Origin of the sequence: Collinsella sp. AM23-17 (genome assembly GCF_003470945.1) — a bacterium.
Classification (GTDB): Bacteria; Actinomycetota; Coriobacteriia; order Coriobacteriales; family Coriobacteriaceae; genus Collinsella; species Collinsella aerofaciens_O.
In genome coordinates this window covers 1-41,348 of the sequence record NZ_QRHU01000020.1, presented here as the reverse complement: position 1 = coordinate 41,348, position 41,348 = coordinate 1, and the positions used below count along the sequence as shown (strand labels likewise).

The following is a 41,348-nucleotide window of genomic DNA, read 5'->3' as shown; positions in this document are numbered from 1 at the left end:
GGCAGAGGCGGGGCATGCCCCGCCTCTTACACCACATCTCTGTGCGCTACCAGACTTCGGGTTCAAAGAGGCAATTTTGACCCAAATACGCTGTTACTAAACTGGTAACAGTACTCATATTTGGCCTTTTTTGACCACGGGTCCTCTTGTTGGTGCCACACAGCTGCTTCGTGCGGGTATCCTAGTCCCAACGTGCGCCTATCAGAGGAGAGACCATGCTGTTTTCCGGTATCATCGCTGCCCTTACGAGCCTTTTGATTCCCATCATCATCCTGCTGCTGTTGCTTCCCAACGCCTGCTACGTCGTTGAGCAGCAGCACGCTGTGATCATCGAGCGCTTGGGTAAGTTCAATCGTATCGTCAACGCGGGCTTCCACGTGAAGGTGCCCGTGATCGACCGCAAGGCCGCCACGGTGAGCCTGCGCACCATGAAAAACGGTTTTGGCATCGACGTTAAGACCCAGGACAACGTGACCATCGGCCTTGAGGTCTCCGCTCAGTACCACGTGAGCTACGACATGGGCGCCGGCCCGGCAGATTCGGGCATCTACAAGAGCTACTACATGCTGCAGGAGCCCGTCGACCAGATGCGTGACTTCATCACCGACGCCCTGCGCTCTTCGATTCCTGTCTACACACTCGATGAGGTCTTTGCCAAGAAGGATGACATCGCCAAGGATGTCAACGCTACCGTTTCCGAGCAGATGGCCGCCTACGGCTTCACCCTCGTGTCGACGCTCATCACCAAAATCGCACTGCCGACCGAGGTTGAGAACTCCATGAACGACATCAACGCTGCCCAGCGCAAGCGCGCTGCGGCACAGGAGCTCGCCGAGGCAGACCGCATCAAGCGCGTTACCGAGGCGACCGCCGAGGCCGAGGCAATGGAAAAGGCGGGCGAGGGCATCGCCAACCAGCGCAAGGCCATCGCACTGGGTATCAAAGATTCGCTCGAGATCATCCAGGAGACGGGTGTCGGCAATGACGAGGCCAACCAACTGTTCATGTTTACGCAGTGGTCCGAGATGATGACGGAGTTCGCTCGCACGGGTAAAACCTCGACGGTCGTGCTGCCGAGCGACTTTTCGCAGTCGGCCTCGATGTTCGAGCAGATGCTGGCCGCCGGCAAAGTTCAAAACGATTCGAAGGAGTAGACGCGCGTGAAATACACCGTCGTTTGCGTCGGTAAGCTCAAGGAGCGCTTTTGGAAGGACGCGTGCGCTGAGTACACCAAGCGCCTAGGTGCCTATGCCAAGGTGGATATCCGCGAGGTGGCCGATATCGACCCGGCTAAGGCGGGCGGCGTGGATGCCGCGCGCGACAAGGAGGGGGCGGCGATTCTTGCCGCCTTGCCATCTCGAGCGCATGTGATCCTGCTGGCTATCGAGGGCAAGGAGCGCTCGAGCGAGGAGTTTTCGGCGAGGCTCGACGATCTTATGCTGCGAGGCAGCAGCGACATTGCCTTTGTAATCGGCGGTTCGGACGGCGTGAGCGATGACGTGCGCGCACGAGCCGACGAGATGCTCAGCTTTGGACGTATTACCTTGCCGCATAACTTGGCGCGCGTGGTGCTGCTGGAGCAGATCTACCGCGCCTGCAAGATTAGCCGCGGCGAGCCGTATCACAAATAGGTCGGCAATACGAAACAATGGCGTGGGACAATAGCTTTCGTTTTGAGGAATGTGTCTGAAAGGACTATGTGATATGAAGATTGGATTTGTCGGTTTTGGCAATATGGCGAGCGCTATGGCCGATGGCTGGATCGCTGCCGGTGTAGCTGCGAGCGACATGTGCGCCTGTGCGGGTCGCTACGACGCACTGGTTGAGCGCTGCGAGGCGCGCGGGATGGCCGCCTGCCACGATGCCGCCGAGGTTGTCGCCGCATCCGATATCGTGGTCGCTGCGGTCAAGCCGTACATGATCGAGAAGGTATTCGCCCCGCTCAAGGATGCTCTTGCCAAAAAGGTCGTTCTGTCGGTTGCCTGGACCTGGGACAGTGCCAAGTGGGAGCAGGTCCTGCCGGGCGTCGCGCATATCTCGACGGTGCCCAACACGCCGGTTTCGGTGGGCGAGGGCGTCATCGCCTGCGAGAAGGCTTCCACGCTTAGTGATGAGCAGAGCGCGGTGGTGCTTGATCTGCTTGGCAAGCTCGGTGCGGTGGTCGAGCTCGATACGAGCCTGCTGTTCGTGGGCGGCACGGTGGGTGGTTGCGCTCCGGCATTTGTCGCTATGGCAATCGAGGCCCTGGGCGATGCGGCGGTCAAGCACGGTATCCCGCGTGCCGATGCCTATCGCATTGTGAGCCAGATGGTGCTAGGTACGGCAAAGCTGCAGCTTTCAACTGGCCAGCATCCTGCGGCGATGAAGGATGCCGTATGCTCGCCCGGTGGCGCCACCATCAAGGGCGTCGTTGCGCTCGAGGACGCCGGCATGCGCAGTGCACTGGTCAAGGCAATCGACGCAACCCTCCAGTAAAACCTGCCATTTAGGGACAGGTTTATTTTGGCAGGTTTTTCCTGCTGTTTTGTCCTTTTAGCGAAAAGCGCCCCGCAACCGGATCGTTACCGGTTGCGGGGCGCTTGCGTTTGCCCAGATAAAACCGACCAAAATAAACCTGTCCCTTTTTGGCAGATTAGTCCCAGAAGCTGTCTTCCTCATCCTCGGACTTGGGTCCGCGGTCGACATACATCTTATGGGTGCGCTTCTCCATTACAAAGGCAATAATCGCAAACAGCAGGATGCCGCCGGCGAAAAGGATGGCAAAACCGGTGCGGGTGCCAAACAAAAAGGAAAAAACTGCGTCCATTGGGTGCCTTCTTGCGTAGTTGAGTTGGGTCGTAAACGCTCATAAGTATATACTTGCCCATACATGTACAAGGTTGCAACCTAAATGGAATGTATATCGCCGGAGGATCTAATGCTTGATATCAAGTTTGTTCGCGAGAACCCCGATGCCATCGATGTCGCCATGGCTAACCGCCAGACGTCTTGGGATCGCGAGAAGTTCTTTGAGCTCGACGACGAGCGTCGTGCCGTCATCACCGAGGTCGAGGAACTTCAAGCCACGCGCAATGCCGAGTCCAAGAAGATCGGCGCCCTGATGAAGGAGGGCAAGAAGGACGAGGCTGAGGCCGCCAAAGAGGCCGTGCGCGCCGTCAACGAGAAAATTGACGGTCTGGCCGAGCGCCGCACCGCCCTCGAGCAGGAGCAGTACGACTTCATGGCTCACCTGCCCAACATTCCTTGCGAGGCCACGCCGTACGGCAAGGACGAGGACGAGAACATCGAACGCCGTCGTTGGGGCACCCCGCGCGAGTTCGACTTCGACTTTAAGCCGCACTGGGATCTGGGCACCGACCTCGACATCCTTGACTTCGAGCGCGGCAACAAGCTCTCCGGCAGCCGCTTCACCGTTCTCGGTGGCGCCGGCGCCCGTCTTGAGCGCGCCCTCATCAACTTCTTCCTCGATACGCACACCAGCCGTGGTTTTAAGGAGTGGTGGCCGCCCATCGTCGTCAAGCGTCAGACCATGTTCGGCACGGGCCAGCTGCCCAAGTTCGAGGACGACGCCTATCACGTCTCGGGCGACAACTTCCTGATCCCCACCGCCGAGGTCGTGCTCACCAACCTGCACGCCGGTGAGGTCCTCGACGCCGATACCCTGCCGCGCCGCTACACCGCCTTCACCCCCTGCTTCCGCGAGGAGGCCGGCTCCGCTGGTCGCGATACCCGCGGCATCATTCGCCAGCACGAGTTCGACAAGGTCGAGATGGTCAAGTTTGCCAAGCCGGAGGAGTCCGACAAGGAGCTCGAGAGCATGACCGCCGAGGCCGAGTTCCTGCTGCAGCAGCTGGGTCTTCCGTATCGCGTGATTAGCCTGTGCACCGGCGACCTGGGCTTCTCTGCCCGTCAGACCTACGACGTCGAGGTCTGGCTGCCGAGCTACAACGCCTACAAGGAGATCAGCTCCTGCTCCAACTGCGGTGACTTCCAGGCCCGTCGCGCCAACATCAAGTATCGCGACCCCGAGAACTTCAAGGGTTCGCGCTATCTGCACACCCTCAACGGTTCCGGTCTGCCGGCTGGCCGTACCATGGCAGCCATTCTGGAGAACTACCAGAACGCTGACGGCACCATCACGATCCCCGAGGTTCTGCGTCCCTACATGGGCGGCCTCGAGAAGATCGAGCCGGTCGCGTAACTTGGCTGCATAGGGGATTTGCGAGGGCGCTCCTTTTAGGGGCGCCCTTTTTGTGTACGGCTATACCATGCCGTGTGGACAGCTCGATAGAAAACACACGAACAAGTGTTCTGTGTACGTGCATCTACCTGCTATGCTTTTGCTAACTAAGAGCAAGAGAAAGGGGATGTGATGGAGCTGTTCGACGAGCGGGTTGTTTTGTTCCAGCGCGATGAGGGCGAGGAGTACCTGCTGGTAACGTGCGAGCCGTCGGGTATGGGTGGCTTGGTGGTTCGGCAGACGAGTGAGGGACCATTGACGCAATGGTGCTATGAAGAGTCGCCGCATGTGGTCGAGACCTTTGTGACGCACGAGGGGCTTGTGGCGCTTGAGCGGTTTTATGAGGTGGGAACTTCTAACCAGGTGGCGCGCATGCTGAGTATCTCGTTTGCCGACTACGACTGCGCCCAACGGGTGCGTTCGCTTTTGGGGGAGCTTGGCGCCGGGTTCGATGTGATTGAGAAGCCAATCGATCGCACAAGAAGCGCTGATGCTTGTGGTGCAGCGTGACAAATTGCGGCCCGCGCAAAAAAAGTTTGAGATTTTGCTTGACTCTAACGAACTAAAGTGGTTTTATATGTCTTGCGCTGCGGCGTTACCTCAGCTGGATAGAGGGTCTGACTACGAATCAGAACGTCATAGGTTCGAATCCTATACGCCGCACCAATTGAAATTGAAAGCCTCCGGCAACGGGGGCTTTTCTTTTATGGCAACACCGCATGGATTCGAACCTCGGTCGAGGCACGAACAACTTAATTATCACTCCGTAAAATTTTTTCTAATTGTCGCTTGACCCATCGGGGGCTCGCGTGCATAATAATCCGTGCATTGCGGCGTTACCTCAGCTGGATAGAGGGTCTGACTACGAATCAGAACGTCATAGGTTCGAATCCTATACGCCGCACCAACTGAACTTTAAAGCCTCCGGTAATGGAGGCTTTTCTTATATGTCGACATACTTGAGGAGTTGCTTTCGCCGTGTTTGAAAGTATCGAGTCGATCGACTGCATCAAATGATTAAAAATCAAATTCGATAACTTTTTTTGAAAAAATGCTTGACCATTATTCAGTCCCTGTGCATAATAATCAACAAGTTGCGGCGTTACCTCAGCTGGATAGAGGGTCTGACTACGAATCAGAACGTCATAGGTTCGAATCCTATACGCCGCACCATTTGAGATTAAAGCTCCCGGCAACGGGGGCTTTTCTTTTACGTAAACACCGCATGGATTCGAACCTCGGTCGAGGCGCGGGCGTAAAGCGGACGATTTCCTGTCGACTCGTGTAAGATTCCGAGTAGATGTCGCGACTAATTCGCGACCACTCCTTCTTCAAGCGACCGATCAGGGTGATACTTCGTGGCAGAGCGTCCGACATACAAGCTCAGGTTTCTCGATCCCAAGAAGCGCTTTCCGGCGATGCCCGAGCAGCCAGCGGGACGCTCGTATGGCGTGGTCTGGAAACTCTTTGGCGAGGATCAGCATGAATCTTGTTATGTCGTCGAATTCGTTGGCAAAAGTCGTGTGTCGCTTTTGGGCTACGTAAGCGTTTCGGGTGAGGTGTACAAGGTGGACCGTCCCGTTAGCGAGGCTCCGCTGCCCAACGATCCCGACATGGAACTGGTCCTTGACGAGTCGGATTCCAGTATTGGTGAGATTATGGTAAGGGAAGCCAACGGTGCAATGCACGCGTGCGCACAAACTTCCGGCTCTCCCGAAGGCCCCATGCGCGAGCAGTCCGACCGCGCGACATGGAATTCGACCCGCGCCCTTCCTTACGGCGAGTTCATGGCCTCGATGTTCTTGCGCTACGTGATATTTGCCAACTCCGAAAGCGCTATTGCGAACACGGCGGGCGTCGACGGTCTCGATGCGGACATGCAAAACGTTGTCGACAAGATCAAGCTCGTAAAGTTACCCGAGCCGGTCGAGGTGTTTTTGGGCTTTAACACGGCACCGCTCCCCGATGCTATCGAGACGCTGCTTTACCGCGTTGACCATGCCGAGAATCCGAGCGGTATCGAGCGTTATGCCGCCGCCCTTATGAGCGAGGTCGACTTGCCCCATCTACGCACCATTGCCGCCAAGTCCGAAATGAGCCTAGCGCGCATCGACCGGTCAAAGCTGTTCTATCTCAATTTTGATCGCAGCTTGCTGGACCAGGACGAGATTGACATGCTGCTTGCCATCGAGTGCCGTCTCAACCGCCTCTCCGGCATCCTTGAGCGCATCGGGGCCGGATTGGTCCCCGCGGCATCCTCGCCGAGCCTTGAAGGCTGTGCGCTCTTTGATTCGTGGCATATCGCCAAGACGACCAACGATGTTCCCCGACTGCTCGATACAACCTCGAGCGACAACCCGTGGTCCAAACCGGGAACGGTGGCTTGTCAGCCGGGCGGTGAGTGGGATGTGCGTACCCGCTTCGCACGTATTGTCGAGGCACTTAACGTGGTCACGCGGCTCGACTATACCTATCGGGCAAACGTTGCCGAGGGGATCATGCTCGTTCGGTTTGGGCAGTCTGTCGTTGATGCCATGCCGCAACGTGAATACGACGCTCAAGATGACGCCTGGCGCGAGTTGGACGAGGACGCGCGTGCGATCTGGGCCGCGGAGCACGATGCGCGCGTGGCGCTCACGCTTGCAGCAGCGTGTTTTGCCGCGGGCACCTGCATCACGCGCTGCTATGTGCAGATTGCTGCTCCCGACAGTGAGCAGGGCGAGCGCGTTGTTGCAACGTATTTCTTTGGGCGCGCGGCCTATCTGGCCGATTGCGTGCCTGTCGCCAAGGATCTTGAGAGCATGGACATGGACGATATGCCGTGCAAGCGTGTGCTTGAGGCATATGAGGCAACCGCTCCGGAGACGATTGAGCCGGCGGAGGTTCATGCTCGTCCGCGTGATGACCATCGCATGCTGCCGCCGGCGCTGCGCGATCTGCTGCTTGCCGATACGGCTGACGAGCTGGAGGTCATGGAAGAGGACGACGACCCATACGTGGCCCGTGTTGTTGAATTGCGCGAGCAGGCAAAAGTCGACCGTACAGGTGCTTTTGAAGGCTTTTCCCGTCTTGTCGAGGAGTTGGAGGCCAAGTGCGCCGTCGCCGAGCTTTTGGCGACAGGTCCGGTTCAAACGCAGTTTTGCGATAACCAGCTGGTGCGCATGGTGCTACCGGTGTTGGAAGAAGACCGCTCTGTGCGAATCCTTCGTGCGCCCGATGCGCTGTACTTTGCCCAGCACGAGATCTGCAGCTTTTACGCCGAGCAAGAGGACTTTGAACGAGCACTGCCCGAGGTGCGCCATCTTTACGATCTGGCGCGCTCGTCCATGCAGTCGCACTTTGCGCTCATCAACGTGCTTGCGCGTCTGGAGCGCTTTGACGAGATTATCGAGGTGGCGCGCCACGGCCTACGTATTGCCAGCGATCGTTCTGCAATCGGCTACCTGTTCTATCGCTTGGCGTTTGCCTATTGGAATTGCGATCAGCTCGACCTGGCGCTGGCTTGTTACCGTCTGGTGCCGCGCGGCGAGGAGTCGGGCAGCAGCGCGCTGGAAGAAATGCAGGGCCTTATGAACGAGATGGGCGTCAGCGAGCCTCCGACGTTCGAGGAAGCGGTCGAGACCATCCACAGGGCTGGACTAGAGCTGCCGCCAGTGTCCGCCGTGACGAATCAGCTGGCAGATGCCGCTGTGCAACTGGTCGACAACGGTTTCTTTTTCCTGGCGCGCGGTTGTATCTTCCAAATGTGGCGCACCATGGGCAACGACGAGCTCGGCTCCCTCAACCGCTCGCTGGGGTAGGCGAAGCTTTCAAGAAGGAAAGGCTGCTAGGCAATTAGAAAATTTCCTCTTGCTCATCCTTGGCTGTTTGGTTACTATAGAACGGCTGTTACGGAGAGCTGACCGAGAGGCCGAAGGTGCTCGCCTGCTAAGCGAGTATGCCCCAAAAGGGCATCTGGGGTTCGAATCCCCAGCTCTCCGCCAGTATGACTTGAAAGAAGGGTCCCATTTGGGGCCCTTTTTTGTGCGGAGAAAGGAGGCTGGGGATTCGAACCCTCAAAAAAAGAGGCATCCTTTCGGACGCCTCCTTTCAGTGGACTTATTATTCTTGCGCCCTACACCTCGGGCGCCTTGGCGACGGTCTCGCTTTCTGCCGTGAGTGGGCGGTTGTCGATGCGACGGCCCAAGCGATCGAGCTTCACGAGTAGCCATTCAATGGGATTCGGCCCTGCGCCTTCCTCGTCGGCAACTAGGTCCATGACGGCGATCTTGGTGCCGTCCTGCTTGAGCGTGACGCTGCCCACCTTGTCGCCCACATGCACCGTGCCCGAAAGATCGTCGTAGCTAACCTTTTCGGTCACCTCGCCGGCAAGGGAAAACACGGTCGCTTGCGCCGTAGGATCGGCGAGTGTGGTGTCGATCGTCTTATCCGTCCAGTCGGTTTGGCCAATGCGCGCCATAAGCGGGTTGCCGTTGGCGGTCTTTTCCTGTGTGTTGGCGATTGCGACCGTCACCTTGTGACCGTAGTACCAATTGGCAAGGGTTGCGGTATCGGTAAAGCGCTGGTCGGTGGTGGTGGAGTTCAAAACGACGGTGTAGATCTCGTCGCCGTCGCGGTTGTAGGCGCTCGTAAAGCAATAGCCCGCGTCGTCGGTGGTGCCGGTCTTGCCACCGATGTTGCCATCTTGGCCCAGCAAATAGTTATGCGTGTCCATGGAATGCGAATGGTCGGTGCCGTCGGCGCCCGTGACCTCGATCCAGGAATCCTCGCTCGCTACGACCTCGCGGATCGTGTCGTTTTTCATGGCCTCCTGCATCATCAGCGCTACGTCGTGTGCGGTTGAGTGCATATCGCCAGCCCACTCATCAAAGTCCAGACCATGCGGGTTTTCAAAAAGCGTACCGGTGCAGCCGAGCTTCTTAGCGCGCTCGTTCATGGCCTTCACAAAGGTTGCCTCGGCGTCTTTGGTCTTAGGGTCGATCTTCTTGCCCACATATTCGGCGAGCACGATGGCGGCGTCGTTGCCCGAGGGAATCATCAGGCCGCGCAGTGCCTGCTCCACGGTAAGCTCGTCACCTTCGAGCAAGCCGGCGGTCGAATTACCCACGGTGGCTGCGGCGTTGCTCACCGTGACCTTCTCGTCCATCTTGCAATTCTCGACGGTTAGGATTGCGGTCATGACCTTGGTGATCGAGGCGATTTTGACCTGCTCATCGGCGCCGCGCCCGTAGTAGACGGTGCCGTCTTTGCCCATGACGAGCGCATTGGTCGCATCGATATCGGGCAGATTATCGGCCGTGATGCCGCGCGCATCGGCGGTTTTGCCGCAGACATTGTCGGTCGTGAGCACTTGGGCGCCGGCGACGGTGGGCACGCCAGCGGCAAGGGCGATAGCGCAGACAAAGCCGGCGGCAAGCTGGGCTGAGCGCTTTGCAAAAGAGGTGAGGGACTTCACAGATTTCGCTTTCGACGGGATGGTCTCTTCTGGAACTAGAGTATATCGTTTGCCGGTGTCGGCAATCATCGCGTGCGTGCGTGGCCCACATCCGCGCCCGAACGGGCACAAGGGTGCTTAAGGCCGACTTAATCACCCACGCTTGTTGTGTGTGGCATGCGCCCCCTCGGGCATAATGGAGCGCGAGAGGAGCACGCATGAACGAGCACATTTTGGTAGTTGATGACGAGAAGGCCATCGCCGACCTAGTTGGCATCTACCTTACAAAAGAAGGCTTTGACGTACAGGTCGCCTATAGCGGGGCCGATGCTGCCAAGGCAATCTTGGAGCAAGAGTTCGATCTGGCGCTGCTGGATGTCATGCTGCCCGATATCGATGGCTTTGAGCTGTTGCGTACGATCCGTTCCAGCCATACCTATCCCGTGATCATGCTGACGGCGCGCGATGCCCAGCAAGACAAGATCGAGGGCCTTTCGCTTGGCGCAGACGATTATGTGGTCAAGCCGTTCCGTCCGCTGGAGCTCATTGCACGCGTTCATGCTCAGCTTCGTCGTTATACCAGCTACGGCAGCCGCGCACAGGCGGCCGAGTCGCCGATCATCCAGCTCGACGGCCTCGAGATCAACCGCGACGCCCGCTCTGTGACGGTGGACGGTGCGCCGGTGCGCCTTACGCCCATCGAGTATTCCATCTTGCTGTATCTGGTCGAGCATCGTGGTAGCGTGGTGCCCGTGGAGGACCTGTTCCGCGCGGTGTGGAACGAGGACTTTATGCCCGGCTCCAACAATACGGTTATGGTGCACATTCGCCATCTGCGCGAAAAGATCGGCGACGATGCCCAGAAGCCGCGCTTTATCAAAAACGTCTGGGGCGTCGGCTACATAATCGAATAACGCCTTTGATGGTGGGGGAGTAGATATGACAAAAGACGATAGGCGGGCATTCGAGGTACCCGATCGACTCTTTGAATACGTAAGGGCGGTCGTTGACAACCGTGCGTTAGCGACGGTGCTGCTCTTTTTGCTGAGTCTGCTGCTCATCGGCATTGACAATATCGTTGGCATCCTGGCAGTTCTACTCATTGGCTTTTTGCTGATTGATCGATTCGAAATCGTTCGCCGCTGTGTGGTGATCGGCGGCGCCGCGTGGACAATTACGTTGGCGATCGGGTCCATGGCGCTTGGCGGTATTGGCGAGCCCGTATTCTTTGACGCCGGCTTTGTGTTCAACATGCTTGGATTTGTGCTGGCGCTTGCCGTGTGCGTCCTGTTCTTCTGCGGACGCGCCCTGTACTACCAGGGTTACGAGCAGGGCGAGCTGCACGCCGACCGCGTGATTGCCGCCCGCATTCAGGACCGTCTGATCGATAACCCCGACACATGGGACAACATTGACGGCGACTTCCTCGAGGTCGAGGGCGCGCTCAACCGGGCGCGCGATTGCGAGCGTAGGGTTCAACAAGCCCTGCGTGACGAATCCCACCGCAAAGATGACCTGGTGACGTACCTGGCGCACGACCTGCGCACGCCGCTCGCCAGCGTGGTGGGCTACCTTTCGCTCTTGCAGGAGGCCCCCGATTTGCCGCTTGAGCAGCGCACGCGTTTTACGGGCGTGGCGCTCGACAAGGCGCACCGGCTCGATGCGCTCATCGAAGAGTTCTTCGATATCACGCGCTTTGACTTCCACGATATCGTGCTCACGCGCGGCTATGTTGATCTGGGGTTGCTGCTGGCTCAGGTGGCTGACGAGTTCTATCCCATCCTCAACGAGCAGCATAAGGAAGCCCAAGTTGATATTCGCGAGGACCTGACGGTGCTCGTGGATGGCGACAAGATGGCCCGCGTGTTCAACAACATCATGAAAAACGCCGTCGCCTATAGCTATGAGGGTTCGACTATCACGATTGAGGCCAGGCGCCAAGACGATGGCGGCGTGCGCGTGCGCTTTATCAATCAGGGCGATCCTATCCCTGCGGCTAAGCTCAAGGTGATCTTTGAGAAGTTCTATCGCCTGGATGCGGCGCGTGCGACCAATCGCGGTGGTGCCGGTTTGGGCCTTGCTATTGCCAAGGAGATCATCGCGGCACACGGCGGTACCGTTGCATGTGAATCGACGCCCGAACACACGATATTCACCATCGGGCTGCCCGCCGCATAGCTAGCGTGCCCTTACAAACACTTGACAATGTGCTCACGTGCGTATGAGCCGCGATTCCTACTATCGATACTGCTGAATTGATATCGATATGGAGGTGTGCGGTATGAAGGCTGCTGCGGCTGTGGAGCCCACGGAGCTTGAAGAACTCATGGAAGCGCAGGCCGAGGCCGCGCATGAGCGCGAGGTTGGGGATGCGACTCGCCCCACGGCAGAGGATCTTGCCGCCTCGCCGACGCGCATCGATGTCGAGGGCCTCGACCTGTTCTATGGCGACCACCATGCGCTCAAGGACGTGAATATCAAGATCCGCGACAAGCAGATCACCTCGTTCATCGGGCCTTCGGGCTGCGGAAAGTCCACGTTGCTGCGCTGCTTTAACCGCATGAACGACGGCATCAAGGATTGCCGCATCGAGGGCAAGATCGCGCTCGATGGTCAAGATATCCTGGGCGATTACGACATCTGCCGTTTGCGCCAGCGCGTGGGCATGGTGTTCCAGCGCCCCAACCCGTTTCCCATGAGCATCTACGACAACGTCGCCTACGGTCCGCGCGGTATGGGTGTGCGCGACCGCGTCATGCTCGATGAGCTGGTCGAGGACTCCCTTCGTCGCGCTGCGCTATGGGATGAGGTCAAGGACAAGCTCATGGAGTCGGGCCTGGGTCTTTCGGGTGGACAGCAGCAGCGCCTGTGCATCGCCCGCGCACTTGCCGTGCAGCCCGACATTCTGCTGATGGACGAGCCGACCTCGGCACTCGACCCTGTGTCGACGTTGGTGGTGGAGCAGCTGGCCTGCGAGCTCAAGGAGACCTGCACGCTGGTGGTCGTGACGCACAACATGCAGCAGGCCGCGCGTATTTCCGATTCGGTTGCGTTCTTTTTGCTGGGTGAGCTGGTGGAGCACGCGCCCACCGCGCAACTCTTCAAGAATCCGTCCGATCCGCGCACCGCGGATTATTTGACGGGGCGTTTTGGCTGACGCTGTCTTTTGCAGGTGCCTTTAGGGTTAAGATGCGGTCATATCGGCCGCAAAGGGGTTCAACATGATCTATTACGTCGAGGACGATGACAACATCAGGGATTTGACAGTCTACGCGCTGCGCAAGCAGGGAATCGAGGCCGAGGGCTTTTCGTGCGATGGCGAGTTTAAAGCTGCCGTGGCGCGACGGGTGCCCGATGCTGTGCTGCTCGATATCATGCTGCCCGACACCGATGGCTTGGCGATTATGCGTCGCCTGCGTGCCGATCGCCTGACGGCGACGGTGCCCATCATGATGCTTACCGCCAAGGACACCGAACTCGACAAGGTGATGGCGCTCGATGGCGGTGCCGACGATTACCTGACTAAGCCGTTTTCGCTCATGGAGCTTGCGAGCCGTTGCCGCGCACTGCTGCGTCGCGGCGGCATGGTCAAGCAGGCGAGCGATGTGCTCAGCGTGGGCGATATCGTACTTTCGCCCAGCCACCGCGAAGTGACTGTTGCCGGTGAACCGCTCAAGCTCACGCTGCGCGAATTCGACCTGCTCGAGTACCTCATGCGCAAACCTGGCGTGGTCTTTACCCGCGAGTCGCTGCTGCAGAGCGTATGGGGCTGGGACTTCGACGGCGGTTCGCGCACCGTCGACGTACATGTGCAGACGCTCCGCCAAAAGCTCGGCGAGCATGCGAGCGCCATAGAGACCGTGCGCGGCGTGGGCTATCGTCTGGCCGAGCCTTCGGCCGGTGATGGTGCCGAAGGTGACGACACCGCGTCCACTGCATCGGAGGAGTAACCCGTGGTCTTCGCCCCCCAGGGAAAACAAACGTTGTCGCACCGCGTTTTTGTGACGATCTTTGTTTGCGCCATGGCGGTTATCGTGGCGTTTACGGTGCTGGGTGCGTTCTTTGTGCAAAACACCTTGGCGGATGCCACGAGTGCCAATCTGGCGCAGGAAACCGAGCTCATTGCTGCCGCCCTCGACGAGCAGCAGGAGCCCATCCCGTTCTTGCGTAGCCTCGATCGCGAGGACTTACGCATCACGCTGATTAACAAGGATGGATCGGTTGCCTACGACAACGAGGCGTCGCCTTCCGCACTGCCCAACCATGGTGATCGCCCCGAGGTCATCGAGGCCTTTGAGAGTGGTTTGGGTTCCGCGGAGCGCGCAAGCTCTACGCTCGACGAGATTATGCTGTATCGCGCCGTCACCCTTGATAACGGCCAGGTCGTTCGCTTGGCGCAGGCCCAGCCTGGCGTTGCGGCGATTTTGCTGTCGATGCTGGCGCCGATGCTGCTTATCGCAGCAGCGGGTGCAGTACTCTCGTTTTTTATGGCGCGCCGTGAGTCCCGTGCCATCATCGCGCCGTTACAAGAGGTGGATTTGGATCACCCACGCCGTAGCTATGAGCACGCCTATGCCGAGATGGTTCCCATGCTTGAGCGCATCGAGTCGCAGCGCCAGGAACTCAAGCGCCAAATGGCGGTGCTAGCGGACAACGACCGTATGCGCCGCGAGTTCACGGCGAATATCACCCATGAGCTCAAGACGCCGCTTACGGCGATTTCGGGCTATGCCGAGCTCATCGCAAATGGCATGGTCGAGGGCGAGGACGACCTGCGCAACTTTGGCGGTCGCATCTATCGTGAGGCGGGCCGCTTGGCAGCGCTTGTCAACGACATCCTTACGCTGTCTAACTTGGACGAGGCCGAACGTGCGACTGAAGGCGAGACAGTGCCCATTGGTTCCACGGAGCCTATTGAGCTCTCGCGTGCGATCTACGCGGTTGAGCAGCGTCTTGAACAGGTCGCCCGTCAAGCGAATGTGACGATAAGTCATGAGACCAAGCCTGTGGTCATCGAAGGCGTGTCGCGCTTGATCGACGAGCTCATCTATAATCTGGCAAGCAACGCCATCCGCTACAATCGACCCGGCGGTACGGTTACGTTGCAGTGCGGCACCAACGACGAAGACCATCCGTTCCTCGCTGTCGCCGACACGGGAATCGGTATCGCGCCTGAAGAACAGGGCAAGGTATTTGAGCGGTTCTATCGCGTGGACAAGAGTAGGTCCAAGGCACGCGGCGGAACCGGCCTGGGGCTTGCCATTGTCAAGCATGCGGCCCTGTATCATCACGCCACGCTCGATCTGTCGAGTGAGTTGGGCGTGGGAACCACCATTACGGTGACGTTTCCCATACAGCAGGACGAGCCATTCGCATAGCGATACAACATAGATATTGATGTAGACGCCGCATTTGACTTTCGGGTGCGGCGTTGTTGCGCAATTTTACGATTGCTTCCGACATTTTTACAGGAGAGCCTGTTTCTTATGTATAGAGTTTGGTCTCGGTAAAAAGATGCGATAACATACGGACAGTTTTGTCAATCCGAACTGGGGAAATGAAAGGCAAGCTGCATGACCCTTCTCGAACTGTTCCAGCTGCTGAAGAAGCACCTCAAGCTGGTCATCACCCTTCCGGTGGTCTGCGCGATCGCCATGGGCATCGTGTCCTTCGTTGCGATGGACAACACCTATACCGCGACGACGAGCATGTACATTCTCGCCAAGACCGACGATAGCGGTCAGATGAGCTACAACGATCTCTCGGCGAGCCAGATGCTTTCCAACGATATCGCCACGCTGCTGGATAGCGATAGCGTTAAGAGCGGCGCCGCCAAAGAACTGGGCCTTACCGATCTGGATGACTACAAGGTGTCTGTTTCCTCCGAGACCACCACGCGTGTCATTACGCTTTCGGTTACCGGCACCGATGCCAAGGAGACGGCTGAGGTCGCAAAGGCCATTGCCAGCTCGGTGAGTACGGTCGCTCAGAACGTCGGCGCTGCCCAGAGCATCAACGTTATCGACGAGGCTAAGACCCCCGAAGCCCCCAGCGGCCCCAAGCGCACGCTGTATATTGCCGTCGCGTTCCTCGCCGGTATCTTTATCGCAGTTGCCTATGTCGTTTTGGCAGACATGCTCAATACCCGCATCCGCGGTGCCGAAGAGGCAGAAGAGCTCCTGGGTATTCCCGTTGTTGGCCGAATTCCGGCTATGAAAGGTGGTAAATAGGCATGGCTAAGGCAAAGAACACCGATAAGCTCGTTGTGCAGAATGCCGCCAAGACCCTTCTGGCCAACATCCGCTTTGCGAGCGTGGATGACCCCATTCGCACCATCACCGTTACCTCCTCGATTCCCAACGAGGGCAAGTCTACGGTTTCCATTAACCTTGCTCAGGCAATCGCCACGAGCGGCAAGAGTGTCCTGCTGGTCGAGGCTGATATGCGCCGCAGGTCCCTTGCCGATATGCTTGGCGTCCGCTCCCGCGGTGGACTCTATGCGGTCCTTTCCGAGCAGATCTCCATTGACCAGGCAATTGTCGAGACGGGTCAGAAGAACTTCTACTTCCTCGATGCCGAGCCGCATATTCCCAATCCTGCCGACATCATCGTCTCTCACCGCTTTTCCAAGTTGGTCAAGGCACTGTCTGCTAAGTTCCAGTACGTCATCTTCGATGCTCCCCCGGTTGGCACCTTCATCGATGCTGCCGAGATTGCCAGCCTGACCGACGGCGCGCTGTTCGTGGTGCGCGAGAACTTTACCAAGCGCGAAGAGGCGCTCAACGCCATCGGTCAGCTTAAGAAGTCCGAGAAGGTCAAGCTCATCGGTACCGTCATGAATTACTGTGAGACCGAGACCAGCGAGTACTACTATTCTTACTACACCAAGGACGGTAAGAAGGTTAAGAAGGGCTCCGACGGTCAGGGCACTTCCAAAAAGGGCATCTTCACCAACCGAGCAAACGTTTAGTTGATTAGGGCCGACCTATGCGTGACATTCATTGCCATATCTTGCCGGGTGTAGACGACGGCGCCGCCGATCTCGATGAGAGCTTGGCGATGCTCGAGGCTGCCAAGCGGGCCGGTGTAACCAGAATCGTTTGCACTCCTCACTGCCGTGATCCCTATTTTGATTACGACAAGATGTGGGATGCCTTTGAGCTGCTGCGCGATAACGCTGACGGTTTTCCGCTCCAGATGGGCTTCGAGGTCAACCATCGAAAGCTCGTTGAACTTGGTATCGATGCCGCGGAGCACTTGCATTTCGATGGGACCAACGAGTTTCTGCTCGAGCTTTCGACGCATGCCGATGCGTATGCGTTTAGAGAATACGAGAACACGATTTACGATTTGCAGTGCCGTGGCTACCAGGTGATCATCGCTCATCCTGAGCGCTATCGTGCGGTTCAAAAGGATGTAAGCGTGGCGGAACGCCTGGTCGATATGGGCTGCAAGCTGCAGGCTTCGGCGGACTTTATTGCCGGTGGTCGCTTTGGTCGCGAGAAAAAGCCGGCCCAGCGCCTGTTCGATCAGAACCTGTACAGCTTCATCGCGAGCGATGCCCATAATGTGGGTCATTACGACTGCCTGGCGAAGGCTCGCGCGAAGTTTAGCGTGCGCGGAGCTCATTTTCGCTAAAATCTGTCCCTAACGTTCGCGTTGAATGAAAGGGCAGCCATGGATATCCAACTTAAGACGGGATGCTTTGATGATGCGGCGTTGGTGCGCCGCGTCGTTTTTATGGACGAGCAGGGCTACGAGAATGAGTTCGACGCTATCGACGAGGACCCGAACTGCATTCATGTGACGCTCTATGTAGACGGCGAGCTTGCCGGTTGCTCGCGCGTGTTTCCCGAAGAGCTTGAGCGCGCGGCTGACGCAGAGGCTCCGGTGTCGCCGGCGTGCGACTTGGACGAAGGCGTCGCAGCGGGGGAGACCTACATTATGGGGCGCGTCGCCGTGCTGCCGGCTATGCGTCGTCGTGGTCTGGCGAGCAAGATTGTCGAGGCCAGTGATACGTGCGCGCGTGATGCCGGCGCCAAGCTCATTAAGCTGCACGCGCAGGAATACGTGCTGCCGCTCTATGCCAAGGCGGGTTACACGCAGATTGCCCCGGTGGACTACGAAGACGAGGGCCAGCCCCATGTTTGGATGGCCAAGCGCGTAGATGGCAGATAGGGACGTTCCTTTCCTGCCGGCAGTCGGGGACACCCCTTGGCAATTGGCGCATCAGAGCGTTTGGACATACAGTTTTTCGATTCCGTATGTATATATGCGCGCTAATGGGTTATAAAATCTAAGTCTGGACATAGCAGGTCTGCGATGCGGCTCGGGCAACTGGGCCGTTTTTGCGGACGGGGGTAGCGCGAAAGGACTGCACATGCGTCAATTTAAGACCGAGAGCAAAAAACTGCTCGACCTCATGATCAACTCCATCTACACCAATAAGGAAATCTTCCTGCGCGAGCTTATCTCCAACGCGAGCGACGCCGTCGACAAGCTCAACTTTAAGAGCCTGCAGGACCCGAGTGTCAAGCTCGACCAGGGCGACCTGGCTATTCGCGTCTCTTTTGATAAAGACGCCCGCACCATTACCATCTCGGATAACGGCATTGGCATGACCGCCGAGGAGCTCGAGCGCAATCTGGGCACCATCGCCCATTCCGGCTCCGAGGAGTTTAAGACCGAGAACGCCGAGCAACAGGGCTCCGATGTCGACATCATCGGCCAGTTTGGCGTGGGCTTCTACTCTGCCTTTATGGTTGCCAGCCACGTAAAGGTTGTCAGCCGCGCCTATGGCGAGGACACCGCTCACGTGTGGGAGTCTGATGGTCTTGAGGGTTACACCATCGAAGACGGCGAGCGCGCCGAGCACGGCACCGATGTCATCCTGACGCTGCGCGAGAACGAGAAGCTCGACGCCGACGGCGAGGCCGAGACCTACGATCGCTTCCTGACCGAGTGGGGCCTCAAGAGCCTGATTCAGCAGTACAGCAACTATGTGCGCTACCCGATTCAGATGATGGTGAGCAAGAGCCGCCAGAAACCCAAGCCCGAGGACGCCGGCGACGACTACAAGCCCGAGTACGAGGACTACCAGGAGCTCGAGACCATCAACTCCATGACGCCGATCTGGAAAAAGCGCAGCTCCGACGTTGAGCAGAAGGATTACAACGAGTTCTACAAGTCCACGTTCCACGACTTTGACGATCCCGCGCGCACTATCAGCTTCCATGCCGAGGGTACGCTTGAGTACGATGCGCTGCTGTTTGTGCCGGGTCGCGCCCCGTTCGATCTGTACAGCAAGGACTACGAGAAGGGCCTGGCGCTCTACAGTTCCAACGTGCTGATTATGGAGAAGTGCGACGACCTGCTGCCCGACTACTACAACTTTGTGCGCGGTGTCGTGGACTCTGCCGACGTGACGCTCAACATCTCGCGTGAGACGCTGCAACAGAACCGTCAGCTCAAGGCCATTGCCAAGCGTGTCGAGAAGAAGATCACTGCCGATCTTGAGGACATGCGCGACAACGACCGCGAGGCATACGAGAAGTTCTTTGAGAACTTTGGTCGCGGTCTTAAGTACGGCATCTACTCGAGTTACGGCATGAAGGCCGACGAGCTCGCCGACCTGCTGCTGTTCTGGTCTGCCAAGGAGCAGAAGATGATCACCCTGGCCGAGTATGCCAAGGGCATGCCCGAGGATCAGAAGGCCATCTACTACGCCGCCGGCGACTCGCGTGAGCGCTTGGCCAAGATGCCCGTGGTAAAGGGCGTGCTCGAGCGCGGCTATGACGTGCTGTTGCTGACGCAGGATGTGGATGAGTTCACGTTCCAGGCTATGCGTGAGTACGTGGCCGCCGATATGCCCAAGATCTACGAGGACGACGCCGCCCGCGAGGCTGCCGAAAAGGCCGTTGCCGACGGTGCCGAGCCCGAGGTCGAGGATCGTCACCTGGAGCTCAAGAACGTTGCGACTGGCGATCTTGATCTGGCGACCGAGGACGAGAAGAAGGAGGCCGAGGACGCCACCAAGGAAAACGAGGACCTCTTTAGCGCTATGAAGGAGGCGCTCGGTGACAAGGTCGAGAAAGTTGCCGTCTCCGCGCGCCTGACCGATGCCCCCGCTTGCATCACCACCGAGGGTCCGCTTTCGCTCGAGATGGAGAAGGTGCTCCAGAAGGGGCCCGAGGGCGCGCCCGACGGCATGCCCAAGAGCCAGCGCGTGCTCGAGCTCAACGCCAAGCACCCGGTCTTTGACAAGCTTGTCGCTGCCCAGAAGGCAGGTGACGCCGACAAGATCAAGCAGTACTCCGGCCTGCTCTACGATCAGGCCCTGCTGGTCGAGGGTATCCTCCCCGAGGACCCCGTTGCCTTCGCGGCGGCTGTTTGCAACTTGATGTAGTTAAGTAGTTACGCCTTTGGGTCCGCCGTTCTAACGAACCTATTGGTTCCGTCGTTCTAACGAACGACGGACCGGTCGACGCTGCAAACGCCCCTAAGCGGCAATCTGACGTTCAATCGTCGGTCGCGTACCAAAGTACGCTTCCCTCCTCTTTCACGTCACCTTGCTCGCTCAGGGGCGTTTTCGCTGACTTATGCTCAACCTGCGACGCTTTCGTGGCCCTAAGTAGTCATCGGGGACGTTCTTGTTTGACTAGTCGTTTAAGAACGTTCCCAATGACTATTCGGATTGCTAATTTGTGCGGGCTGTGGTTTTGTGACCTGCTGAAATTAAAGATACTGTACAACTGTACACTAACTCATCTTCGTAGTATATTGCTACCCGCAAAACTCAGCACCATTGTGCCGCGAGGCACTAAAGCGCCTACGTACAATGGTTGTCGATAGTACGATTCGATTCAACGACAGGATGGATGGTCCAAGCGTGAGTCTCGGCAGCAAACTATCCAACGCAAAGGTCTCCTTTGCGATATTCAAGCGCGACATTAAGCGACTGCTTGTGAACCCCGTCGCCTTGGTGGTTACCCTGGGCGTGTGCGTTATCCCCTCGCTGTATGCCTGGTACAACATCGTGGCAAACTGGGATCCGTACGGAAACACCCAAGGTATCAAGATTGCCATCGCCAACAACGATCAGGGCACTCAGAATGACTTGGTGGGCGAGCTCAACGCGGGCGACCAGGTCGTCGATCAGCTCAAGGAGAACGATCAGCTGGGCTGGACCTTCGTCGATTCGGCCGCCGATGCCAAAGAGGGCGTCGAGAGTGGTGAGTACTATGCGGCCATCGTAATCCCCAAGAACTTCTCCGACAATCTTGTTTCGATGCTCGATGGCAATTACCATCAGCCGAAGCTCACCTATTACGTCAACGAGAAGAAGAGCGCTATTGCGCCCAAGGTCACCGACACTGGTGCCAATACCATCGAGGAGCAGATCAACTCGGAGTTTGTCTCCACGGTGGGCGAGACCGTCGCGGGCATTGCCAAAGATGCTGGCATCGACCTTAAAGACAAGGCGAACCAGACCCGGGATTCGCTGGCGGGCTCGGTGTCCGAGGCGTCTGATACCCTGGGCGAAGTACGCGATTCCATCGGCGACATGAACACCGCCATCGACAAGACGAGCAGCTCGATTGCTTCGGCCGATGCTGCGCTGGCGGGCCTGCAGGGGCAGGCGCCCTCTCTAACGCAGGCGATCTCCCAGGGCAACGACCTGCTGGGCGAGGCTCGCGCCACGGCGGGCAACTCTATCACCTCGCTCTCCAAGGCACTCTCGGAAGGTAGCCTTGCACTCACCAAGACGTCAGCCTCCGCGAACGCTGCGATTGGCAAGCTAACGGGTACGGTCACATCTACGACCACCCGCATCGACAACTCGCTCGAGTCTCTCCAGGCGACGATCGATCACAATAAGGCCGTTATCGGGCACTTGGAGATTCTCGTTAATGACACGTCGACAGGTTCCGAGGAAATTGACGCGCGCATTGTATCGACCATCGATTCGCTTCGCGAGCAAAACCAGAAGCTGCAGAGCATCAAGGATGGCCTTTCTGCACAGTCGAGCGCCATGGCAAACGACGCTACGGCAATCTCGAACGCGAGCAACGCACTCAACGCGGCAATTCAGACCGGTACGGCTAACCTCGGTCAGGCTCAGACCGATCTGGGTCAGAACGCACTTCCGAAGGCTTCGAGCGCGCTTGACTCCTTTGCCGCCGTTTCGGGCGATTTGACCGGCATTGTGTCGGGTATGACCCCCACGATAGCGAGCGCGCGCGGCACGCTAGCGCAGCTCGACGCCACGCTCAAGCAGGCAAAGACCACGCTATCCCAAACCGACGCCTCCCTTGCCAAGGTTCAGGACAAGCTCGCGACCGCCGCCAATGACATTGCGGCGCTGCAGACCTCTGAGTCTATGGGCGAGTTAGCCGACCTCATGGACGTCGACGTCAATGACGTGGCAGATTTCATGGCATCTCCGGTTGAGCTGACGTCCAAGTCAATCTATCCGGTCAAGAGCTTTGGCTCGGGCATCGCGCCCTTCTACACCAATCTGGCGCTGTGGGTGGGCGGCTATGTGCTCATCGCTATCTATAAACTCGAGGTCGACCGCGAGGGCATCGGTAGCTTTACGGCGCGTCAGGGCTACTTTGGCCGCTGGCTGCTGCTGGTGATCCTGGGCGCGTTCCAGGCCATTATCGTTACGGTGGGAGATTTGGTCATTGGCGTACAGTGCGTTAACCCGCTGCTGTTCGTGCTGGGCGGCATCGCGATTTCATTCACCTACGTCAATATCATCTATGCGCTGTCCACCACGTTTAAGCATATCGGTAAAGCCATTGGCGTCATCCTCGTCATTGTGCAGATCCCCGGCTCGTCGGGCATGTATCCCATCGAGATGATGCCCGGCTTCTTCCAATGGCTGCATCCGCTGCTGCCCTTCACTTATGGCATCAACCTGCTGCGCGAGACCGTCGGTGGCATGTATTCGTTCAACTACCTGTTCAACCTGTGCGTCCTGGGCGTGTTCCTTGCCATCGCGCTCTTTATCGGTCTGCAGCTGCGCCCGTTGCTGCTCAACCTCAATCTGCTCTTTGATAAGCAGCTTTCCACGACGGGCCTAATGATCTGCGAGTCCAACGACCTACCGCGCCAGCGCTATTCGCTGCGCACGGCCATGCGCGTCATGCTCGATTCGGATTCGTACCGTCGCGAGCTGCTCGATCATGCCGTGGCGTTTGAGCATCGCTACCCGTACTACATCAAGGGCGGTTTTGCCGCCGTGGTAGGCGTGCAGGTTCTGCTCTTTGTGCTTTCGACGGTGCTCGATATCGACAATAACGGCAAGATCATCCTGCTCGTTATCTGGATCATTTCGGTTATCGCCATCTGCGGCTGGCTCATCAACATCGAATACATCCGTGCGAGCCTCAATACCCAGATGCGTATCTCGGCGCTTTCGGACGAGGACCTTCGCCGCGAGATGCGCGAGCACACGGCGGCGATCCCTGCCGCCCGTCGCATGTTTGGTCTCAACGCCAGCGAGCGTGGCGCCAAGGGAGGCGAACAGCCTACGAGCCGTCTGCCGCATATCGGTGCGCATCGTAAGGCTCAAGATGCCGACGGCGCTGACAACGTAAACGGAAACGACGGGGACACCACCCCGCTTGGCAAGCACTCTAAAGGAGGTGAGGCATAAATGAAAAACATCCTGCACCTGTTTAAGCGCGATGTCCAAAACGTGTCTCGCTCCGTGATCGGCATGGTCGTCGTGATGGGCCTGATCATCGTGCCATGTCTCTATGCATGGTTTAACATCGCCGGAAGCTGGGATCCCTACGGCAATACCGGCAACCTTAAGATTGCAGTGGTCAACACCGATGAGGGTTACGAGAGCGATCTGATTCCCGTCGAGGTCAACGTGGGCGAAAACGTAACCGCCACCCTGCGCGGCAACGAGAACTTCGACTGGGTCGTCCTCAACGACCGCGATAAGGCGATTGAGGGCGTTAAGTCGGGCGCGTACTACGCTGCCGTCGTTATCCCTAAAACGTTTAGCGCCGACATGATGACGCTTTTCTCGACCGAGGTGAAGCACGCCGATATCGAGTTCTATGAGAACCAGAAGGCCAACGCCATCGCACAGATCGTGACTGAAAAGGGTTCGAGCGCCGTCCAGAGTCAGGTCAACGAGACCTTTACCAAGACCATCACGACCATCGGTCTTAAAACCGTGTCCAGCCTGCTCGACTACATGAGCACCGACCAAGTGAGCAACTTTATCGCCAACCTGTCCTCGACGCTGGGCGATTCGGTCCAGGACCTGCAGGACGTTCAGGCCAGCGCGACGTCGCTGGCGGGCATTTTGAGCTCCACGTCCGATTCGCTGACGTCGGCGAGCGGCATGCTCAAGCAGACCGGTGCCGTCGATGAGTCGACAAAGCAGCTCATGGAACATGCCAAAAGCGGCATCGATGATTCCAAAGAAGCGCTTAAGGCGGCAAACGATGCCATCGATGCCGCAATCGATGGAAGTGCGGGTTCGTTCGACAATGTGTCTGCCGAGCTCGCGAAGGCGTTCGACACCGCAAACCAGCATGTCGACCTTACGGTGTCCCAACTCAACGATGCCGCTGCGGCCCTCAATGCGCGCGCCAAGGATATCGATGCGATGGCCGATCAGCTCCGCAGCCTTGCCGACCAGGTGAGCGATGAGAATTTGAAGGACGGCCTCAAGTCCGCCGCGACGTCGCTGGGCAGAATCGCCGTTGAGTACCGCAACAATGCCAAGGATCTGGCGGCTACCGCGAAGTCTCTCTCCGATAGCATGGCCGAGGTCAACAACTTGCGTGCCGAGGTCGATCAGGCCATCGCTGATGCCAAGGCCGGCATCGCGGGTGCCAAATCCGATTACGATTCCACGTTCTCGGTTAAGGCCAAGGAGCTCAAGAAGACGGTTTCGGGCATTCTGGACTCGCTTGATGGCATCTCGGGCGACCTGGATAGCGCCGTAGGCGGCCTGACCGACGCATCCGGCTCGTTGGCGAAGGGTCTGTCCAAAGCCGCAAAGCTCGTCAACAAGGCTTCTGACCAGCTGGGTGAGGCGTCGGACAAGATCAGTGCCTTTAAGGACGAGCTTGATAGCGCTCTGATGTCGGGTGACCTGGCCATGATTAAGACAATGATTGGCAACGACCCCGAGGGCCTCGCCGTGTCGCTTTCTGGCCCTGTTGCGCTCGACCGCAAACCGGTCTATCCGATCCGCAACTACGGTTCGGCCATGGCACCGTTCTACACGATTCTGTCGCTTTGGGTCGGCTCAATCGTACTGGCGGCCATGATGAAGGTCTCGGTTGACGATGAGCTTATCAACGAGCTCATCCCCGTACGCCTGCACGAGATCTATCTGGGTCGTTACCTGTTCTTTGGCGGTTTGGCCCTGCTGCAGGCAACGCTCGTGTGCGCGGGCGACATTCTGTTCTTTGGCATTCAGTGCGACAACCCGCTGCAGTTTGTGCTGGCGGGCTGGGTCGCGAGTCTCGTGTTCTCCAATATCGTCTACACGCTTACGGTTTCGTTTGGCGATATCGGCAAGGCGCTCGCTGTCGTGCTGTTGGTCATGCAGGTCGGCGGTTCGGGCGGCACGTTCCCCATCGAGATGACCGGCCCCGTGTTCCAGGCGATCTACCCGTTCCTGCCGTTTACCCACGGCATCAACGCCATGCACGCCGCCATGGCCGGTGCCTACCATATGGAGTATTGGATTGAGCTGGGTATCTTGGCGAGCTACCTGATTCCGTCGCTGGCCCTGGGCGTCGTCTTCCGCCGCCCGGTCATCAAAGCCAACGACTGGATCATCGAAAAGCTGGAGTCGACCAAATTGATTTAGCGCGACAATGTGGCGTTGACGGAACATCGAGGCCTTCCGGCTCGACGCTTTAGTTGAGTGAATTGCATGAGCTGCTTGGTTGTTGCTACAGTAGCGGGGCGTGCCGGGGGTCCGGCGCGTCCCGTTTTTATTTGACCATGAGGCGGCATGCGGTCACGCGCGTGCGGACACCACGCCCAGATTGAGCGCGAGGATGTTCCATGGCCCAATACGCTGCCAACGAAATCGAAAACTTGCCCGATAGCCCAGTAGCCCGTGAGGATTTGGGCGCGGGCGGTATTCCCCGGGGCGCCGGCGCACGCTCTCCGCTGTTCTGGAAGGTTCTGCTCCTTTCGGTGGCGGTCATTTGGGGCTACTCCTTTACCACTATGAAGGACGCACTCGGCACCATTCCGGTGTTCGCGCTGCTCTATGTACGCTTTCTGCCCGCAGCGTTGGTCATGTTTGCCGTCTTCCACAAACGCATCATCGCGCACCTCAACGCTCGCAACCTGATCGTTGGCCTGAGTATGGGCGTGCTCATGTGGGCGGCCTATGCGTTGCAGACGGTCGGTCTGGCACATACTACGGCGGGCAAGAATGCTTTTTTGACGGGCACGTATTGCATCCTTGTGCCGTTCGCGAGCTATTTTCTGAGCGGCGAAAAACTCACCCGTTATAACCTGGGCGCGGCGCTGTTGTGCTTGGCGGGCATTGGTTTGGTGGCGCTCGATAGCGTTGAATTCAACATCGGTGACGTCATTACGCTGACGGGTGCGGTCTTCTTCGCCATCCAGATGGCGGTGACCGCCAAGTACGGTCGCAAAATGGACATCAACGTCATTACGTTTTGGATGTTTGTGGGCAATGGCATCCTAAGCCTGGTCTCGTCGCTGCTATTCGAGACCCAGGCGCCTCTGTCCGTGTGGACGCCGAATTTTATCTGTGTGATGGCGTTTCTCTCGGTGGGCTGCACATGCGTGGCTCTGCTCATCCAAAACGTCGGCCTGGCGCATGTCCCGGCTTCGACGGGCTCGCTGCTCCTTTCGATGGAATCGCCTTCGGGCGTGTTGTTTTCGGTGCTGCTGATGGGGGAGGCGCTCACCTCGCGCCTGCTCGCCGGCTTTGTGCTTATCTTCCTGTCGATTATCTTGAGCGAGACTCACTTCGATTTTTTGCGTCGAAAGCCGCGCTCGCAATTGTAAACAACTTGTTGCGCCGCCCTCCTGGGGCGGCGTTTTTTATGACTCGCCTTTAAAGTTGTACCTTGCACTTTACGCTATCAAAGTGCTTACTGCAAAAACGTTACTGGAGGGCATTTATGGCACCAGCTCAGTCCGATCTTCAACCGCAATCAGCGCCCAAGGCCACCGCAGCGGCGCAGGCCGCTATCGGTGACGGTCTCGTTGCAGAAGCTCAGGCTTTTGCAGACGAGCTCGCTGCGTGGCGACACGATTTACACCAGATGCCCGAGCTGGGTAATAGCCTCCCACAGACCTCTGCGTATATTCAAGCGCGCCTGACCGAGATGGAAATCCCATTTGCCACGCTCGTCGATGGTTCCTGTGTCGTGGGCCTTGTCGGCGCCGGTGCCGCCGCGGCCCAGGGCAATGGCGTCTGCACGGACGAACAGGCCGGTACGGTCATCATGCTCCGTGGCGACATGGATGCCCTGCCCGTTGCCGAAGAGTCAGGCGAGCCTTTCGCCTCTACGAACGGCTGCATGCACGCATGTGGACACGATATGCACGCGACGGCGTTGCTTGGAGCGGCGCGCCTGCTCAAGGCCCGCGAGTCTGCGCTTGTCGACGCCAACGCCACGGTTAAGTTGCTGTTCCAGCCGGGCGAGGAAACCTTTGAGGGTGCCCGCGCCGCCATCGCCGACGGTCTGCTGCAGAACCCGCGTCCCCAGGCCGCCTTTGCCATGCATGTCAATAGCCAGTCGCCGCTTGACCTGGTGCTCTACGGCAGCCCGGCGCTCTCGGGCGTGTACGGTTTTCGCATCACGCTTCAGGGCAAGGGCGGCCATGGCTCGAGCCCCGAGATCTGCATCGACCCCATCACGGCCGGCGTCCATGTGCATCTGGCGCTTCAGGAGCTTATCTCTCGCGAGGTGCCGGCGGCCAAGGAGGTCGCGCTTACCGTTGGCAAGTTCGCCGGCGGTCAGGCCGCAAATGTCATCCCCGACACTTGTGTGCTCGAGGGAACGCTGCGTGGCTTCGACGTCGAGCTCATGGAGCACCTCAAGACCCGCATCGCGGAGGTCGTCAAAGGCGTTGCCACGACCTATCGTACGCCGGCGACTATCGAGACACTCTCGGATGTTCCCCCGCTCGTACTCGACGACGGCATGACGCAGGCGTCGCTTGGCTACGTGGGCGCGGTGCTGCCCAAGTCCGCCTTCCTGCCGCTGTTCCATGCCATGGCGAGCGAGGACTTCGCGTTGATCTCGAGCGAGATCCCGAGTGCGTACTTTACCGTGGGCGCTGCCGTGACTGATACGGACGAGCATTTTGCTCAGCATCATCCCAAGGCACGTTTTAGCGATGCCGAGCTTCCCCTTGGCGCCGCGGCTTATGCCGCCGTCGCTTTGGGCTACATCGCCGACCACCGGTAGCACCCAATCTTGCTGCTCGTTTGTTTAAAAAAAGGAACAGCATGTCCCAGCAGCGTAAGTTCTTCCCTGGCTGGCTCGTGGTGGCCTCTGGCTTCGTGATCATGGCCACGTGCTACACGATTTTCGTCAACTGCATGAGCCTGTTCCAGCCGCTGATCGTCAACGACCTGGGCATTTCCCTTGCGCAGTACAACATCTCCAATGCCCACGATCGCTGCGTCTAAGCAGTTTGGCATGGCCGACCTGGGCAAGGTCACGGGCACCATTACCTCGCTCGAGATGGTCGGTGGCACCGTGGGCGCCATCGTCTCGGGTGTGCTGTTCGACGCTACGGGCTCCTTTGCGAGCACCTGGATCGTGTGCTTGGCGTGCTCCGTGGTCATGCTCGTGTTCCTGCTGGTATCCGAGCCCATCGCCGCCAAGCTGCGCGCGAGCGTGGCGGGGGAGTAGGCGTCCGTCGCTCTTTTCTGTTCGTCCCGTTCTGTCCGTGGCCGCCTTGGAAGCCGAATGGATGCTCGTACCATCATTCGGTTTCCAAGGCGGCCACGGGCCTACGAAATGATCCCTATTCCTCCGTCCCCAAGGGATCACGTGATCCGAAGGGGACGGAGGAAAAGGGATCACAAACAGCGGCGGCGCGTCTGGTCGAACGAGTCCCCATACCCTCGTTCGGTCAGACGCGCCGCCGCTGTTTGTATTTGTGCCGTATAATGACCGTTACCTATGACGCGATACAAAAGAAAGGTGTTTGCCCATGCAGGCACAGAAGGCGGAGGGAACCCGCGACCTTATCGGCGCCGAGATGCGCGCCTGGCAAAAGATGCAGCAGATTGCGGCCGGCGTGTTCGAGCCGTTTGGTTTTAAACCCATCGAGACGCCCGCGATCGAGCAGGTGGACGTGTTTGTCCACGGTATCGGCCAGTCGACCGACGTCGTGCGCAAGGAAATGTTCCGCGTGTTCAGCGGTGCCAACCTGGAGCGCGTCTTTACCGAGGGCACCGATACCAAGCTTAAGCCCAAGCAGCGCCTGGCCCTTCGTCCCGAGGGCACGGCCGGTGTGGTGCGCGCCGTCGTGGAGAACAACCTAGTGCCCCAGGGCTCCACGCCGTTTAAGGCCTATTACGCCGAGGCCATGTTCCGTGGCGAGCGTCCCCAGAAGGGCCGCCTGCGCCAGTTCCACCAGGTGGGCATCGAGTGGCTCGGCGCTCCCGATCCGGCGGCAGACGCCGAGTGCATCATCATGCTCATGGAGTTTTACAAGCGCCTGGGCTTCGATCTTTCCAAGCTTCGTCTGCTCATTAACTCGATGGGCGACGCTCAGTGCCGTCCGGCTTACCGCGAGCAAGTCAAGCAGTTTATCCTCGATCACGCAGACGAGATGTGCGATGAGTGCCGCGAGCGCGCCGAGCTCAACCCGCTGCGTGCCTTTGACTGCAAGAACGACCACTGCCGCGAGATCATGGCCGAGGCTCCGCTGATGGGTGACAACCTGTGCGATGAGTGCCGCGAGCACTACGAGCAAGTCAAGCGCTATCTGGATGCCGCCGGTATCGAGTATGTCGAGGATCCCACCTTGGTGCGCGGCCTGGACTACTACACCCGTACTGTCTTTGAGGTCGAGGCCCCTGGCGCCGGCGTCGGCTCCATCGGCGGCGGCGGCCGCTACGATGGTCTCGTCGAGCTCGAGGGCGGCAAGCCCACGGCAGGCGTCGGCTTCGCCGTCGGTTTTGAGCGCGCCCTGCTGGCCCTGCAGGCCTTTGGCAGCGACCTGGGTGCCGAGGAGGTCCCGTGCGTCTACGTCGCCAATGCCGGCAAGGAGCTGCGTCAGAACGTCTTTACCATTACGCAGCAGCTTCGCGCCGCAGGGATTGTGACCGAGGCCGACTATCAGGGCCGTTCGCTCAAGGCCCAGTTTAAGCAGGCCGATAAGGTAGGCGCCAAGCTCATCCTGGTCCTGGGCGGCGACGAGCTTGCCGCCGGCAAGGTCAAGGTGCGCGACATGCAGAGCCATGACGAGGTTCTCGTCGATCTGGCCAACGTCGTCGAGGCGGTTCGCGAGCGTCTGTAGCGCATGATTTTTGAGCTGCGGACCCGCTAACATGTCCCGCTCGCGACGAGCTATTGTTACGGGGGTGTTTCGCATTTATGCGGAATGCCCTCGCTTGCATATGCCGCCCACCGAGAAATACGACCATTTGGGGCAAAAACCCTTGCAATGCAGAAAATACTTTTGTGTGGTAAAGCGCAATCAGTGTCGAAAGTATTTCTCAAGCGCCTATAATGAATACCACATGTTACGTGCATAGAAGGAGGAATGGGAGGAAACGTGGCTGAGAACCTAAGCAACCAGTCTGTACCCGAAGCCGCGGCGCGCGTCGCTGCCGTGGTCAACCGCCTCGTTAACCGAATCGGCTCGAATGCCGAGTCCAGGGAGCGTCTCGCCGAGATCGAGATCCCCGAGGAGCTGCGCGATAATCTGGCGCTGTTCCTGCGCCTGGAACGTCGTGTGCTTAGCGAGTATGATCCCGAGATCGCGGACCTGTTCGACAAGATTTTGACAGCCGAGATTGTGGTCAATGCTGGCAACCCCGGTAGCCGCGCTGCCGACGAGTCCGTTGACGAACAGGGCGTGCCCACTGCCGACGAGCCCACCGCCGTGGCGTTTCGCGAAGTCGTCGATTTGATTGACAGCCTGCCGCTTGATAAGCAGCAGGTCATCGTTCGCGCCTTTACGAGCTTCTTCCACTTGGCAAACCTGTCGGAGGAGAACTACCGTGTGGCGCAGCTGCGCGAGCGCGAGGCCGGCGCATCGACCGATACCGAGGTCGATCCCGCCAACGAACTCACCGTCGCCTATCACCAGTTGGTAAACGAGATGGGCGTCGAGGGTGCCAATGAGCTGCTCGGCAAGCTCGAGTTCCACCCTGTCTTTACCGCACATCCCACCGAGGCCCGTCGTAAGGCCGTCGAGGGCAAGATTCGCCGTATCTCCAACCTGCTGGAGGAGCGTCCGCGTTTGGGCGGCTCCGACCTGGTGGAGAACGAGCGCCATATGCTGCAGGAGATCGACGCCCTGGTGCGTACGAGCCCCATCGCGCTCAAGAAGCCCACGCCGGTCGAGGAAGCCGATACCATCATCGACATCTTCGATAACACGCTGTTCGACGTTATCCCCGTCATCTACCGTCGTTTTGACGACTGGGTGCTGGGCGACAAGGCCGGTACCGTGCCGCCGCTGTGCCCGGCGTTCTTCCATCCCGGCAGCTGGATCGGCTCCGACCGCGACGGCAACCCCAACGTCACCGCCAAGGTGAGCCGCGAAGTCGCCGCCAAGTACTTCACTCACATGGTGCTCAAGCTCGAGGACAAGTGCCGCCGCATCGGCCACAACCTCACGCTCGAGGCCACCTACAGCAAGCCTTCTGCCGAGCTCATTAACCTGTGGAACCATCAGGTCGAGATGAGCCCTCGTTACACGGCCCGCGCCGAGCTGATCTCCGAGCACGAGCCGCATCGCGCCGTCATGCTCGTCATGGCCGACCGCCTGAACGCCACCGTGCGCCGCATCACCGACACCATGTACCACAGCGCCGACGAGTTCCTGGATGACCTGCGCGTCGTCCAGCGTTCGCTTGCTGCCTGCGGTGCCGTCCGTGCCGCCTACGGTCCGGTCCAAACCATCATCTGGCAGGTCGAGTCCTTCGGCTTCCATATGGTCGAGATGGAGTTCCGTCAGCACTCCGTGGTGCACGCCCGCGCCCTCAAGGATATCCACGAGAACGGTATCCATGGTGACCTGCAGCCCATGACGCGCGAGGTCATCGACACCTTCCGTGCCATCGGTTCCATCCAAAAGCGCTACGGCAAGAAGATGGCACACCGCTACATCATCTCGTTTACCAAGAGTGCCCAGCATGTGGCCGACGTCTTTGAGCTGGCCCACCTGTCCTTCGCACACGAGGAAGACGTTCCCGAGCTCGACGTGATCCCGCTGTTCGAGCAGCTCGAGGACCTCGAGGGCTGCGTTGACGTGCTCGACCAGATGCTTACGCTGCCCGTGGTGCAAAAGCGCCTTGCCCAGACCAACCGCCGCATGGAGGTCATGCTGGGCTATTCCGACTCTTCCAAGGATGCCGGTCCTACCACGGCCATGCTCGCGCTGCACTCCGCGCAGGAGCGCATCGCCAAGTGGGCAGAGAAGAACGATATCGACCTGGTGCTCATGCACGGTCGCGGCGGTGCCGTGGGCCGTGGCGGCGGCCCGGCCAACAAGGCCGTGCTGGCGCAGCCCAAGGGTTCGGTCAACTGCTTCTTTAAGCTCACCGAGCAGGGCGAAGTCATCTTTGCCCGTTACGGCAACCGCACGCTGGCTCAGCGCCATGTTGAGTCCGTTGCCGCCGCAACGCTTTTGCAGTCGGCCCCGAGTGTCGAGAAGACCAACACCGAGACCACGCAGAAGTTCTGGGATATGGCCGAGAAGCTCAACACTGCAAGCCACGAACGCTATCTGGACCTGCTGAACACCGAGGACTTTACACCGTGGTTCTCGACCGTGACGCCGCTGACCGAGGTCGGTCTGCTGCCGATCGGCTCGCGTCCCGCCAAGCGCGGTCTGGGCGCCAAGTCGCTCGATGACCTGCGTACCATCCCGTGGATCTTCAGCTGGAGCCAGGCGCGCATTAACCTGGCCGCTTGGTACGGTCTGGGCACCGCCTGCGAGCAGCTTGGCGATCTTGACCAGCTCAAGGCTGCCTACCAGGAGTGGCCGTTCTTCCGCACCTTTATCGACAACATCGAGATGTCGATCGCCAAGACCGATCAGCGCATCGCCAAGATGTATCTGCACCTGGGCGACCGCGATGATCTGTCTAAGAAGGTCTTCACCGAGATGCAGCTCACGCGTAAGTGGGTCCTTGCCATCGTCGGTGACGAGTGGCCGCTGCAGCGCCGTCGCGTGCTCGGCTGCGCCGTCCGTGTACGTAACCCCTACGTCGACGCCCTGTCCATCGCCCAGGTCCGCGCCCTTCGCGAGGTGCGTATGAACCAGGACGAGATGGCCGAGGAGAAGAAGGCCGAGTACATGAGCCTGATTCTTTCGACTGTGACCGGCGTCTCGGCAGGTTTGCAGAACACGGGGTAATCGATAGCCCTGTAGTCGTCCGGGCCCGCCATCAGCTTACTTTTAGGCACGTCCTCGGACATGCAAGAAGCCCTCGCTGCGCACTTTGTGCGGCGAGGGCTTCTTGCGTCCTGCGGAGTGTGCCTAAAAGTAAGCTGATGGCGGGCCCTGCGATGTCCGGTCTTCGGCGGATTACTGGCTGGGGAAAAGATGGCGCGCTTCGCGCACTTTGATGGGGCTTCGTGCTGCGGAATGCATTCAGAGGGAAACCCGTCGGGTCCCTTCGTCCTCGGTCTTCGGCGGATTACTGGTTGAAGGGAAGAAAGGCGCGCTTCGCGCCTTACGACTGTAGCGGCTGCGGTCCCGTTTGGGATCGCGGCCGTTTTGTTGTGGGTCAAATATGAACGTTGTGTTAATGAGTCGGTAGACGGTGGTGTTTTTCGGTGAGCGGCGTATCCTTCCAACGGTTTATCTAGTGTGTCAGTTGAAAGGAAGAGGGCGCTCGTCATTGTTTGAATGTGAACTGCCGTTTGACCACAAGACGTTGCATCTGGAACTCGAGGATAAGAACTTCGCGGGTGTGATGGAAGGTCATCAAAACGAGTTTAAGACCACGAAATCGCAGGAAGAGCTGGTGGAGGAGTCGCTTGCCAACCCTTACGGCTCGCCTTCGCTCGAGGAGCTTTGTGCTGGCAAGAAGGATATTGTCATCATTAGCTCCGACCACACGCGTCCCGTTCCCTCGCGTGTGACGATGCCTATTCTGCTGCATCACATCCATTCCGCTGCGCCTGAGGCTCGCGTGCGTATTTTGGTTGCTACGGGTATGCACCGTCCGTCGACGCACGAGGAGCTCGTCAACAAGTACGGCGAGGAGATCGTTGCCAACGAAGAAATCGTTATGCACGTCGCGACTGACGACAGCATGATGAAAAAGATCGGCACCCTGCCTTCTGGTGGCGAGTGCATCATCAACAAGATTGCGGCCGATTGCGATCTGCTGCTTGCCGAGGGCTTTATTGAGCCGCACTTCTTTGCCGGTTTCTCTGGTAGCCGCAAGTCCGTCCTGCCTGGCATCGCCAGCTACAAGACCATCATGTACAACCACAACGGTCAGTTTGTGAACGATTCCCACTCGCGTGCCGGCAACCTGTGCCACAACCACGTGAGCGAGGACATGTTTGCCGCCGCCGAGATGGCTCACCTTGCCTTTGTGCTCAACGTGGTGCTCAACGGCAAGCACGAGGTCATTGGCTCCTTTGCCGGCGACATCCACAAGGCGCACGAGGCTGGCTGCGAGTTCGTGAAGAGCCTTGCCGGCGTTGAGCCCGTCGAGTGCGAGATCGCCATTACCACTAACGGCGGCTACCCCCTCGATCAGAACATCTATCAGGCTGTGAAGGGCATGTGCGCTGCCGAGGCCACGCTTCCCGAGGGCGGCGTGATCATCGACGTCGCCGGTTGTGCCGACGGTCACGGCGGCGAGGGCTTCTATCACAACATCGCCGACAACGATCCGGCAGAGTTTGAGCGCGCCTGCATCGATCGTCCTAAGGACGAGACCCTGCCCGATCAGTGGACGAGCCAGATCTTTGCCCGCATCCTGGCGCATCACCCTGTGATCATGGTCACCGACCTGTGCGATCACCAGATGCTCAAGGATATGCACATGACGCCGGTCAACACTATCGAGGAAGCGCTCAAGCTCGCCTTTGAGATGAAGGGTGCCGATGCCAAGGTCGCCGTCATCCCCGATGGCCTGGGTGTTGTTGTCGCACAGCACTAGCGCGCGGCTTAAACGAATCGTTTATAACCGACAAGAAAGATAAGGTTTTATGCTTACCAAACTCCTCTGCGAATTCGGCGCAACGGCCCTCATGATCGTCTTTGGCGTGGGTGTTCACTGCGATACCGTGCTCAAGGGCACCAAGTATCAGGGCTCCGGCCATATGTTTGCCATCACCACCTGGTCCTTTGGCATCTCGGTCTGCCTGTTTGTCTTTGGTGGCGCTGTGTGCATGAACCCCGCCATGGTGCTTGCCCAGTGCATCGTCGGCCTGGTGCCGTGGGGCAACTGCATCCCCTTCATGCTTGCCGATATGCTCGGCGGCTTTGTGGGTGCCGTGATCGCTTGGTTTATGTATGCCGATGAGTTCAAGGCTTCCGAGGGCGTCGTCGACCCCATTGCCCAGCGCAACATCTTCTCGACCAACCCCACCACCGAGGGCACGAACTATGCTCGTAACTTCTTCTGCGAGGCTATCTGCACCTTCGTGTTCATCAGCGCCATCCTTGCTGCCGCTAGCCGCGCCGGCGAGAACGTTCTGATGCTCGCAATCTGCGTCGGCCTGATCGTTTGGGCTGTCGGCATGGGCATGGGCGGCATCACCGGCTTCGCCATGAACCAGGCTCGTGACCTTGGTCCTCGCATGGCCTATCAGGTGCTGCCGATCAAGAACAAGGCTGACAACAACTGGAAGTATGGTCTGCTTGTTCCTGGCATCGCGCCGTTTGTCGGTGCTATTGTGGCCGCGCTGTTTGTGCATGGTTTCTTGGGCATGTTCTAGTCGAAGGCTACATAGTTGTCCGCTGGCCGCATGGGGTAACTTCCCAGCGCGTCCTCGGACATGCAAAAAGGCTCGCTGCGCACTTCGTGCGGCGAGCCTTTTTGCGTCCTGCGGAATGCGCTGGGAAGTTACCCCATGCGGCCAGCTGCGGGATCTTTGCTGCGCTCGAGCAAGCAACCCAACATATATCTGAATTTGGATGGGAGGGGCTTGTTGCTGATAGGGGCGTTGAGCTGTTGTTGACACTTTGGGATGCGTGGCGCCCTAGGTTGGGGTGATGCTTTGGGATGAGCTTCTTACTTAGTTGAAGAGGGGTTTTATGGCTGATAGGTAGTCTTTGGCTACGTCCTCTTTTGGGGCTTGGAAGTTGTGCCAGGCCCACCATTGGACCATTCCTACGAAGCTTGAGGCTATGTGGTGTAGTAGGAAGCTTCGGTCCATGGTGGCGGCGGCGCCGTTTGGGTCGGTGGGGACGGTTTCGGCTGCTCGTGACATGATGGTCTTGCGTAAGCAGTCGGCGAAGACGCGTGAGCCGGCGCCGGCTACGAGGGCTCGTACGCCCTGGCGGCGTTCCCAGAGGTTGTTGAGGATATGCTCGACTTGTACGAGCGGATCATCGAGCGGTGTGCCATCGTCGTCGAGGGCGTGGGTGCAGATGTCGCTCACGAGTTCGGACAGTAGGTCATCTTTGCTCTTGAAGAGGCCATAGAACGTGGCCCGACCCACATGGGCGCGAGCGATGATGTCGCCGACGGTGATCTTGCCGTAGTCCTCTTCGCGCAGCAGTTCGGAGAACGCCGCGACGATGGCGGCGCGGCTTTTTGCCTTGCGGGCATCCATGGCTATGCGTCCGTGTGAACGAGCAGGCAGCGGAGCGTACCGGAGCAACCCTCGTAGGGGCGCTTACCGGCGCCGTAGCCGACGGCCTCGATGCGGTAGCGGGCCGGCAGGTGCTCGGACGTGCGCAGTGCGGCGACGATGGCGGCGCCCGTGGGCGTCACGAGCTCACCGGCGACCGGCGCGGGCGTGAGGGCGATATTGCCCGCTTGGCACAGGTTGACGACAGCGGGGACAGGAATGGGCATAAGGCCGTGGGCACAGCGGATGGTGCCGTGACCCTCGGAGAGCGACTCGACCACGATGTCCTCAATACCTAGGTCATCGAGGCAGATGGCGACAGAGCAGACGTCGACGATGGAGTCGACGGCGCCCACCTCGTGGAACATGACGGTCTCGGTCGTTTTGCCGTGGGCCTTGGCCTCGGCGGCGGCGAGCGCGGTAAAGATGGCGAGCGCGCGACGCTTGGCGCCATCGCTTAGCTGCGAGTCATCGATGATGGCGGTGACATCCGCCAAAGAACGGTGGTGATGGTGGTGGGCGTGATGGTGACCCTCGTGGCCATGACCGTGGGCCTCATGGTCATGCTCGTGGCAGTGCTCGTGTTCGTGCTCGCCATGATCATGATGGTGGTGCTCATGCTCATGTGTGTGCTCGGTGCCCGCTTCGTTGCCGTAGAGCCAGGCCATGTCGTGGTCGTGGTTCTCGAGCTCCTCTGCCAGCTGAACACCAAAGTCGCAGGCGTCGATGCCATGCTTGTTTACGCGCGTGACAGCGACCGCAAAGCCGTCGACTGGCAGCGTGGCAAGTTGCTCGCGCAGGTGCTCCTCGCTGGCGCCCAGGTCGAGCAGGGCCGCGACGGTCATGTCGCCGCTGATGCCCGAGGTGCCGTCGATGATAAGCGTGTGCTGATGGTTGGACATGAAATGCTCCTTAGCGGGCGCAGGACGTGCCGGCGCTCAGATGATTGATAAGACTTGCCTGGTAGGCGGCACCAAAGCCGTTGTCGATATTGACGACCGAAACGCCGCTGGCGCAGGAGTTGAGCATGGCGAGCAGTGCGGCCATGCCGCCAAAGTTCGCGCCATAGCCCACGCTGGTGGGGACGGCGATGACCGGACAGCTCACAAGGCCTCCGATGACGCTCGCCAGGGCGCCCTCCATGCCGGCGATGGCGATGACCACCTGCGCCTGGGCAAGTTCCTCAGCATGAGCGAGCAGGCGGTGCAGGCCGGCGACACCCACGTCGTAGAGGCGATCGACCTCGTTGCCGTAGAACTCGGCCGTCAACGCGGCTTCCTCGGCAACGGGCAGGTCGCTCGTGCCGGCGCAGGCGACGACGATGCGTCCGTTGCCGTTGGGGGAGGGCTTGCCACCCACCAGGGCGAGCTGGGCGTCCGGGACATATCCCAGGTCGATGCCGTTGCCGAGGAGCTCCGAGGTGCGGGCTGCCTTTTCGTCGTCCAGGCGCGTGACCAGGATGCGCTCCTGGCCGGCATCGAGTAATGCTTTGATAATGGCGGCAATTTGCTCGGCGGTTTTACCGGCGCCGTAGACAACTTCGCCGGCTCCCTGGCGCACCCCGCGCGAAAGGTCGAGCTGCGCAAAGCCCAAATCGGCGGTCGGAGCCGTCTGGATGCGCGTGAGGGCGTCGGCAGGGGTGACTGCTCCGCCGGCAACATCGCTCAGCAGCTGCTCTAGATCTCGCTTATCCATATATGTTCCCTTCGACGGCGCAAAGTTTAGCACTCAAAGGGTATGTTTCCGAACACTAAAGCAGAATTGTTCGGAAACTATAGGACAGACTGATTCAATTGCTAGACGGATTGGCTAGTCGCGCAGGATGATGTCCATGGCGAGCATCAGATTGCGCTCGTCGATGGCAAACGGGGCGGCCTCGCGCGTCTTGGGCTTGGCACAAAACGCGATGCCCGTGCCCGCGGCCTGAATCATGGGGATGTCGTTGGCACCGTCGCCGATCGCGACGGTATGGGCCATGTCGGCGCCGCACTCAACTGCCCAATCTAGCAGCTGGATGAGCTTGGACTCCTTGGTCACGATGTCTGCCGCCAGCTTGCCGGTGAGCTTGCCGTCTACGACTTCCAGGCGGTTAGCCAGGCAAAAGTCGATACCCGCGGCAGCCACGATCTTGTCAGCGACCTCGTGGAAACCGCCGCTCACGACGCCGACCTTCCAGCCCTTGCTGTGTGCCGAGCGCACAAGCTCCAACGCGCCGGGGGTAAATGTCACGCGCTCAAAGGTGCGCTCGAACACGCTCTCGTCCAGGCCGGCGAGCAGCCCCACGCGCTCCACGAGCGCCTGCTTAAAGTCAAGCTCGCCGCGCATGGCGCGTTCGGTGGTCTGTGCCACCTGCTCGCCCACGCCGGCCTCTTCGCCCAACAGGTCGATGACCTCCTGGTTGATGAGCGTGGAGTCGATATCCATAACGATGAGGCGTGCAGTCATGGCGGGCCTTTCCGAGTGCTGTTTTATTGGGGCATATTGTCGCACGTGACGAGCGCGGGCGGGTGTCGCGGCGCGTCAATTGTTTCGTCTCCGTCAAGTCTTTGGGCAGGAGCCACTTTTTCGCGGCACATCGACGCGAGTGCGATAAGATAGAACGCCATGTCTGGCTGCGCGGTTTACGCAGGCTGGGCAAATCTGTACGACGCCGCCCGGAACGACACGGGGCGGCACAGATCCATAAAGGAGGATCACTGGTATGAGCCAGACCCGTCCCATCGATGAGCATTCCATGCACACCCGTACCTGCGGCGAGCTTCGCTTCGAGAACGTGGGCGAAGAGGTCACCCTCACCGGTTGGGTGAGCCGTCGCCGCGACCACGGCGGCCTTATCTTCTGCGACCTTCGCGACCGTGAGGGCATCACGCAGCTTACCTTCGACCCCGAGCACTCCGACGGCGACGCCTTTAAGATCGCCGAGACCATGCGTCCCGAGTGGCCCATCAAGATTCACGGCGTCGTGCGCGCCCGTGGCGAGGAGACCACCAACACCAAGCTCGCCACCGGCGAGATCGAGGTCCTGACCGACCACGCCGAGGTGCTCAATACGTCCGTCACCCCGCCGTTCCAGATCGAGGACGGCATCGAGACCAGCGAGGACACCCGTCTGCGCTATCGCTATCTGGACCTCCGTCGTCCCGAGATGATGGCCAACCTCAAGCTGCGCTCCGACTTTACCTTTGCCATTCGCGAGGCGCTGCACAACCGTGAGTTCATGGAGGTCGAGACGCCCTCCCTGTTCAAGTCCACGCCCGAGGGCGCCCGCGACTTCATCGTCCCCAGCCGCATCCAGCCGGGCAACTTCTACGCCCTGCCGCAGTCCCCGCAGCTCCTGAAGCAGCTGCTTATGGTCGGTGGCGTCGAGCGCTACTATCAGGTTGCCAAGTGCTTCCGCGACGAGGACTTGCGTGCCGACCGTCAGCCCGAGTTCACCCAGGTCGATATCGAGATGTCCTTCGTGGACCAGAACGACGTTATGAGCGCGCTCGAAGAGGTTCTTGCCGATGCCTTCGGCCGCATGGGTGTCGAGATGCCCACGCCGCTGCGTCGCATGAACTACTGGGAGGCCATGGACACCTATGGCTCCGACAAGCCCGATACCCGCTATGGCATGCACTTGGTCGACCTGACCGACATCTTCGCCAACTCCAAGTTCAAGGTCTTTGCGACTGCCGCGAACGAGGAGGGCTCTGTCGTTAAGGCCATCAACGCCAAGGGCGCCGGTGCCTGGGCTCGCGCCAAGATCGATAAGCTTGCCGGCGTGGCTTCCACGTTTGGCGCCAAGGGCCTGGCCTGGATCGCTTTCCGCGAGGACGGCTCCATCAACAGCCCCATCGTCAAGTTCTTCTCGGACGAGGAGATGGCCGCCCTGCGCGAGCGCATGGACGTCGAGCCCGGCGACCTTGTGATGTTCGCCGCCGGCCCGCGCCTGCTCTCCGACGAGATCCTGGGCGGCATGCGTTCCCACATGGCTAACGCGCTCGAGATCAAGCGCGAGGGCCACGACTTCCTGTGGGTCGTCAACTTCCCGCTGTTCCACTGGGACGAGGACCGCAAGGCTTACGCTGCCGAGCACCAGCCCTTCACCCTGCCGACCGAGACCGACATCGCCAAGATCGAGGCCAATCCGTTGGCAGCCGGTTCTTGCACCTACGACTTTGTCATGGACGGCTTTGAGGCCGGTGGCGGCGGTATGCGTATCCACAACGCCGAGATGCAGATGTCCATGCTCAAGCTCCTGGGCTTTACCGAAGAGCGCGCCGAGTCTCAGTTTGGCTTCCTCATGGAGGCGCTCAAGTTTGGTGCGCCCCCGATGGGCGGTTTCGCTCTGGGCCTGGACCGCGTGTGCATGCTGCTCACCGGTTCCGACTCCATCCGCGACGTCATGGCGTTCCCCAAGACGGCCAGCGGCTCCGACCTCATGTCGGGCGCCCCGAGTGCCGTTAGCGGCGCCCAGCTCAAGGACGTCAGCCTGCGCCTGATGTAGGCAAGCGGCTACATATTGCCCGTAACGAGGGAAGGACACGTGCCTTCCCTCGTTTTTTATACGCCGAGATTGTGAGGGCATGGGATGACCGGGCGTTGCGGAAAGTACGTCCCGGAATCTGCGTCCAGAACGGGTCGCGCGGTGGCGCGCGCAGACGTGGTGTAAGAGCGTCCCGAGGTCCGTCGCTGCAAG

The 41,348-nt window shown here is 59.3% G+C and carries 33 protein-coding genes and 4 tRNA genes; 31 read left to right on the top strand and 6 right to left on the bottom strand.

All coding sequences use genetic code 11. The features are described 5' to 3' along the window. Positions 1–215: 215 nt before the first annotated feature. The 3 genes from DW645_RS07995 (at position 216) to proC (ending at position 2,475) form a co-directional block, all read left to right on the top strand. Positions 216–1,154, top strand: coding sequence for an SPFH domain-containing protein (locus DW645_RS07995; RefSeq protein ID WP_055250521.1), 939 nt, complete (start codon positions 216–218; stop codon positions 1,152–1,154). A gap of 6 nt (positions 1,155–1,160) precedes the next feature. Next, entirely contained in the window at positions 1,161–1,631 is a 471-nt protein-coding gene (gene rlmH, locus DW645_RS07990) for a 23S rRNA (pseudouridine(1915)-N(3))-methyltransferase RlmH (RefSeq protein ID WP_117563694.1), read from the top strand. A gap of 73 nt (positions 1,632–1,704) precedes the next feature. Further along, positions 1,705–2,475 (top strand): pyrroline-5-carboxylate reductase, encoded by a 771-nt coding sequence (gene proC, locus DW645_RS07985; RefSeq protein ID WP_118227202.1) that lies wholly within the window; start codon positions 1,705–1,707, stop codon positions 2,473–2,475. A 157-nt stretch (positions 2,476–2,632) separates the two neighbouring features. On the opposite strand, the gene DW645_RS10035 is transcribed toward proC, so the two are convergent. Then, positions 2,633–2,806, bottom strand: coding sequence for a DUF6724 family protein (locus DW645_RS10035; RefSeq protein WP_168170424.1), 174 nt, complete (start codon positions 2,804–2,806; stop codon positions 2,633–2,635). Between the two features lie 111 nt (positions 2,807–2,917). Here DW645_RS10035 and serS point away from each other — a divergent pair, with 111 nt between their 5' ends. The 7 genes from serS to DW645_RS07950 all read left to right on the top strand — a co-directional run bounded on the left by serS (position 2,918) and on the right by DW645_RS07950 (position 8,223). After that, on the top strand, positions 2,918–4,201 hold the full coding sequence (gene serS / locus DW645_RS07980; protein ID WP_117563693.1) for a serine--tRNA ligase: 1,284 nt from the start codon (positions 2,918–2,920) through the stop codon (positions 4,199–4,201). Between the two features lie 171 nt (positions 4,202–4,372). Further along, on the top strand, positions 4,373–4,750 hold the full coding sequence (locus DW645_RS07975; protein ID WP_117816968.1) for a hypothetical protein: 378 nt from the start codon (positions 4,373–4,375) through the stop codon (positions 4,748–4,750). Positions 4,751–4,829: 79 nt separating this feature from the next. Next, a tRNA-Arg gene (locus tag DW645_RS07970) sits at positions 4,830–4,906 on the top strand. Positions 4,907–5,070: 164 nt separating this feature from the next. Further along, positions 5,071–5,147 (top strand) — tRNA-Arg (locus DW645_RS07965). Positions 5,148–5,336: 189 nt separating this feature from the next. Continuing rightward, positions 5,337–5,413, top strand: a tRNA-Arg gene (locus DW645_RS07960). A 185-nt stretch (positions 5,414–5,598) separates the two neighbouring features. Continuing rightward, positions 5,599–8,040 (top strand): lipopolysaccharide assembly protein LapB, encoded by a 2,442-nt coding sequence (locus DW645_RS07955; RefSeq protein ID WP_117816967.1) that lies wholly within the window; start codon positions 5,599–5,601, stop codon positions 8,038–8,040. 92 nt (positions 8,041–8,132) lie between these two features. Continuing rightward, positions 8,133–8,223, top strand: a tRNA-Ser gene (locus DW645_RS07950). Between the two features lie 131 nt (positions 8,224–8,354). Here DW645_RS07950 and DW645_RS07945 read toward each other — a convergent pair. Continuing rightward, positions 8,355–9,695 (bottom strand): D-alanyl-D-alanine carboxypeptidase family protein, encoded by a 1,341-nt coding sequence (locus DW645_RS07945; protein WP_158568705.1) that lies wholly within the window; start codon positions 9,693–9,695, stop codon positions 8,355–8,357. Positions 9,696–9,892: 197 nt separating this feature from the next. On the opposite strand from DW645_RS07945, the gene DW645_RS07940 reads away from it, so the two are divergent. From DW645_RS07940 to larD, 20 genes are all read left to right on the top strand, one after another. Continuing rightward, on the top strand, positions 9,893–10,588 hold the full coding sequence (locus DW645_RS07940; RefSeq protein ID WP_117583803.1) for a response regulator transcription factor: 696 nt from the start codon (positions 9,893–9,895) through the stop codon (positions 10,586–10,588). 25 nt (positions 10,589–10,613) lie between these two features. Beyond that, positions 10,614–11,852, top strand: a complete 1,239-nt coding sequence (locus DW645_RS07935; RefSeq protein ID WP_117583802.1) for a sensor histidine kinase KdpD — start codon at positions 10,614–10,616, stop codon at positions 11,850–11,852. 103 nt (positions 11,853–11,955) lie between these two features. After that, positions 11,956–12,831, top strand: a complete 876-nt coding sequence (pstB, locus tag DW645_RS07930) for a phosphate ABC transporter ATP-binding protein PstB (protein ID WP_199407866.1) — start codon at positions 11,956–11,958, stop codon at positions 12,829–12,831. Positions 12,832–12,895: 64 nt separating this feature from the next. Then, positions 12,896–13,624: a response regulator transcription factor gene (locus DW645_RS07925; protein WP_055250507.1), complete on the top strand. Its 729-nt coding sequence runs from the start codon at positions 12,896–12,898 to the stop codon at positions 13,622–13,624. Between the two features lie 33 nt (positions 13,625–13,657). Continuing rightward, positions 13,658–15,052, top strand: coding sequence for a cell wall metabolism sensor histidine kinase WalK (locus DW645_RS07920; protein WP_233502291.1), 1,395 nt, complete (start codon positions 13,658–13,660; stop codon positions 15,050–15,052). Positions 15,053–15,247: 195 nt separating this feature from the next. Next, positions 15,248–15,904, top strand: a complete 657-nt coding sequence (locus DW645_RS07915; RefSeq protein ID WP_055250503.1) for a YveK family protein — start codon at positions 15,248–15,250, stop codon at positions 15,902–15,904. A gap of 2 nt (positions 15,905–15,906) precedes the next feature. Beyond that, positions 15,907–16,644 carry a CpsD/CapB family tyrosine-protein kinase gene (locus DW645_RS07910; RefSeq protein ID WP_118227197.1) on the top strand — a complete coding sequence of 246 codons (738 nt, stop codon included), beginning with the start codon at positions 15,907–15,909 and terminating at the stop codon, positions 16,642–16,644. A gap of 17 nt (positions 16,645–16,661) precedes the next feature. After that, the gene (locus DW645_RS07905; RefSeq protein WP_022094060.1) at positions 16,662–17,312 is read left to right on the top strand and encodes a tyrosine-protein phosphatase; all 651 of its coding nucleotides are present in this window, start codon (positions 16,662–16,664) and stop codon (positions 17,310–17,312) included. Positions 17,313–17,351: 39 nt separating this feature from the next. Further along, a complete protein-coding gene (locus tag DW645_RS07900) occupies positions 17,352–17,852 on the top strand; it encodes a GNAT family N-acetyltransferase (RefSeq protein ID WP_118227195.1) in 501 nt (166 codons plus the stop codon). Between the two features lie 202 nt (positions 17,853–18,054). Further along, positions 18,055–20,079 (top strand): molecular chaperone HtpG, encoded by a 2,025-nt coding sequence (gene htpG, locus DW645_RS07895; protein WP_055250494.1) that lies wholly within the window; start codon positions 18,055–18,057, stop codon positions 20,077–20,079. 483 nt (positions 20,080–20,562) lie between these two features. Next, on the top strand, positions 20,563–23,337 hold the full coding sequence (locus tag DW645_RS07890; protein WP_233540746.1) for a YhgE/Pip domain-containing protein: 2,775 nt from the start codon (positions 20,563–20,565) through the stop codon (positions 23,335–23,337). Beyond that, the gene (locus DW645_RS07885; protein WP_118227191.1) at positions 23,338–25,527 is read left to right on the top strand and encodes a YhgE/Pip domain-containing protein; all 2,190 of its coding nucleotides are present in this window, start codon (positions 23,338–23,340) and stop codon (positions 25,525–25,527) included. A 200-nt stretch (positions 25,528–25,727) separates the two neighbouring features. After that, a complete protein-coding gene (locus tag DW645_RS07880) occupies positions 25,728–26,711 on the top strand; it encodes a DMT family transporter (protein ID WP_118227189.1) in 984 nt (327 codons plus the stop codon). 116 nt (positions 26,712–26,827) lie between these two features. Beyond that, the gene (locus DW645_RS07875; protein WP_118227188.1) at positions 26,828–28,123 is read left to right on the top strand and encodes a M20 family metallopeptidase; all 1,296 of its coding nucleotides are present in this window, start codon (positions 26,828–26,830) and stop codon (positions 28,121–28,123) included. 41 nt (positions 28,124–28,164) lie between these two features. After that, entirely contained in the window at positions 28,165–28,347 is a 183-nt protein-coding gene (locus tag DW645_RS07870) for a hypothetical protein (RefSeq protein ID WP_118227186.1), read from the top strand. 10 nt (positions 28,348–28,357) lie between these two features. Next, complete coding sequence (locus DW645_RS07865) at positions 28,358–28,573, top strand: hypothetical protein (RefSeq protein ID WP_199576460.1); 216 nt, start codon at positions 28,358–28,360, stop codon at positions 28,571–28,573. A gap of 304 nt (positions 28,574–28,877) precedes the next feature. Then, on the top strand, positions 28,878–30,191 hold the full coding sequence (hisS, locus tag DW645_RS07860) for a histidine--tRNA ligase (protein WP_055285961.1): 1,314 nt from the start codon (positions 28,878–28,880) through the stop codon (positions 30,189–30,191). A 258-nt stretch (positions 30,192–30,449) separates the two neighbouring features. Next, a complete protein-coding gene (locus tag DW645_RS07855; protein WP_370448102.1) occupies positions 30,450–33,263 on the top strand; it encodes a phosphoenolpyruvate carboxylase in 2,814 nt (937 codons plus the stop codon). A 487-nt stretch (positions 33,264–33,750) separates the two neighbouring features. Next, entirely contained in the window at positions 33,751–35,028 is a 1,278-nt protein-coding gene (larA, locus tag DW645_RS07850; RefSeq protein ID WP_117647964.1) for a nickel-dependent lactate racemase, read from the top strand. 49 nt (positions 35,029–35,077) lie between these two features. Next, positions 35,078–35,809, top strand: coding sequence for a D/L-lactic acid transporter LarD (larD, locus tag DW645_RS07845; protein ID WP_117765423.1), 732 nt, complete (start codon positions 35,078–35,080; stop codon positions 35,807–35,809). Between the two features lie 300 nt (positions 35,810–36,109). Here the strand turns inward: larD and DW645_RS07840 are convergent, their stop codons facing one another. The 4 genes from DW645_RS07840 to serB form a co-directional block, all read right to left on the bottom strand. Next, positions 36,110–36,649: a TetR/AcrR family transcriptional regulator gene (locus tag DW645_RS07840; RefSeq protein ID WP_118227182.1), complete on the bottom strand. Its 540-nt coding sequence runs from the start codon at positions 36,647–36,649 to the stop codon at positions 36,110–36,112. A gap of 2 nt (positions 36,650–36,651) precedes the next feature. Continuing rightward, complete coding sequence (locus tag DW645_RS07835) at positions 36,652–37,569, bottom strand: LarC family nickel insertion protein (protein ID WP_118227180.1); 918 nt, start codon at positions 37,567–37,569, stop codon at positions 36,652–36,654. Between the two features lie 10 nt (positions 37,570–37,579). Continuing rightward, a complete protein-coding gene (gene larB, locus DW645_RS07830; RefSeq protein ID WP_118227178.1) occupies positions 37,580–38,362 on the bottom strand; it encodes a nickel pincer cofactor biosynthesis protein LarB in 783 nt (260 codons plus the stop codon). A gap of 114 nt (positions 38,363–38,476) precedes the next feature. Beyond that, positions 38,477–39,112, bottom strand: a complete 636-nt coding sequence (gene serB, locus DW645_RS07825; protein WP_118227176.1) for a phosphoserine phosphatase SerB — start codon at positions 39,110–39,112, stop codon at positions 38,477–38,479. A gap of 256 nt (positions 39,113–39,368) precedes the next feature. On the opposite strand from serB, the gene aspS reads away from it, so the two are divergent. Beyond that, positions 39,369–41,156, top strand: a complete 1,788-nt coding sequence (gene aspS, locus DW645_RS07820) for an aspartate--tRNA ligase (RefSeq protein ID WP_118227174.1) — start codon at positions 39,369–39,371, stop codon at positions 41,154–41,156. Positions 41,157–41,348 lie beyond the last annotated feature (192 nt).

What these genes read in the sequence shown, in the direction of transcription:
- serS (WP_117563693.1), top strand. Translation starts at nt 2,918, where the DNA reads ATGCTTGATATCAAGTTTGTTCGCGAGAACCCCGATGCCATCGATGTC.
- DW645_RS07865 (WP_199576460.1), top strand. Translation starts at nt 28,358, where the DNA reads ATGGCCGACCTGGGCAAGGTCACGGGCACCATTACCTCGCTCGAGATG.
- DW645_RS07935 (WP_117583802.1), top strand. Translation starts at nt 10,614, where the DNA reads ATGACAAAAGACGATAGGCGGGCATTCGAGGTACCCGATCGACTCTTT.
- larB (WP_118227178.1), bottom strand. Translation starts at nt 38,362, where the DNA reads ATGGATAAGCGAGATCTAGAGCAGCTGCTGAGCGATGTTGCCGGCGGA.
- DW645_RS07910 (WP_118227197.1), top strand. Translation starts at nt 15,907, where the DNA reads ATGGCTAAGGCAAAGAACACCGATAAGCTCGTTGTGCAGAATGCCGCC.
- DW645_RS07995 (WP_055250521.1), top strand. Translation starts at nt 216, where the DNA reads ATGCTGTTTTCCGGTATCATCGCTGCCCTTACGAGCCTTTTGATTCCC.
- pstB (WP_199407866.1), top strand. Translation starts at nt 11,956, where the DNA reads ATGAAGGCTGCTGCGGCTGTGGAGCCCACGGAGCTTGAAGAACTCATG.
- DW645_RS07835 (WP_118227180.1), bottom strand. Translation starts at nt 37,569, where the DNA reads ATGTCCAACCATCAGCACACGCTTATCATCGACGGCACCTCGGGCATC.
- hisS (WP_055285961.1), top strand. Translation starts at nt 28,878, where the DNA reads ATGCAGGCACAGAAGGCGGAGGGAACCCGCGACCTTATCGGCGCCGAG.
- DW645_RS07870 (WP_118227186.1), top strand. Translation starts at nt 28,165, where the DNA reads ATGTCCCAGCAGCGTAAGTTCTTCCCTGGCTGGCTCGTGGTGGCCTCT.
- proC (WP_118227202.1), top strand. Translation starts at nt 1,705, where the DNA reads ATGAAGATTGGATTTGTCGGTTTTGGCAATATGGCGAGCGCTATGGCC.
- DW645_RS07875 (WP_118227188.1), top strand. Translation starts at nt 26,828, where the DNA reads ATGGCACCAGCTCAGTCCGATCTTCAACCGCAATCAGCGCCCAAGGCC.
- DW645_RS10035 (WP_168170424.1), bottom strand. Translation starts at nt 2,806, where the DNA reads ATGGACGCAGTTTTTTCCTTTTTGTTTGGCACCCGCACCGGTTTTGCC.
- larD (WP_117765423.1), top strand. Translation starts at nt 35,078, where the DNA reads ATGCTTACCAAACTCCTCTGCGAATTCGGCGCAACGGCCCTCATGATC.
- DW645_RS07915 (WP_055250503.1), top strand. Translation starts at nt 15,248, where the DNA reads ATGACCCTTCTCGAACTGTTCCAGCTGCTGAAGAAGCACCTCAAGCTG.
- aspS (WP_118227174.1), top strand. Translation starts at nt 39,369, where the DNA reads ATGAGCCAGACCCGTCCCATCGATGAGCATTCCATGCACACCCGTACC.
- DW645_RS07840 (WP_118227182.1), bottom strand. Translation starts at nt 36,649, where the DNA reads ATGGATGCCCGCAAGGCAAAAAGCCGCGCCGCCATCGTCGCGGCGTTC.
- DW645_RS07975 (WP_117816968.1), top strand. Translation starts at nt 4,373, where the DNA reads ATGGAGCTGTTCGACGAGCGGGTTGTTTTGTTCCAGCGCGATGAGGGC.
- DW645_RS07905 (WP_022094060.1), top strand. Translation starts at nt 16,662, where the DNA reads ATGCGTGACATTCATTGCCATATCTTGCCGGGTGTAGACGACGGCGCC.
- DW645_RS07940 (WP_117583803.1), top strand. Translation starts at nt 9,893, where the DNA reads ATGAACGAGCACATTTTGGTAGTTGATGACGAGAAGGCCATCGCCGAC.
- serB (WP_118227176.1), bottom strand. Translation starts at nt 39,112, where the DNA reads ATGACTGCACGCCTCATCGTTATGGATATCGACTCCACGCTCATCAAC.
- DW645_RS07885 (WP_118227191.1), top strand. Translation starts at nt 23,338, where the DNA reads ATGAAAAACATCCTGCACCTGTTTAAGCGCGATGTCCAAAACGTGTCT.
- htpG (WP_055250494.1), top strand. Translation starts at nt 18,055, where the DNA reads ATGCGTCAATTTAAGACCGAGAGCAAAAAACTGCTCGACCTCATGATC.
- DW645_RS07925 (WP_055250507.1), top strand. Translation starts at nt 12,896, where the DNA reads ATGATCTATTACGTCGAGGACGATGACAACATCAGGGATTTGACAGTC.
- DW645_RS07880 (WP_118227189.1), top strand. Translation starts at nt 25,728, where the DNA reads ATGGCCCAATACGCTGCCAACGAAATCGAAAACTTGCCCGATAGCCCA.
- DW645_RS07900 (WP_118227195.1), top strand. Translation starts at nt 17,352, where the DNA reads ATGGATATCCAACTTAAGACGGGATGCTTTGATGATGCGGCGTTGGTG.